Source organism: Paraburkholderia heleia NBRC 101817, from assembly GCF_000739775.1.
Taxonomy (GTDB): Bacteria; Pseudomonadota; Gammaproteobacteria; order Burkholderiales; family Burkholderiaceae; genus Paraburkholderia; species Paraburkholderia heleia.
On sequence record NZ_BBJH01000003.1, the window covers coordinates 284,332 to 341,859 of the forward strand.

Genomic DNA, 57,528 nt, shown 5'->3' on the forward strand with positions numbered 1-57,528 from the left:
ACGCGACCTGGCAGACCTTCGGCGCGTCGAATTCAAACCGTGGGCGTGTTGCCGATGGGCGCACCCCGCGCTCGAAGGCGCGCTGCAAATGAAGCCGCGCGTTCCGCTCGGGCAGATCGATGCGATCGAGGTGTATTCGTTCAAGGAATTCGTCGATACGCTCGACTCGCCCTTTCCGACCAATCTGATCGATGCGCAATTCAACGCCCGCTTTCTGATCGCGTCGGCCTTCGTCGCCGACGATCTCAACGACGCGCTGCGCGAACCCGATTTCGCATCACCGGCAATTCGCGCGCTGTTCGCGAAGATCCGCGTGCATCACGAACCGGCGTTCGACGTGCAGCACCGCGCCGACGGTTCCCGCCACGAAACGCTGCTCGCGGAGCCGCTCGGCTCGCATCGCCGCGCGCCGATATCGCCCGAGGCGACGCGCGCCAAGTTCAACCGACGCTCGCGCCGCTGATGTCGTTCGCGGCGTTGCGCACCGCGCGTCCCCATTCTTCGATCCGCTCCGGATCGAAGCGCGAACCCGGCATCGAGAAGCACACGCTCGCCACCGCGACGCCGTTGCCGTCGAACACCGGTGCGCCGATCGCGTAGATCTGGTGACGGTACTGGCCGAGATTCACGGAATAGCCGCGCTCGCGAATGCGCTCGAGCTCCTCGCGGATCAGCGCCGGATCGTTGATGGTGTTTTCGCCGTACTTCGGCAGCTCGCGCCCGAGGATCGCCTCGATCTGGCCGTCGTTCATGTGTGCGAGCACCGCAAGACCGTTGGCCGTCGCGTGGAACGGCGACACGTTGCCGATCGAATACGCGGTGCGCACGAACTGCTTGCACTCGGTTTCCTCGATCAGAACCATCGCCGTCGTGCCGTCCGGAATCGACAGATGAACGGTTTCGTTGACGAGGTCGCACAGGTCCTGCATCGGCTGGCGCGCGGCTTTCTGCAACGCACCACCCTTCAACGCAATGGGCCGTACACCGACCACCCGCGCGCCGATTTCCCAGCGCGTCACTTCGGTGCCGGCCTGGCGCAGCCAGCCCGCTTCCTGAAACGTCATCAGCACGCGCTGCACGCTCGATTTCGGCATCTTCAGCAGCTTCGACAGTTCGCTGACGCCGATCGGCTGATGCTGAGAGATCGTTTCGATGATCTCGATGCTCTTGAGAAGACTGTTCATTTTTGATCCCTTGCGATCAAAAGGCTTGCATGCTAATTTGTACCGTATAAAAGCACGGCGTGCCGTATTGTGGCACACAATCGAAGTCTGTGCAAAAGCGTGATTGCCGCGAATCCTTCATCACCGATTGTCGGGATCCTTCACCGAGCTGGGAGAACCATGGAGTTCATCGCCTCGAAAGTCCGTCGTCCGTCGACACTGCTTCTCACCAGCGCCCTCGCGCTCGCCTGCCTGGCGGTTTCGACGGCCGCGTTCAGCGCGGATCTCACCGTCACCGCGTTCGGCGGCACGTGGGAAAAGGCCTATCGCAAATGTTTCGTCGAGCCGTTCGAAAAGAAGACCGGGAAGACCGTCGACGTGACGCTCGGCAATCCGCTGCAATGGGTCAATCAGGTCGCAGCGAACCCCGCCAGGCCGCCGATCGACGTGATGGTGAGCACGCCGGAAGCGACGTATATCGCGATCGAGCGCAAGCTGCTCGATCCGGTCACCGTGAAGGACGTGCCGAATCTCGCGCAACTCGATCCGCGCCTCGTGCAGTACGGCCATGGTTACGGCTTTCCGATCACGTACGGCGATTTCGGCCTGATGTACAGCGTGAAGCGCGTGAAGCATCCGCCGAAGTCGTGGAAGGAGTTCGTCGACGGCGTGGTCGCGGGCAAATATCAGGCAGGCATCCCGGACATCAATTACGTTGCGACGCCAGCGGGCCTCATCACGCTTTTCAACCAGATCTACGGCGGCTCGCCGACCAACATCCAGCCGGCGCTCGATCAGGTCAAGCGCATGCGCGACAGCAAGAACGTCACGTTCTTCAGTGAGCCGAACGCGCCGCTGAACGCGATCCGCAACGGCGACATCGACATCGCGATGTACTACGACGGCCGCGCGTGGAGCGAACACGACTCCACCAATCCCGACATCGCGTGGATCAACCCGGCGCCCGGCTCGGTGGCGTTTCCGAACATGGCGGTAAAGGTGAAGAACGGCTCGCCGCTCGGCACGCAATTTCTCGACGAGCTCGCGTCGGCGCAAGGGCAGTCGTGCTTCGCCAACGCGATGCAGTACACCGCGTCGAACACCAGGGTCACCTACGACGCCAAGGTCAAACCGCGCATCGCCACCGTCGACAAATCGATCTGGGTGAATTTCGAGGACATCGGCAAGTACGTGCCGCAATGGATCGAGAGCTGGAACAAGCAGATCGGTCACTGAAAGGCGCAACGCGCACGCGCAGGCGCCGCATGGCAAATCCGGAGAAAGGCAGAGGAAGGCAATGGGCTTGAGAATTGGAGTCGACATCGGCGGATCGTTCACGGATTTCGCCGTGCTGGACGAGGCAACGCGCACCACGCGCACGCTGAAAGTCTTTTCGCGACCGGACTCGCCCGGCAGCGAAGTGATCGACGGGATGCAGGGACTGCGCGAGCGTTTCGGCATCGATCCGCACGACGTCGCGTATTTCACGCACGGCACCACGGTCGGCGTGAACGCGGTGGTGATGCGCAAGGGTCTGCGCCTCGCACTCATCACCACGCGTAATTTCGAGGACGTGCTCGACATTGCGCGCCTGAAGATTCCCGACATGTATCACCTGATGTCGCGCCGGCCCGAGCCGCTCATCACGCGCGATCGCGTGTTCGGCGTCGACGGCCGCATGCGTCCCGACGGCACCGAAGAAGCGCCGATCGACGAAGCCAGCGTGCTGGCCGCGCTCGCCGCGCTGCAGGCCGCGCAGTGCGAAGGCGTGGTGATCTCGCTGCTGCATTCGTATCGCAATCCGGTGCACGAACAGCAGGTCAAGGCGATCATCGAGAAAGCCGCACCGGGTTTCTTCGTGTCGTGCTCGCACGAAGTCTGGCCGATCATCCGCGAATACGAACGCACCGTGACCGCGACGATCGGCGGCTACGTGCAGCCGCGCGTGTCGGATTACCTGACGCGTCTGCAGGCCGCGCTCGCCGAAAGCGGCGTCGGCGCGGATCTCAAGGTGACTAAATCGAACGGCGGCGTGATGAGCGCCGAGAACGGCAAGAGCAACTGCGTGCAGATGATCCTGTCCGGCACCGCGGCGGGCGTGATCGGCGCGTCGTATCTGGCGGGCATGTGCAGGATCAAGGACTGCATGAGCCTCGACATCGGCGGCACCACGGCCGACGTCGCGCTGATCGTCGACGGCAAGCCGCAGTACGCGACCGGCGAATACATCGGCGACTTCCAGATCCACATTCCGTCGGTATCCGTATCGTCGATCGGCGACGGCGGCGGCTCGATTGCCTGGGTCGACGATTTCGGCGTACTGAAGGTCGGCCCGGAAAGCGCCGGCTCGAATCCGGGTCCGGTGTGCTATGGCCGCGGCGGCACGCGCCCGACCATCACCGACGCGTTCGCGGTGATCGGCGTGCTGGGCCGCGCATCGCTCGGCTACAACGCGGTGAAGGTCGACGTCGACGCCAGCCGCCGTGCGATCGAACCGCTCGCGCAACGCCTCGGCATGGAGGTTCACCAGACCGCTTCGGCGATCATCGAGGTCGCCGTGTCCGGCATGTACGGCGGCGTGAGCCGCATCGTGTCGCGCTTCGGCATCGATCCGCGCACCTTCTCGCTGATGCCGTTCGGCGGCGCGGGTCCGATGCTCGGCGGCTTCCTCGCGCGCGCGCTCAACATGAAGCATCTGATCGTGCCGACCACGCCGGGCGTGCTGAGCGCGCTGGGCGGTCTGATCGCCGATACGAAAAACGACTTCGTGCGCACCACGTATTACCCGCTCGACGCGGCCTCGCTCGACAAGCTGTCCGGCGATCTCGCTACGCTCGAGCAACAGGCGCGCGAGTGGATCGTCAAGGAAACCGGCTCGGACGCAGGCGCGGAAATGTCGGTTTCGGCCGACATGCGCTATCGCGGCCAGTCGTTCGAAGTCGATACTCCACTCGATCCGCAATCGATCCGCAACGGCGACATGGCGACCATCGCCGACGCCTTCCACCGCGAGCATCACCGTCTGTACGGACACAGCGACGCCGCATCGCCCGTGCAGGTGGTCGCGCTGCGTCTCGTGATCAGCCTGCCGACGCCGAAGCCGGAAATGCCGAAGATCGCGAGAGGCGAAGGCGCACCGAAGGTCGAGGCCATGATCGACGTCTATCTGGACGGCGAATGGCGCATCGTGCCGCTCTATCACCGCTCCGTGTTGCTGGCCGGTCACCGTTTCGACGGCCCCGCGATCATCGCGCAGGACGACACGACCACCTGCGTGCTGCCCGGCTGCGAAGCGGTCGTCGATGAATACGGCAACCTGCTGCTGTCGGCGCAATGAGCGCACACTGAACTCCGAAGGACCCAGACAATGACATTCAACCGATCCGTTCTGCAGATTTTCGCCAACTACTGCGTGGCGGCCGCGGAGAGCATGGCGCACACGCTGATGCGTACCGCGCACTCGGCCTTCGTCAAGGAAACCGAGGACTTCTCGTGCACGATCATGACGCCCGAGGGGCTCACGTTCGCGTCGCCGAAGACGCTCGGCGCGACCTGGTATCCGGGCCTCGACTTCGGCTCGGTGATCGAGGCAATCGATCACTACGAACCCGGCGACATCGGCATGACCAACGACGCGTACAGCGGCTATGTCGCCACGCACACGCCCGACGTCATGATGTGGAAGCCGGTGTTCTACGACGGCGAGATCGTCTGTTACGTCGGCGGCCACATCCATAACACCGACATGGGCGGCGCGGTGCCCGCCTCGCTGTCGCGCACGCTCACCGAGATCTATCAGGAAGGCATCCGCTGGGCGCCGACCAAGATCATGCGCAAAGGCGTGCTCGACGAAACGCTGCTCGATCACATGGCGATCAACGTGCGCGCCCCCGAGCAGAACCGCGGCGACCTGAAGGCGCAGATCGCCATGCTGATGACCGGCGAGCGGCGCGTGCTGGAGATCATCGAGCGCTTCGGCGTCGAGGGCTTCAAGGCCGGCATGTACGCGATGATCGATTACTCGGAAGAACAGGCGCGCGCCATCGTCGCCGCGATGCCGGACGGCGAGTACTTCTTTGCCGAATACGCCGACGAGGACTCGGTGAACGGCAAGCCGCTGCGCGTCGCGCTGAACCTGAAGGTCGAAGGCGAATCGCTGGTGCTCGATTTCACGGGCAGCGATCCGCAGCTCAACTCGTCGCTGAACATGCCGACCGGCGGCAAGGAGCGTCACGTGCTCGCGCTGGTCGGGCTGAACTATGTGCTCTATTCGCTGCATCCCGATCTGCTGCTCAACGCCGGCATGCTGAAGGTCGCGCGCTGCGTGCTGCCGGAAGGCACGATCATGAACTGCGTGCCGCCCGCCGCCGTCGGCATGCGCAGCCTCACCTGCAAGGTCGCGCAGAACGTCACCTTCGGCGCGTTCTCGATGGTCTGTCCGGAGCGGCTGCCCGCATGCCCGGCCGGCGGCATGTCGATTCTCAACGTGCGCACCGTCGACAGCGACGGCCGCACCGTGATCGCGGCGATCGGGCCGGTCGGCGGCGGCGCGGGCGGCATGATCAGCGCGGACGGCTCGGACGCGTCGGGCGCGAACGTCGCGTTCCTGCGCAACACGCCGGTCGAGATCAACGAAGCCGAAGTGCCGATCCGCATCCTCAAGTACGGCATGGTGCCGGGCAGCGCGGGCGCGGGCCGGCATCGCGGCGGTCTCGGCACCGTGATGGAGTTCCGCGTGTTCTCGCCGGGCACGCTGGTCACCGCGCGCAACCGCGACCGCTCGCGCTTCGCGTCGTGGGGCGTGCTGGGCGGCAAGGCGGGATCGAATTCGCGCTTCACGCGTAATCCGGGCACCGGGCACGAGGAAAACCTCGGCGTCACCGATCTGGTCGTCTGCGGCCCGGGCGACGTGATCCGTCTCGAAGGCTGCGGTGGCGGCGGTTACGGCAATCCGTACGAGCGCGATCCGCAGAGGGTCGCCACCGATGTAAAGCGTGGCTATCTGAGCGAAGCCGAAGCGCTGGCACAGTACGGGGTGGTGCTGAACGCCGGCGAAGTCGATGCGGCGGCAACCGCCGCGAAACGCACCGCGCTTGCCGCCGACGCGCCGAATGCGGCGGTCGAGCATTTCGACTACGGCGCGGCGCGCAGCAGTTACGAAGCGCGCTGGACCCGCGAGCGTTACGCGGTGCTCACCGAGATCCTCGCAGCCGCGCCGGTCGTCTGGCGTCACTTCCTCAAGCACAAGATCTTCGACGCGTTCGATGCATGGGAGGCCGACGGCCGGCTGCAACCGGGCGCTCAGGCGATCCACGAAATCTTCCGCGAGGTCGCGGCCAGGTATCCGCAGTTGATCGAAGTGCAGCGCGCGGCCTGACGCCCGCTCCGCCGCGTCGAGTCCCCACGTCAATTACGTCACTCACGTCACTCGAGGTGAAGCGATGTTGCAATCCGCCAACCCGCTCCCCGCAACTGCGGTGAACGCCGATGCGCCCGCCGTGCCGTCGCGCTCGCAGCCGTTGTCGCTCGACGGCATCAGCAAGCGTTTCGGCGCGATCACCGCGCTGGAACAGCTGTCGCTGGAAGTGCGCGCGGGCGAGCTGGTCGCGCTGCTCGGTCCGTCCGGTTGCGGCAAGACCACGACGCTGCGCCTCATCGCCGGATTCGAGTTCCCCGATACCGGCGCGATCCGGATCGCCGGACGCGACGTGACGAACCTGCCGCCGAACAAACGCGGGCTCGGCATGGTGTTCCAGAACTACAGCCTGTTTCCGCATCTGACGGTGGCGGAGAACATCGCGTTCGGGCTGCGCATGGCGGGTGTGCCGAAACGCGATCGCGGCGCGCAGGTCGCGCGCATGCTCGACATGATCCGCCTGCCTGCGTTCGGCGATCGACGCATCGCGCAAATGTCGGGCGGCCAGCAGCAGCGCGTCGCGCTGGCCCGCGCGATCGTCACGAATCCGTCGGTGCTGCTGCTCGACGAGCCGCTCGGCGCGCTCGACAAGAACCTGCGCGAGAACATGCAGTTCGAACTGAAGTCGCTGCAAAGCCGGCTCGGCATCACCAGCGTGATGGTCACGCACGATCAGGAAGAAGCGCTCACGATGAGCGATCGCGTCGTCGTGATGAACCACGGTCGCATCCTGCAGTCCGGCACACCGAACGAGGTCTACGACCGGCCGCGCACGCGCTTCGTCGCCGAATTTCTCGGCGCGGCCAACATCCTGCCGTTCTCGGTGCTGCGCGGCGAAGCGAACTGGCTCGAGGTGTCGATCGGCGAGCCGCGCAGCCCGGCGCCGGCGCGCTGCCGCGTCGCGCATGCGCTGCGCCGCCCGCTCGCGCCCGGCGCGACCGGCAAACTCGCGGTGCGCCCCGAGAAGCTGCGCCTCGCCGACGCGCGTCCCGACGACATCCGTTTCGACGGCGTGGTCGCCGCGCGCGTGTTCCGCGGATCGCAGCACGCCTATCGCATCGACGTGCCCGCGCTCGGCCAGACGCTCGGCGTCTATCAGCAAGCCGCCGCCGCCGCGCTCGAACCGGGTCACGCGGCCAGCGTCTTCGTCTGTCCCGACGATCTGGTCGTGCTCGAAGCCGAACCGCACGGCGCAGACGCGCGATGAGCTCACTGACCACACTGCCGCGCGCGACGCGGCGCCCGCGCCGGTGGATCTCGCCGTATCTCGTGCTGTGCGCGCCCGCGCTCGTCGTGCTGGCGATCTTCTTCGGCATGCCGCTGTATGAAAACGCGCTGCGCAGCGTCGGCATTTCGGCGATTCCGGGCGCGCACCCGGCGTTCACGCTCGCCTACTACCGCAAGCTTTTCACCGACCCGTACTACGTCGGCATCATGTTCGAGACGCTGAAGGTCAGCGTGCTGACGACCTTCTGGTGTCTGATCGCTGGCTATCCGGTCGCCTACTTCATGGTGCGGCGCGCGGGACGTCTCGCCGGCCCGCTGATGTTCGTGTTGATCATGCCGCTCCTCACGTCGATCATCATGCGCACGTTCGGCTGGAATGTCCTGCTCGCGCGCCACGGCCTGGTCAACGACGCGCTGCTCGCGCTCGGCGTCATCGACGCGCCGCTGCGCATGACCCAAAGCCCCGCGATCGTCTATCTCGGCAACGTCCACGTGATGGTGTCGTTCATGGTGCTGTCGATCATTCCGGTGCTGCGCTCGGTCGACCGGCGTCTCGAAGAATCCGCGCGCGTGCTCGGCGCGGGGGCATGGCGCGCGTTTTTCCTCGTCACGCTGCCGCTGTCGGTCGAAGGAATCGTCACCGGCTGCCTCATCGTGTTCATGATCGTCAACGGCAGCTTCATCGGCTCGCTGCTGCTCGGCGGCGGCACGGTCGTCACGCTGCCGCTGCTGATCTTCCAGCAGTTCAGCCAGTCGCAGGACATGGGACTCGCGAGCGCAATGGGCAATCTTCTGTTGATCGTCGTGCTGGTGTGTCTGTATGTGCAAGGCCGCTTCATCGGACGAAGCAAGGAGGCGCGCCCATGAGTCTGCCCGTCCAACAACCGTCGAGCGGCGGCTCGCGCGTCGCCAACCGGCTCGGCAACGGCGCCGCGACGCTGTATATCGCGCTGTTCGTCGTGTTCCTGCTCGCGCCGATCGTGATCGTCGTGCTAGCGTCGTTTACGCCGGGCGAATCGGTCGCCGTGCCGGTCGGCGGCGTGTCGTTGCGCTGGTACCGGCGCTTTCTCGAATACAAGCCGTTCACCGATTCGCTGATCACCAGTCTGGTCGTCGCGGGCGTCGCGACCGTGTTCGCGATCCTGCTGGCCGTGCCGGCCGCGCTCGGCCTCGCCCGCTCACGCTCGCGGCTGGCCAATGTCGCGTCGTCGTTCCTGCTGTCGCCGATCGCGGTGCCGCCGCTCGTCGTCGGTCTCTCGTCGCTGTACTACCTGTCGGAGCTCGGCATCAGTAATTCGTTCGTCGCGTTGCTGATCACACATACCTGCGTGTCGGTGCCGTATGTGCTGCGCACCACGATCGCGGCGTGCAGGAACCTCAATCCCGGTTATGGCGAGGCGGCATCGGTGCTCGGCGCGAGTGTCTGGCGGCGCTTCTGGCACGTGACCATGCCGCTGATCTCGCCGGGCATTTTCGCGGGCGCGCTGTTCTCGGTGCTGGTGTCGCTCGACAACCTCGGCGTGTCCTACTTCTTCGGCAGCGCCAACACCACGACGCTGCCTGTCGTGATGCTGTCGTACCTGCAGAACCAGTTCGATCCGTCGATTGCCGCGATCAGTACGGTGCAGATGCTGATCGCGATCGGATTCCTGCTGGCGGTGGAAAAAATTTATGGCTTGCGAACGATGAATCGCTAGATACGAAAGGTACCTGCCAGATCGACGAAGCGATCCGGAATCTCGAACGGTCACGAAAGCTGTAAACTGCATGTCCCCCAATGCACATTCAGCGGCGCGAATCGAAGATTTCGCGCGCCGGAGCGCAAACCAGCAAGGAAGATACTGCTCGTGACTGGCCGCTTCAGCTTCAACTGGAAGAACTTCGATCCTTCCTCGCCGGATTCCGCCGCTGTCGTCTCAACCCTCATCGTCGCGTGCGCCTTCTTCATGGAAGCCATAGACGCGAACATCATCGTCACGGCGCTGCCCGCCATGGCGCGCGGCTTCGGCAAAGATCCCGTCGCGCTGAAAATCGCCGTCACCAGCTATGTCGTCAGCCTCGGCGTGTTCATTCCGGTTTGCGGCTGGCTCGCCGATCGCTTCAGCGCGCGCGCCGTGTTCCGCACCGCCATCGGCATTTTTGTCGCCGGTTCGCTTATGTGCGCCGCAGCGCCGTCGCTGCATCTGTTCACGTTCGCGCGCTTCATACAAGGCGTCGGCGGCGCGTTGATGGTGCCGGTGGGCCGCATCATCGTCGTGCGGGCGGTGCCGAAGCACCAGTTCATTCGCGCAATGAACTATCTGAGCATCACCTGGGTCGTCGGCCCTATCCTCGCGCCGCTGCTCGGCGGATTTATCGCGACCTATCTGCACTGGCGGATGATGTTCCTCATCAACGTGCCTGTCGGCATTATGGGCATTTACCTGTCCGGGAACTACATCCCCAATACGAAGGAAGCGCATCCTGGCGCCTTCGACTGGGCCGGCTCGGTGCTCTCCGCGTCAGGCGCGACACTCGTGCTGCTGGGGCTGTCGCTGGTCGGCAGCGGCATCGTCGAGGACGTCACGGCTGGGGAGATGTTCATCGCTGGCGCGATCCTGCTCGCGATCTACGTGCTGCATGCGCGGCGGGCGGCGCATCCCGTGCTCGATCTGCGTTTCTTCGACATTCCGACCTTTCGCGCGAGCGTGCTCGGCGGATCGCTGTTCCGCATCGGATGCGGCGCGATACCGTTCCTGCTGCCGTTATCGCTTCAGGTCGGGCTGGGGAAATCGGCGTTCGAATCGGGGCTCATCACCTGCGCAACGGCTTTCGGCAGCCTGTTCATGCGACCGTTGATGTCGATGACGCTGCGCCGCTTCGGATTCCGGCAAGTCCTGCTTTACAACGCCGTGTTTTCGGCGCTCACCACGTCGCTCTGCGCATTCTTCACACCCGGATCTTCGACGCTGACGATCTGGCTCATCGTCCTCGTCGGCGGCTTCTTTTCCGCCCTGCAGTTCTCGAGCCTCAACTCGATGCTTTATGCGGATATTCCGGGCGCGAGCGTCGGCCGCGCCACGAGTCTCGGCAGCGTCGTACAGCAGGTGTCACTGGGGCTTGCGGTCGCGGTAAGCGGCATCGTGTTGCAGATTTCTCGTGCGCTCCATGGCCACACGCAAGTCGAAGCATCGGACTTCTGGCCCGCCTTTCTGATCGCCGGACTCTTTGCGCTCGGTTCAATCCCGCTGATCTACCGGCTGCCGGCGAATGCAGGCGATGAGATGGCGCGCGCAAAGGCGAAATCCTGAGCGCGCCTGGCCGCTCGACGATGCCGCCGCGCGCGAAATCGACATACGGTTGCCCTGAGCCTGATCGCGCGCTTGCTGGCCGCATGCGGCGACTTTTGACCTAAATCAAAAACCATCTTCGTTGCCGATTGCCGGCTCATTTCCCGCCAATCCACGCCCCGCCGCCAATCCGCCGTCCCGACCTCACCCGTTTCGCCCTGATCGACACTAATAAGAATGCTTCTCAATTACAAAAGAACCTGGTAGCATGCATTGAAATACTTTTGTAATAACCGCGAAACGATATGGAAAGGCTTGCGCCGCACCGTCCAGCGCGGATCACCACGAGGAAACGGAATGAAGTCGCGCATCGACGAACCCAAGCTCGGCAAACTCGGCACCACGCTGTGGAGCGTCCTGGCCACCAGCCCCGCCTTCGCCCAGACCGCCGGCACCGCGCCGCCGCCCTCCGACGGCGAAGGCCAGCTGACGCCGATCCAGATTTCCGGCCAGGCCGAACGCGGCTTCAAGACCGGCCATTCGTCCGACATCAGGTTCACCGCGCCGCTGATCGACACGCCGAAGTCGGTCTCGGTGATCCCCCAGGAACTGATCGAAAGCATCGGCGCCGCCACGATGACCGAGGCGCTGCGCACGGTGCCCGGCGTCACGTTCGGCGCGGGTGAAGGCGGCAACCCGCTCGGCGACCGCCCGTTCCTGCGCGGCTACGACACGCAAGGCAGCCTGTTCGTGGACGGCATGCGCGACATTGGCGCGACCACGCGCGAAGTGTTCAACACCGAACGCATCGAGGTGGTCAAGGGCGCCGACGGCGCGCTCGGTGGACGCGGCGGCCCCGGCGGCAGCATCGACATCACGAGCAAAGCGCCTCACCTCGGCAACCGCGCGGAAGGCAACGTCGGACTCGGCACCGACAGCTACCGCCGCTTCACCGCCGACGGCAACTGGCAGTTCGCGGACCACGCCGCATTCCGCCTGAACCTGCTGAGCCACAACAACGACGTGGCCGGCCGCGACGCGGTGAACAACACGCGCTGGGGCATCGCGCCGTCGATCGCGTTCGGCCTCGGCACGCCCACACGCGTGACCGCAAGCTACTACCACCTGAACACCGACGACCTGCCCGACAGCGGCATCCCGTATTTCTATACGACGGGCAACAAGCCGGCGGGCGTGAGCACGCTCTACCCGGCGGACGTCGACCGCCACAACTTCTACGGCCTCGTCGACCGCGATTTCCGCAAGACGCAGTCCGATATCGGCACGCTGCGCATCGAACACGACATCACGCCGGCGCTGACGATCCGCAACACGACGCGCTACACGAAGGCAAGCCAGGACTACATCTGGACCCAGCCCGACGACAGCCAGGGCAACGTCGCGAACGGCATGGTGTGGCGTCGCGCCAATACCCGCGCGAGCGACGTGTGGAGCATCGCGAACCAGACCGATCTGTACGGCGAATTTCGCACCGGCTTCCTGAAGCACAGCTTCGCGACCGGTCTCGAACTGTCGCGCGAGCGTTCGGCAAACGACGCATACACGGTCGCGGCCGCGAGCGGCGCGATCTGCCGCACCGCCGGCATCGGCGCGCCGTCCGGCTACAACTGCACGAGCCTGTGGAGCCCGAATCCGAACGATCCGTGGGCCGGCACGATCCGCCGCAACAACGACCCGAGCCGTCAGCGCACGACGACGAAGGCGCTGTACGTGTTCGACACGATCGAGATCACGCCGCGCTGGCTCGTGAACGCCGGCCTGCGCGTCGACGACTACTCGACGCGCTTCACGAACACCGCCGCGAGCGGCGGCACGCAGATCACCCGCAATGACACGCTGTTCAACTACCAGTTCGGCCTCGTGTTCAAGCCGGCGGCCAACGGCAGCGTGTACGCGTCGATCGCGACGTCGTCGACGCCGGCCGGCGCACTGCTCGGCCAGGGCAGCGAAACGCAGTCGCTGACGCCGGGCCGCGGCGGCGTCGGCGTGAACGCGGACCAGCTCGGGCCGGAGAAGAACCGCAGCATCGAAATCGGCACGAAGTGGAACGTGCTGGACAACCGCCTGTCGCTCACCGGCGCGCTGTTCCAGATCGACACGACGAATGCGCGCGTCACGCTGCCGAACAACGAATACGCGATGGTCGGCAGCAAGCGCGTGCAGGGTCTCGAACTCGGCGTGTCCGGCCGGCTGACGAACCAGTGGCAGATGTTCGGCGGCTACACGTACCTGCACAGCGAGCTGCGCGACAACGGCAAGACCACGACCGACAACGGCCACGAATTCCCGAACACGCCGCGCAACAGCCTGAGCCTGTGGTCGACCTACGACGTGCTGCCGCAATTCACGGTAGGCGGCGGCGCGTTCTACATGTCCCAGGTGTTCGGCGATACGGCGAACGTGCATGCGGTGCCGTCGTACTGGCGCTTCGACGCGACCGCCCGGTATCGGGTCAACAAGTATCTCGACGTGCAGTTGAACGTGCAGAACCTGTTCAACCGCCGGTACTTCGACCAGGCGTATCCGACCCACTACGCGTCGATCGCGCCGGGACGCTCCGCGTTCGTCACGATGACCGCGCGTTATTGAGGACTCCGCGATGCACGACCCGAAGCATCGCGACGACGACGTGCCGCTGCATGAGCGTGTGCCGTTGCGCGCGCTCGCGTCGGTGTCCGCGGACGCGATCGCGGCGATCCTCGCCGGCCCGCCCGAACGGGCCGCCGCGTGGGTCGCGGCGGCCGCGCACAACGGCATCGTCGACGCGCAGACCGTGTACGGCCAGTACCTGCTCGACGGACATGGCGTCGAACGCGACCCGCAGGCCGCGTTCACGTGGTTCCGTCACGCGGCGCGACGCGATCATCCGATGGCGATGAACATGCTCGGCCGCTGCTACGAGAACGGCTGGGGCACCGCGCCGTGCGCGGAAGTCGCCGTCTACTGGTATCGGCTCGCCGCGCGCGCGGGGCTCGACTGGGGCATGTACAACTACGCGTCCGCGCTCGCGCTCGGCCGCGGCATCGAGCCGGACCGGACCGAGGCGCTCGACTGGTTCCGGCGCGCCGCCGCGCTCGGTCACGCGAAGTCGCTGAACTTCATCGGCAGCTTCCACGAAGACGGCTGGGTGGTCGAAGCCGACGCATCGGCCGCGTGCGGCTACTACCGGCAGGCCGCCGAAGGCGGCGACTTCCGCGGGCAATTCAACTACGCGCGGATGCTCGCGGCGCGCGGCGAGATCGACGACGCGCTCCAATGGCTCGCGCGCGTGCCGCGCACCGCAACGCCGGCGTTCATCGCTCAGGTGCGCTCGTGGCTCACGAACTCGCCGGTCGACGCGTTGCGCCGCTTCGCGTCCGTGCTGCCGCGCGCGGACGTTCACACAGACAGAGGGAGAACCACGACATGATGTTGCCTATACCGCAGGTGCTGACCCGCGAGCAGGTCGCGCAGTGCCGCGACGCGCTCGACGGCGCGCAGTGGATCGACGGCGGCGTGACGGCCGGCGTCCAGTCCGCGCAGGTCAAGCGCAACCAGCAGTTGCCCGAAGGCTCGCCGGTCGCGCGCGCGGTCGGCGGCGCGATCCAGGACGCGCTCGCGCGCAACGCGGCGTTCTTCTCGGCCGCGCTGCCGCTCAAGGTCTATCCGCCGCTCTTCAACCGCTACGCGGGCGGTGACGGCTTCGGCCTGCACGTCGACAACGCGATCCGGCTGCTGCGCGGCAGCGACTTCCGCATCCGCAGCGACCTGTCCGCGACGCTGTTCTTCACCGATCCCGACACCTACGACGGCGGCGAGCTGTGTGTCGAAGACACGTATGGCACACATCGCGTGAAGCTGCCGGCCGGCGACATGGTGCTGTACCCATCGTCGAGCCTGCATCATGTGACGCCGGTCACGCGCGGCGTGCGCGTCGCGTCGTTCTTCTGGATCCAGAGCATGGTCCGCGACGAAACCGAGCGGCGGCTGCTCTATCACCTCGACAACGACGTGCAGCGTCTTTCAGCCGAACGCGGCTCGAACGATCCGACCGTCGTGAGCCTCACCGGCCACTATCACAACCTGCTGCGCCGCTGGGCCGACGCGTGAGCCGCGCAAAAATTCGCGCACTGCAAACTCCGAGGTCCCGCACGCACGCTGCGATCAACGGACCCCGCCCATCGCCGTTCCCCTAGCCGTAACGGTAGACGCCGTGCCCAGTCTTCCGGCCAAGGCGCCCGGCGGCCACCAGTTCACGAAGCAGCGGGCACGCGCGGTATTTCGAATCGCCAAAGTCCTTGTAAAAGACATCCATGACCGAAAGCACCACGTCGAGTCCAACGAGGTCGGCAAGCGCCAGCGGCCCAATCGGCTGATTCGCGCCAAGACGCATGCCGGTATCGATATCCTCGGCCGGCGCGACGCCTTCGGCGAGCAGGAAGAAAGCCTCGTTGATCATCGGCACGAGAATGCGGTTGACCACGAAGCCCGGCGAATTGCGCACGCTGATCGGCGACTTGCCGAGCCGCAACGTCAATTCGTGGACGGCCTCCGCTGCGGCGCTACCGGTTTCGAGGCCCCGGATGATTTCGACGAGCGGCATCAGGGGCACCGGATTGAAGAAGTGCATGCCGACGAAGCGCGACGGGTCGGAGAGCGCGGAGCCAAGCGCGGTGATCGAGATCGAGGACGTATTGGAAGCGAGAATGGCGTCAGGACGCGCAACCGCTTCGATCTGTTTCAAGATGCGCAGCTTGAGATCGGGGTTTTCGGTGGCGGCTTCGATAATCAGCCCGGCAGCACCGAGGCGCTGATAATCCATGGTGGTCTCGATGCGCGCGAGCGCGGCATCGCTCGCCTTCGCGTCCAGCTTGTCTTTCGCGATGAGCCGATCGAGACTTCCCTTCAGCGCGGCGAGACCTCTATCGAGCGCGGCTTCGCTGACGTCGACCACGATCACGCGCAGGCCGGCGAGCGCGGCGACCTGCGCGATGCCGGAACCCATCGTCCCGGCGCCCACGATTCCCAATGTTTCGATTTGCATGGCTTGATGTGGCGCGCCCGAAGGCGCAGCCGATTTACTGGACGTTTTCGAAAATGGCGGCGATCCCCTGCCCGCCCCCAATGCACATCGTGACGAGCGCATAACGGCCACCCATGCGCTTGAGTTCGTACAGCGCCTTCACGGTAATCAGTGCGCCGGTCGCGCCAATCGGATGGCCGAGCGAAATACCCGAGCCATTGGGGTTCACCTTTTCCGGGTCCAGGTTCAGTTCCTGCGTGACCGCGCATGCCTGAGCGGCGAATGCCTCGTTCGACTCGATCACATCGAGGTCCGCGACGGACAGTCCCGCGCGCTGCAAGGCAAGACGCGTAGCCGGCACCGGGCCGATGCCCATGTAAAGCGGATCGACGCCCGCGTGTGCGTATGCCACGAGTTTCGCCATCGGCGCGAGGCCACGCGCCTTAGCCGCTTCGCGCGACATCAGCAGGACGGCCGCGCCCGCGTCGTTGATGCCGGAAGCGTTGCCCGCCGTGACCGTACCGTTCTCCTTCGCGAATACGGGCTTGAGCTTTGCGAAGTCGTCGATCGTTGCATCGTGGCGCAAATGTTCGTCGGTGTCGAAGACGGTCTCGCGCCCTTTCACCGTGCGTTTGACCGGCACGATCTGGCTGGCGAACCGGCCCTCGGCGATCGCTCGCGCTGCGCGACGATGCGATTCGAGCGCGAGATTGTCCTGACGCTCGCGCGTGATGCCGTAGCGACCGGCGACATTTTCGGCCGTCACGCCCATCGGCACCGTGTGGAAAGGATCGTTTAGCGCGCCCAGCATCATGTCGATGAGGCGCGTGTCGCCCATGCGTGCGCCGAAGCGGGCCTCGGTCGTGATGTACGGCGCGCGGCTCATGTTCTCGGCGCCCGCGCCGATCGCCACGTCGGCGTCGCCGAGCAGAATGGTCTGCGCGGCGGAAACGATCGCCTGCAGGCCCGAACCGCACAGCCGGTTGACGTTGAAAGCAGGCGTCGATTCGGGAATGCCGGCGTTGACTGCAGCGACGCGAGAAAGGTAAAAATCCCGCGGCTCGGTGGCGATTACATTGCCGAACACCACATGCCCCACGTCCTTTGCCTCGACGTGGCTTCGCGCGAGCAGTTCGCGCAGGACGATTGAACCGAGTTCGGTTGGCGGCACGTCTTTCAGGCTGCCGCCAAATTTGCCGATCGCGGTCCGCACACCGCCCACCACCACAACTTCCCTGCTCATATGGATTCCTTAGTTATCTGTTTGCCGCCTGTGAAGCGCCGGCGCAGCCCGTTTCCGTGCCTGGTCCCCGACCTGACCAGGCAATACCCGGAGCGCGCCGTGGCAATCCTAGCGCCAACTGGCGTGGCACAGACTGATCAAACAGGCCGATATACTGACAAAACTGGCCATATCATGCCGTCCATGGCGGCCGGTCCGACCTCGGAGCATGCGTAGATCGTGGCGCTAGCAGGCAGCGAATTGTCGGACTTCTGTAAGCAACGCGGCTTATGTGGAGATGGCAAGTCGACCTGCACGCGGCATCTAAGGCTCATCGGCCCCAACCTGGTCGAGGGCATTCACATCATCGGAAAAATCGTCAGGCTGCCCCGCGGCGGTTTCATGAGTGCGCGGCGGAGACTTCACGACCGGCGGCGGCATTGCGCCCATGCCTTCATCGATACGTTGCAGCAAATAAGGAAAGAACGGATTCGACGCGATGCGAAACATCGAATCGAGCGTCAGAATCAGGGTGCCGCGCTCGCCGCGCGGCGCAAGCGTGCCGAGGTGCTCGTTGAAGTTTTCCGAATCGTCCGGCGCGATGCCGTACAGCGGGTCCGTAATCGGGAACGGAATCGCGACGTGCGATAAGGAGAAGATTTCCTGCGGATAATCGATATCCAGGGGTTGGATTCTCGTCTGCACCTCACCCGCGTAGGTGCTGCGCTCGACGGTATGCGCCGAGTCCGGCGAGGCGTTGCCGATCACCGTCGTGCGATAGTTCTGCGGGCCGATGCGCAGCAGCCGCGAAATCGCCGTGGAGGAAGCGACGCGCAGGAAAGTCCTGAATCGCACACTGCGGTTCACGTCGAATAACACCACTTCACTGCCGTTCTCGGGAAGCTTGTCATAGAGCGACGACATGATCGCCGGCGTGCTGACCGTGAAGTCGGTCACGGACTGGAAGGTCAGGATCGGCGGCAGCGTGTCGAGACGGTTCTCACGCTCGAGCCTCGCCATTTGCTCCTGAATCGCGGCGGTCAGGAGGTACGATTGACGCGCGCCATTCACCGGGAACGAGTTGTATTTGAACGGATTGAATTCCGGAATGATGCCAAGCCATGCGGCACGCGCGAACGCCGGCAATATCGCCGGCAATCCGGCGAGGCCCGCAAAGCGCGCGTAGCGCGTCACGCCTATCATCGGGGAAATCAGCACCAGCCGGCTCGGGCGCGTGAGCGCGGGATTCTCGATCGCGTCGAGCGCGTATTGCAATGCCAGCGCTCCGCCGTTGGAGAAGCCCACCAGTTCCAACGGCTTGCCCGGCCCCACACGCCGGCGCGCTTCCCGGATGGCGAGCCGGGTGGCTGCAGCCCACTCCTGCCAGTGCACGTTTGCCAGCCCGGCCGGCACGGTACCGTGCCCCGGCAAGCGGATGCCGATGGCGACGAAGCCGCGATCGCGATAGTGGCGCGCGATGTGACGCAAACTGAACGGCGAATCCGTCATGCCATGCAACAGCACCACGGCGCCAACTGGCGGACCCTGCGGTTCGAGAACGTATGAACGGTTCCAGTCTTGCGCGAAGTGCCCCGGATAGATCGGCGCGCCTTCGTAGTACCGGTTCGTCGGGATGCGCTCGGCCGGCTTCAATTTCTCGACGACGTTGACGCGAACCGCCTCGAAAATGCGCGCTTCCGCATTCATGTAGGCGTTCCAGTCCCCCGCATCCATTTCCTCGACCGTCATTTCGCGCGGCACATAGGTGTGCCAGACCGCGAGATCCGGGCTGCGCTGCGAATACCAGGCGCGCAGACCGAATGCGAGTATCACCAGCAGGACCGCAACCCATGCACCTATCTTAATTACCTTCAGTGAGGTGCGTAACATTGTCGTTCTCTTTCGTTATTGATATCCGCGAATCAGAAAATGCACGCACCTCGCCATAACCATGCATCGCTTGCGAACTGGCTTCGAATGCTCACAGGAACGTGAGCTTGCCGTTTCGAACATCGTACATCGAGCCTACCATCTTCACGTTCCCCTTATTTTCCAGATCGGACAGAATCGGACTCCCACTGCGGATAGCCGCGATCGCACCCTGAACATTCGATCGCGCCACGGCGTCGACAAATTCATCGTTTTTACTCGATCGCTCTCCGGAATATTGCGTTGCGGCGATCGCCGGCTGGATCTTCTGAAGCAATCCCGTCAAATTTCCCATTTGCACGTTGTCGATCGCCCCTTTTATCGCCCCGCATGCGGTATGACCCATCACCAGGATCACTTTCGCACCCGCAACCGCACAGGCAAACTCCATGCTGCCGAGCATGTCCTGGTTTGCGATGTTTCCCGCGATTCTGGCATTGAAGGTATCGCCGATTCCCATATCCAGAATGATCTCGGCTGGCGCGCGCGAGTCGATACAACTGAGGACGATGGCTGCCGGGTATTGGCCGCTGGCGCTCGCTCTCTTCTGCGCGAGAAAGTCCTGCTTTTTCATCTTGCCGGTGCGAAAGCGTTCGTTGCCGGCTTTCATCATGCCGACGATCTGATCGGGAGTCAGCGCATTGCGCTGCGATTCGGACAACGCCGCGGCCTGTGTCTCGCCCACGGCGAACGGCGTGCCTGCAACGAGCGTCGCCACGCTTATGCCAGCCTTGATCCATCTGCGTCTTCCGCCATCCGCCGGGTCGTCGGGAACGTCAATCGCCGTGTTTGCAGACATTGGAATCTCCCTTATTCACGAAGCTCGAACCTTGACTCGGAGAAAGATCTCGATCGACGTTCGCTAACGACCTCAGATCGGCGTGAAGGCAATGTGAAGACGGTCAGCCAGAGTATAGGCGGTGCGAGAAATCGTGACGGTTGGCTGCGCCATTTAGCCATAAAGATAAGGCTTCTTATCACAAGATACCAATCTTTACGCTAAACTTCGTCACATGAAAACGCGCCACGCACCTCTTCCCGCCTCCCATCCCGCCGAGCCTGCCGGTTTCCCCGATGCCGACGAACTCGCCATGCTGCGCGCGTGGTATGCAGGCCTCGCCGTGCGGCCCGCCGTCGAGCGCTATCTCCCCTCTGCACTCGGCGACGGGAAATCGGCGCGTGGCGTGCTCGGGCGCATCCGGCGCAGGCTCATTGGCCTCGCGCGCGCAGCGCATCGCGACGATCTGGCGGTGCTGCTCGAGCATCCGGTAGCGGAACGGGAGCGGCACGCCAAGGCTGTCGCGCAGGCAATCGACAGCCTGCGTAACGCCCGGCCTCCCGAACCCCAGATCGCCGACGACATCGCACAGTGGTTCACCCCGCGCGCCGCGCGGGTGCTGCACGCGCACGGCATCGCCACGCTCGCCGACCTGACCGTGCGTATCCCGCGCCGCCGGCAGTGGTGGAAAGCGGTGCCGGGACTCGGTGTAGCGAGCGCCCGCGCGATCGAGGCCTTCTTCGCGGCCTGGCCAGCACTGACGGAAAAGGCACGCGCGCTCATCGTGGCGAGCCAGCGCGGCGACATCGCACCGTGGGAGTCCCTGAAGCTGCCGCACGAGGTCGACGGCTCCGAAGGCACGTTCCGCGCACCACGCGCGACCTGCACGCTGGACGCGTCAAACGACTATGAAGCCGTTCAAACCTGGCTCGCGCTGCACGAGTCGCCCGCCACGCAGCGTACCTACCGGAAAGAAGCCGAACGCCTGATCCTCTGGGCGATCGTCGAGCGTGGCCGCGCGCTCTCGTCCCTCTCGACCGAGGACGCCATCGCCTACCGCGCGTTCCTGCGCCATCCCTCACCGCGCGGCCGCTGGGTCGGCCCCGTGCGGGCGCGCACGTCGCCGGACTGGCGGCCGTTCAACGGCAGCCTCTCGGCGCGTTCGGTCGCGCATGCGCTGTCGATCCTCGGCGCGCTGTTCCGCTGGCTCATCGAGCAGCGCTACGTGCTCGCCAATCCGTTTTCCGGCGTGAAAGTGCGCGGCGCAAGCGGCGCACAGGCGCTCGACACCTCGCACGCATTCAGCGAAGGAGAATGGGCGCTCGCGCGCACGATCGCAGACGGCCTGGAATGGTCGTACGGCTGGTCAGCGCCGGCGGCACAGCGGCTGCGCTTCCTGCTGGATTTCGCCTACGCAACCGGCCTGCGCGCGAGCGAGCTGGTCGGAGCCACGCTCGGCCACGTCGAGACGGATGCACGCGGCGATCACTGGCTGCGCGTGACGGGAAAGGGCAAGAAACTCGCGCGGGTCGCCTTGCCGCCGCTCGCGTGGGAAGCGCTCGCGCGCTATCTGGCCGAACGAGACCTGCCGGTCGTGCCCTTGCGCTGGAATCCGGCCACACCGGTCATCGGCAGTCTCGAGGCCGACAGCGACGCCGCGATCAGCAGCGCGCGTTTGTGGGGGGTGCTGCGGCGCTTCTTCCTGCTGGCCGCCGAGGTCATCGAGGCCGATCATGCGCCGCTTGCGGAGAAGCTGCGCCGCGCGAGTCCGCACTGGATGCGCCACACGCACGCCACGCATGCGCTCGGGCGCGGCGCGGAACTCACCATCGTGCGCGACAACCTGAGGCACGCGTCCGTCTCGACCACCTCGATCTATCTGCACAGCGACGAGGTCAAACGCGCCCGGCAAATCGCCGACGCATTCGCCAAGCCAAGGTGAGCGCGATCCATGCCGGATGAAAGCTTCCCGGAATGCGATCGTGCCAACCGATCGGGTATGATCGCGGCAGCATCGCGCGCCATTCGCATTCCTTACGACTGAATATCCATGGAAACAGATATGTCGACGTCACAGCCGGATCGTGCGGGCTCCGCGTATGAGGTCCTGCGCGTCTTTCTGAAGCTGGGGCTGACGTCGTTTGGCGGTCCCATTGCGCATATCGGCTACTTCCGTCGCGAGTTCGTCGAGCAGCGCCGCTGGCTCGACGACGAAACCTTCACCGATCTGGTCGGTCTCTGCCAGTTTCTCCCCGGTCCCGCCAGTAGCCAGACCGGTTTCTCGATCGGTCTGCTGCGCGCCGGCTGGCTGGGCGGGCTGGCAGCCTGGTGCGGCTTCACGTTGCCATCCGTTGCACTGCTGATCGCCTTTGCCGTTATCGCGCCTGAACTCGGCGGCCCCGTGGGAAGCGGGCTGATTCACGGTCTGAAACTCGTCGCCGTTGCCGTCGTAGCGCAAGCCGTCTGGGACATGGCACGCCGCCTGTGCCCCGACCACCGCCGCGCCGGCATTGCGCTCGTTGCCATCGTACTTCTCGCGGTCATGACGACGGCGTATGCGCAGCTGATTGTCATCGTGCTCGGCGCGGTGCTCGGTATCGTGCTGTGCCGGTCCACGAATGCGGGAGCCGTCGCCGGTGCGCGTCAGCATACGCAGGCGTTCCGCGTGTCGCGTGCCGCCGGTCTGTTCGCACTTGTCCTCTTTTGCGCGCTGCTTTTCGGGCTTCCGGCACTCGCCGCATTCGACACGACGCATACCGTGCGCGTGTTCGACGCCTTCTACCGCTCGGGCGCCCTCGTGTTCGGCGGCGGCCACGTGGTCCTGCCGTTGCTGCAGCGTGAGACCGTCGCGACGGGCTGGGTCTCGCCGAACGACTTTCTTGCGGGCTACGGCGCCGCCCAGGCCGTGCCCGGCCCGCTTTTCACGTTCGCCGCTTTCCTTGGATGGATCATGAGCGGCCCATCCAGTCATGCGCTGGGCGCCTTCGTGGCGCTGGCAGGCATCTTCTTGCCGGGCCTGCTTCTCGTGCTCGCCGCGCTGCCATACTGGCAAGCGCTTCGCGCTCATCCCTCCATGGCGGCCGTGCTGGCGGGCGTGAATGCCGCCGTGGTCGGGCTGCTTGCCGTGGCGCTCTATACGCCGGTGTGGACGAGCGCTGTCCAGTCACAGATCGACTTTGCGGTCGCGGCCATCGGCTTCTTGTTGCTCACGCGCTGGCAAGTGCCGCCGCTCGCTGTCGTCGTGCTTTCGGCGGCGGCCGGCGTGGCCGAGATGCTGTTTCGCTGAGCGGCAAAGCATTCCAGGGGCCGGCCGTTATGAATGTGAACAGGCCCTAGCCTCGCCAGGCTTGAAGAAACCTGAGCCAGGCCGTCGCGCCAGGATCGGCGTGCCCGATGCTGCGTTCCTGCACCCACGCCGCGCGCCCTTTCCTCGACTGCAACGCGGCGGTGGCCCGCACCTGTCGCTCTGCTGTGTCGATCATCGCGTCGAGGAGCGCACGCTCGTCGCCGCTGTCCGATCCTTCGAGCGTATCGAGACTCGGCACAAGGGCATCGAGCACCGTCTTGTCGCCGAGTTGCGTTTTGCCCCGCTCGGCAATGCGCGCGGCCACCGCGCGCCCCATGGCGAGCGCCTCGGCCCGGCCCGCAGCGTGAGCGCCCGCCACCGTCTTCGCAGCGGCGAGCAGGCCGCCGCCCACGAGCGCGCCGAACGTCGAAGGATTCGCCGTCGAAAACGCCTTGCCCATGGCGATCAGCACGTCGCCAAGCGCTGCGTCGGGAGGCAGCCTGGCGATGGCCTCGGCCGCAGCGAGCGAGCCCGCCTTCACGGTCACACCCAGGTCGCCGTCACCGAGCGCAGCGTCGAGTTCGCGCAGTTCTTCCGCGCTGGCAGGCATGGCATCCAGGGCGCCGGTGAGACGCGTCCTTATTTCGCTAACCGAAAGACTCATCGCGCACCTCTCTCGTCCACGCGCCATCCTTCGCGCCAGAACGGCGAGCGCACCGGCGCGTCGAGCAGTGTGTCGAGTTCCTCGTCGAGTTGCATCACGGAGATCGAGGCGCCCGCCATTTCGAGGCTCGTCACATACTCGCCCACATAGGCGCGCACCACGCGCAGCCCGGCGGCGGCAACGGCCTGCGCGGCGCGCCGGTACAGCAGATACAGCTCTTCGAGCGGCGTCGCGCCGAGCCCGTTGACGAGCAGCGCCACGCTCGAACCTGCCTTCGCCTGCAAGTCGCCCAGGATCGCACCCGCAAGCCGTTCGGCTATGGCATCCGCGCTCTCCAGTTCGCCGCGGTGCGTGCCCGGCTCGCCATGAATGCCGATGCCGATCTCCATCTCGCCATCGGGCAGCGTGAAGGTGGGCTTGCCTGCCGCCGGCAGGATCGTCGGCGAAAGGCCTACGCCCATCGTGCGCGTCGCGCCGTTCGCCTTCGCGGCGATGCGCGCGACTTCGTCGAGCGTGTCGCCGCGTTCGGCCGCCGCGCCCGCGCACTTGAAGCCGAACACCATGCCCGCCACGCCGCGGCGATCCGAAGCCCGCTCGGGCGGCGCGGAAGCGACGTCGTCGGCGACGAGCACCGTGCGGGTCTCGATGCCGTCCGCGTCGGCCAGGTCCGCGGCGAGATCGAAGTTGAAGACGTCGCCGCCGTAGTTCCCGTACAGGTAGAGCACGCCCGCGCCGCCGTGCACCGCCCTGGTGGCCTCGTAGATCTGCTCGGACGATGGCGACGAAAACACGTTGCCCACCGCCACGCCGCTCGCGAGCCCCTTGCCCACGTAGCCGAGAAACCCCGGCAGGTGCCCCGAGCCGCCGCCCGTCACGATGCCGACCTTGCCCTTGTTCGGCGCGTCGGCGCGCACGAGCGCGCGGCGGTCGGCAGTGACCGGCTTGAGCCAGCCCGGATGGGCGAGCAGCAAGGCGTCGATCATCTCGTCGACAAAATGATCAGGATGATTAATGATCTTTTTCACGTGTCGCGTCTCCAGTATCGGGTGCCTTCGCATCACCGCTCACATTGACTTCCGGGTTCAAAGCTTGCGCCGTTGGCTCAGGGCGTCGAGCAATACGGCCGCGAGAATCACGCCGCCCTGGATGAACTGTGTCCAGAACGGATTGACGCCAAGCAGCGAGAGCCCGACATTGATCACGCCGATGAGCACGACGCCAATGAATGTGCCGACGATCGAGCCGCGCCCGCCCGCAAGCGAGGTGCCGCCGATCACGACGCCCGCGATCACCTGCAGCTCCAGCCCGTTGGCCGCGGACGGCAATGCCGAATTGAGCCGCCCCGCGAGGACGATGCCTGCGATGGCAGCCGTCACGCCCGCGAACATATAGGTGAGAAAGATCACGCGGCTCACCGGAATGCCCGCGAGCCGCGCCGCTTCCTTGTTGCCGCCCACGGCGAACACCTGGTGGCCGAACTCGGTCTTGCGCAGCAACACATGGCCAGCGACGAACACGGCCAGCATCACGAGCATCGGTGCGGGCAGGCCCGCGAACGTCTTCGCGCCGAACGCGGTAAACACGGTGGGAAAGTCGAATTTCGTGCGCCCGTCCGAAATCGCGAGCGTGAGGCCGCGCCCCATGGCCATCATCGCGAGCGTGACGATGAACGGCACGAGCCGCAGCCACGCAATCCCGAAGCCGTTGAGCGCGCCCACCGCCGCGCCGGTGACGAGCGCGATGACAAGCCCCGCCACGCCCAGCCCGACCGCGTCCGGGCTCGCGCCGGCCATGACGGTCGCGGCCACCATGCCGCTCAGCGCGACGAGCGAGCCCACGGAAAGGTCGATGCCCGAGGTGATGATCACGAACGTGCCGCCCACTGCCGCGATGCCGACCACGGACACCTGCACCATGATGTTGGTGAGCGTGCCCGTCGTGAGGAATTCGGGCGACGCGAGCGAGAGCGCGACGCAGATGAGCACGAGCGCCGCGATGAGCGGCCCGAGGCCGCTGCGCAGCTGGCGCAGCACGCGCTGCTGCAGGGTTTGTGTTTCTTCACGCGGTCGAACCGTGGTGGACGTCATGCTGCAACTCCGGTGGTAGCCCATTGAATGATCGTCTCCGAGCTGGCGTGCTCGCGCGCGACTTCGCCGACGATGCTGCCGCGATACATCACGAGCACGCGGTCCGACATGCCAAGCAGTTCCGGCAACTCGGAGCTCACGAGCACGACGGCCGCGCCGGCGCGCGCCATCGCAACGATATGCGCATAGATCTCGGTCTTCGCGCCGACGTCGATGCCGCGCGTGGGCTCGTCGAGCAGGATCACGGCCGGCGACGTGGCGCTCGCGCGCCCGAGAATCACCTTCTGCTGATTGCCGCCCGAAAGATTGCCCGTGAGCGACGTGACCGAGGGCGCGCGCACCGCGAAACGTTCGACCGCCTCGCGCGCGAGCCGGCGCTTTCTCGCCGCGCTCACGAAGCCGCCGCGCACGAGCGCCCGCAAGCTCGAAAGCGCAACGTTCTCTTCGATGCTCGCGTCGAGCACGAGCCCCTCGAGCTTGCGGTCCTCGGCGGTATAAACAATGCCCGCGCGCATGCCTTGCGCGGGCGAGCGCAGCGCGAGCCTGCGCCCGCGCAGCCGCAGTTCGCCGCCGGTGAGCGGCAGCGCGCCGCATAATGTTTTCAGCAGCTCGGTACGTCCCGCGCCTGCAATGCCGCCGATGCCCACGATCTCGCCGGCCCGAATGCTGAAGCTGCCGTCGCGCAGCACGGGCGCGCTCGCCACGTTGCGCGCTTCCAGCACGACGTCGCCATAGGGCCGAGCCTCCCACGGATAGAACGAGTCGAGATTGCGCGCGACCATCGCCTGCACGAGCGCCGGTTCGTTCCATTCGGACATGGGCCGCGCACCGACCGTTGCGCCGTCGCGCATCACCACCGCCGAATCGGCCAGTTCGAATACCTCCTCGAGATGGTGCGAAATGAAGATGATGCCCATGCCCGCCGCACGCAGCCGCCGCACCACGGCGTAGAGATGCTCGATGTCGTGATGCTGGAGCGCAGCCGTGGGCTCGTCCATCACGAGAATGCGGGCGTCGCGCGCGAGCGCCTTGGCGACTTCCACGAGCTGGCGCTTGTTGAGCGGCAGATCGCCCAGGCGCATGGCGGGCGGCACACCTTCCAGCCCGACCTGGGCCAGCGCTTCGCGTGCCATGGCGTTCGCGCTGCGATGATCGACGAGGCCACGGCGCCGCGGCATGCGGCCGAGAAACAGGTTTTCGGCCACCGTCATGTCGTTGACGAGCGAAAGCTCCTGATAGATCACCGCCACGCCCGCATCGATCGCGGCCTGGGTGCCGCGCGCGAGGCGTACGCCGTCGATCTCGATCGTGCCCTCATCCGGCTCGTAAGCCCCGGAGAGCGTCTTGATGAGCGACGACTTGCCCGCGCCATTCTCGCCGACGATCGCCATCACGTGCCCCGCATGCAGTTCGAGGCTCACGCCTCGCAGTGCTTTCACGCCGGGAAAACTCTTGACGATGCCGTTCATGCGCAACAGCGGTGGCGCGCCGGTGCTGCCGCCGCCCGCGTGAGAGTACGCCTGCTGGGATACGTCCATGACCGAACCTGATTCGCGTTTCATCCGTTCATCCCGGGCGCCGGCGCACGCGTCGCGCGGCCGGCGCTTAAGACCGCCCGTCACTGCTTGACTTCGAGGGCCCACAGACCGTATTGCTTGACGCCGTCCGAATCGATGTTCGACTTGTCGATCAGATAGGTCGGCCACGCGTAGTTCGCGGGCACGTCCTTCTTCGCCTCGTAGTCGGTGATGAACGTCATCGCCTTGGCGGACATGCCGATGGGGTTCTGCGAGATCGTCGCGTCCTGCTTGCCCGCGCGGATCGCCGATAGCGCCTGCGCCGTGCCGTCCGCGCCGATCACCATGATGTGGCCGGGGTCCCCGAGCGGCTTGTAACGGCCCGCATTGTCGATGGCTTTTTCCGCGCCCACCGTGTTGTCGTCGTTCGCGCCGAATACCGCGTCGATCTGCGGATATTTCTGCAGGATGTTCGTCATCGCGTTGAGCGACTTCTCCTGATCGAAGCCGCCTTCCTGGCGCGCGACGACCTTGATATCGGGATACTTCGCGATCTCTTCCGAGAAGCCCTTCTCGCGATCGGTCGCCGCCGTGGTGCCGATCAGGCCGATCAGATCGACTACGTTGCCCCTGGGCGAGCCATAACGCTTGCTCAACTGGTCGGCGATCCACTTCGCGCCGGTGGCGCCGAGCGCTACGTTGTCCGAAGCGACGAACGAGGTCACCTTGCCGCCGTCCGAGCCCCGGTCGAGCATGAAGACCGGCACGTTCATCGAATTGGCCTTCTCGACCGCCGGAATGATCGCCTTCGAGTCGATCGGATTCAGCACGATCGCCTGCACGCCCTGGCTCAGCAGATTGAGCGTGTCGTTGACCTGCTGCTGCGCGTCGCCGTTCGCGTTCGTTTGCACGAGATCGAAGCCCTGCTTCTGCGCACCGCGCTCCACGCCGTTCTGCAGGCCGACGAAGAACGCGTTATTGAGCGTGGCGATCGAGAAGCCAACCTTGATCTTCGCGACTCCCGGCGCCGCTGCCGCCGCCTGCGCCGGCGCGCTCGCCGCGGCGGCGTCGGACGCAGCCGCCGTGGTCGAAGGCGACTCGCTCTTCGAGCAGCCTGCCAGCATTGCCGCGGCGGCGAACATCGTCACGCCGGCCGTGGCTCCCATGCGCGCACTGCGCGCCACCCATCTGTCGAACCCTGCTGAACTCCACGCCATCACCGTCTCCTGTTTTTGATCTGCTGGTTTTTGACTGACCTGCGAACCGCCAACCGACTGCGTAATTGTTCGTACCGCGTGTGCATCGCATTGCAACGACTGCCTGGACGCGCGAGCGGGCGCGTATTACTTGCGGGGGCCGTAGCCCTTGAACTTCTCGATGACTTCCTCCATTTGCGCGTCGGAAAGCAGCGGCGGCTCGCCGAGCTGGCAGGCCAGCAAATACTGCTTTGCGAGCACCTCCACTTCGTTCGCCAGCCACAGCGCGCGCGCGAGATCGCGTCCGAGCGCGATGACGCCGTGGTGCGCGAGCAGGCACGCGAGCCGCTCGCGTAGCGCTTCGAGCGCGTGATCGGAGAGCGCCTGGCTGCCGAAAGTGGCATACGGCGCGCAGCGAATCGAATTGCCACCCGCCGCGGCCACCATGTAGTGATGCGCGGGTATGCCGCGGCCATGAATCGCGAGCGCCGTCGCAGCCTGCGAATGCGTATGGACCACGGCGTTCACATCGGCGCGCGCACGCAGGATGTCGCGATGAAAACGCCACTCCGACGAGGGGCGCTGCGCTTCGAAGAGCGGATCGTCGTCGCGTACGTCGAGCGGCATCCAGACGATGCGCTCGCGCGCGAGCGCGGCGCTCGGCACGCCGCTCGGGGTAATCAGGAGTCCGTCATGCCAGCGTGCGCTGACGTTGCCCGACGTGCCCTGATTGATGCCGAGGCGCTCCATTTCGCGCGTGATATCGACGATCTGCTGACGCATTTCGGTTTCCGAACGCGCATCGCGCGCACGTTGCGCCGTCTCGCCCGCACGGCGGCCTTCGCTCGCGCCGCTCACGCTGCCGCTCCGGTCGCGAAAAGCGCTGCCAGACTCGCCTCGAACGGCGCACGCACGATGCCCCGCTCCGTCACGATGCCGGTAACGAGCGTATGCGGCGTGACATCGAACGCGGGGTTGCGCACCTGAATGCCCTCGGGTGCAGTGCGCTGCCCCGCGAGATGCGTCACCTCCGCCGCGCCGCGCTCCTCGATGACGATGTCCGCGCCGCTCGCGGTGCGCAGATCCAGCGTAGACGAAGGACACGCCACATAAAAGGGAATGCCGAAGTGCTTCGCCGCGATCGCCACGCCGAGCGTGCCGATCTTGTTCGCGACGTCGCCGTTCGCGGCCACGCGATCCGTGCCGACGATCACGAGATCGATGAGCCCCTGGGCCATCAGGGTCGGCGCCATGCTGTCGGTGATGAGCGTGACGTCGAGCCCGGCCTGCTGCAGTTCGTAAGCGGTGAGCCGCGCGCCTTGCAGGAGCGGCCGCGTTTCGTCTGCATAGACGCGAAAGGCCACGCCGTCGCGGTGCGCGCAATAGAGCGGCGCGGTTGCCGTGCCGATGCCCGCTGTGGCCAGCGCACCGGCATTGCAGTGCGTGAGCACGCCGCTGCCGGGCGCGATCAGCGTGCGCCCGGCTTCGCCGATGCGAGCGCACAGCTCGATATCCTCTTGATGAATGCGCTTCGCCTCGGCAACCAGCGCTTCGTAAAGCGCGGCACCCGTCGCGCCGGACTCGGCGCGTGCGTGCGAGAGCATGCGTTCGAGCGCCCAGCGCAAGTTGACGGCAGTGGGCCGTGCGCTGTCCAGAAAGGCGGCGTGCGCTTCGAGACGCGCGAGAAACGTATCGCGCGAATCGGTTGGCTCGTGCCGCATCGCCACACACAGGCCGTAGGCGGCCGCCACGCCAATCGCGGGGGCGCCGCGAACGCGCAGTTCGTGTATCGCGCGCCAGACCGCCTCGACGCTGTCCACGGCTTCGATCGCGCATTCGTGCGGCAACCGCGTCTGGTCGAGCAGATAAAGGGTGCCGTCGCGCCACTCGATGGTGGGCGGAAGACTCGATTGTTGCGCCTGCAACGTCATACGTTCTCCGTCGATGCCGGTTGTCCGGGCGCTGCCGCCCATGCGGCAGCCTGTATTCGATTATGCGGGTTCTGCGAGCACCTGTGCGGCTAGCGCCGTGACCGCCTCGATCGACGCCAGCTCGCGGCGCCTCACCAGCAGCGCTTCGGCGAGCTTCAGGCAGCGCACTTCCACCCGCGCGCGTACCGCGTCGTCCTTGATGCCCGTAATCTCCGCCACCTTCGCCATGCCGACGATGCGGCGGATCATCTTGCAGCCCGCAAAGCCGAGCGTGTCGGCGAAGAGCCGCCTGATGAAATTGTCGCGGAAGGCCTCCGCCGCGCGCGTGCCCGCCGGGCCGCCAATATAGGCGTGGCCGGTCTCGCGCTCGTGCTGCCGCCAGATCTGCCCGAACTTCTGCGCGAAGGCGTTCCACACAGCCTCCACCTGTTCGAGCAGCCAGCCCTGGTAGCCTGCCGGGTCGCGTCCCGCCTCGCGGTCGTGCCAGTCGCGCGCGTAACAGGCAAGCAGCAGGTTCGCAATGAACGCGCCCGTGTCGAAGCCCATTGGCCCATAGAACGCGAACTCGGGGTCGATGACATACGTCTCTTGCTCGTTCGCCATGATCGAGCCCGTATGCAGGTCGCCGTGCACGAGCGTTTCCGCATGGTTCATGAAGGCCCACTTCATCTCGCCTGCGGCGAGCCTCAGCGGCTCGTGCGTGCGCAGCCGTTCGATCGCAGCCGCGGGGAGCGCGGGGCTGTAGACATTCGAAGGATGATCTTCGAACGGAAATGTGAAGACCAGTTCCTCTGTAATCCTGCACAATTCCGTGTTGATGTCGCCGCCGACGGCCGCTTTCTTCGCATCCGGTGCGAGGTAGAGATCCGAGCCATGAAAGAGCGTGCGGGCGAGAAACGTGGAAATGTGATCGGCGAGCCGCGGGTACACGACGCCATCTGTCAACCCGCCGCGCAGCACGCGATGCGAATCGAGCCGCTGCATCACCATCAGGAACTTCTCGCTATCCGCGTGGAAAACGCTCGGCACGTGCTCCGGGCACAGTGCGCCGAAGCGGCGCAACGCCGCCACTTCGCGCTCCATGCGCTCGCGCGGCAAAGGCCACGCTTCGCCAACCAGCCGCAGGTACGGCGGCGCCTGCTTCACCACGACGCTCAGGCGCGGGTCGCGCGTGCTGCTCACGAAGTAGACGTAGTTCAGATTGCCGTCGCCCACTTCGACGACCCGCAACTCGCGGTCGCCGCCAAGCCTCGCGCAAACGGCCGGAATACCCAGCAGATAGTCGGTCAGTTCGGCAGAGCTGAAAGCTTCGAAGTGCATACGTCCTTCCTGTCCGGAAATGGGCCGCCGGCCCGCCTAACGTCGCTTGCGCACGAGATCGAACCTGAAAATGCTGGCGTTGTAATAGTCGTTGCTGTAGCAGACCGCGCGGCCGGTCTCGTCGAAATCGACTTCGTCGATCAGCAAAAACATGCCGATGCTCTCCTGCAACTCCGGCAAATCGCGCGCGGTGAGAACGGTCGGCTGAATCGAGCTATGGGTGTGGGATAGCCGGACGCCCGCGCGCTCCAGCGTGCCGAACAGCGACTCGCCCAGTTCCTGCCCTTCGAGCAATGCCTTGGGCACGATGTCGATGCAGTAAGCGGCGATCGCATCGTCGGCACGCCGCACGCGTTCGAACCGCACGCAGGGATCGCCCTCGGCGAGGCCGAGCTTTTGCGCGAGGCTGCCCGAGGCTGCGATCGTCCTCACCTGCAGTCGGCTGGTGGAAGGCACCGCCCCGACACTTCGTATCATGTCCGTAACAGACATCAGATCATCCAGACCGCCTTGCAGCTTGAGCGTGATTTGTCTGACGAAGGTCCCCTTGCCGTGCACGCGCGTGAGAAGACCGTGGGAAATCATCTGCGCGACCGCCTCCCGCAGGCTGGAGCGGCCTACCCCCAGCAGCTCGCAAAGCTCGGGTTCCGGGGGGATTTGATCGCCCGGCTTGAGCGAGCGCTCGCGGATCATTTCCAGCAGCGAATCCTGGATTCGCTCGCACATCGACTGATCGACGCTCAGGCGCATGTCTTCCGCAAGATTGCGTAGGTTGGCTACGTTGGGCTCCAATCTACATCAGACGTCTGATGTGATGGGCTCGTGGTTTTCCCTTTCATGCGGCGCAACATGGCAGGCGAAGGCGGCGCGCAATCGCGTGCGTCAACACTCTGCGCTATTTGCTGCTGACCGAAAACGGCACCGACTCCAGCAGATCTTCGACGCCGAGCCACAATATCTGCAGGCCGATGCACAGCAGCACGAAGGCGAGCAGGCGCATGAGCACTTCCGTGCCGACCGGTCCAAGCAGCCTGCCGAGATGCCCCGCGAAACGCACACACAGATAGATGCAGCCGCAAAGAACGATCAAGGCGAGCAATACGCCGATGACATTGACGAACTGCACGTGACCGCGCGGCCGGCCCGTGCCAAGCGCAATCGCGACAGCAATCGATCCGGGTCCAACGGTGACCGGCAGCGTGAGCGGATAAAACGCCATGGAGCGCAGCGTCGCCTGGCGCACGGGATCCGGCGGCGCCTGCGATTGTGCCGCCTCGCCGCCATCGGGCGATTTGTGAAGCAGGTTCCAGCCGGCGAACGCGATGACCAGCCCGCCCGCAACCCGCAATACGGGTATGGATATGCCAAAGAACGAGAGCACATAGGCGCCCATCAGCAGCGCCCCGAGCAGAATGAACAGGCTGTTGATGGCGATGATCCGCGCGAGAAATGCACGTTCGCTGGTTGTCGCATGCGGCAGCATGCTCAACACGATGAACCCGGCCGCCGGCGGATTGATTACCGGAAAGAGACCGGCGAAGACGAGCAGGAAGGTGTCGGAGAGTTGATTGAGCATCTCTGTTCCCCCGTGGCATCACGGAGTATACGGGTCCACTCGCCGCCCGTTCAATACGCCGATGGTCCCATTGAACGAGGATTATGGAACCGGAATGGAACTTCATCGGCCGATGCGGCATCGAACCATGCCGCCAGAACTCCGACGCGCGCCGCGCAGACCCAACGTACAAGCCCATCTGTCGATGCCCTTCGCCTCCCGACTTCAATTGCTGCCCAGCCTGCTCGCCCTGATCGTCGCGGGTCTCGCGGCTGGCGCAGCTCCAGCCTGCGCCCACACAGCCGCTCATCAAACAGCGGCGGAAAAAACCGTCCACGCCACACCCAGGATGAAAAAGAGAGTCGCGCACAAAACGAAGCCCGCGCATCGTTCGATGCCCGCGGACGCGCCCTCCTCCAGACTCTCCGGCACGAAGCGCCGTACCCAACGCGCGAAGCCCAGACACGGCCTGCCGCCCGCGCCGCATCACGCCACGCATGTGAGCGCCAAAAATGCGCACGCCCCTCGCCTGCTCGCCCGCTGCGGATTCACGCCGGCGTCGCGCAAGCAGCTCTTTTCGCATGCGGTCTACGTCGTCGACGAAAACACCCACACGCCGCTTTACGCGCGTAATGCCGATGCGGTGGTCCCCATCGCTTCGGTGTCGAAGCTCATGACGGCCATCGTCTGGCTCGACAGCGCGCATGCGCCTCTGCGGCAGCGGCTCCTGGTCACGACCGCCGACCTCGACACGCTCAAATTCACGCATTCGCGCCTCGGCGTGGGGGCGTCGCTCACGCGCGCGAACATGCTGCACGTTGCGCTGATGTCGTCGGAAAATCGTGCGGCTTCGGCGCTCAGCCGCGACTATCCCGGCGGGCGAACCGCGTTCATCGCCGCAATGAACGCGAAAGCGCAGCGTCTCGGCATGAAGCACACGCATTTCGTCAACGCGACGGGCCTCTCGGCGCAGAACGTTTCAACCGCGCGCGAACTGGCGAGCCTCGTGCGCGCAGCCAATGGCTACCCGCTCATTCGCCGCTATTCGACCGATCATCAGGAACGCGTGACCACTGGCCAGGGGCAGTTACAGTATGTGAACAGCAATCGGCTGGTGCGCTACGGACAGGTGCGCGCGAGCGTGCAGAAAACCGGCTTCATCAACGAGTCCGGCCACAATATGGTGATGCGTGTGATGGTGCACGGCCAGCGGCCCGTGATCGTCACCCTTCTTGGCAGCGCCACGCCCGAGGGGTCGCGCCTGGATGGTGTACGTATCGCACACTGGCTGTCGTGCTCCTTGCGCTGAGCGGGCGCGCCGGGCTTCTTCACATCAACGCCCTGCGCTCGCCGAGCGCGTTCCAGCGGCGGATGGCGCGGCTTTCGTGGTCGAAGCCGAGAATGCTCACCGAAGCCGTGTCGAGGTACAGATGCTCGCCTAGCGCCGCCGAACCGGAAACCCAGCAACCGCCCAGCGCGCGCAGGAAATGCGCGTGCGAAAAGAGCGCCACGCGGCCCCGCATGGTCAGCAGGCCCTCGACTACAGACGCGGCGCGCGCCTGAATGCGCGCGAGATCCTCGCCATGCGCGATGGGCGAATGCCACACGCTCCAGCGGGGATCGGTCTTGCGGATATCCGCTGTCTTGAGGCCTTCGTAGACGCCGTAATCCCACTCGTGCAGGTCGGCCGAAATCGTCATCTTGTCGCCGAGGCCCGCGAGCTGGCAGGTCTCGATGGCCCGCGCCATCGGGCTGCAAAGTACCGCGTCGAAGTGCTGTGCGGCGAGCGACGGCGCCAGCGACCGCGCCTGCTCGCGTCCGTGCCCGGTGAGCGCAATATCGGTGCGGCCGGTGTGTTGCCCTGAGAGGCTCCATTCCGTTTCACCATGACGGATCAACCAGACTTCGCGCAGTCCGGAGGAGACACTGGCAGGATTGGCAGACATCGGGACTCCACGTTCGTGCCCCGCGCGGGACACACGGGATGCCTGCAGCATACCTGTTTTGGGGGGCAAACGCGGCCTTCGCGGTGCCGGGCCCGCCGGCTTGAGCGGCATGCGCGCCATGCGCGCAGCATGACGCCGCCGCCCCTTTCGAGGCGGCGGCGCTATGGGTTAGCCATCGTTTGTCAGTGATGGCGCTTCACGTCCTTCGCCACGTCCTTCGCCATGTCCTTTGCGGCCTCCTTCATGTCGCCAACGTCCTTGCGTGTCTGGCCGGCTTCCTGCTGGACATCCCCCTTCAATTCGCGCGCCGGGTTGCCGGTTGCGCGGCCCACGGCCTCGTTGACCTTGCCCTTCATCTTTTCGGCCGTGCCCTTCACCTGGTCCTTGTTCATGGTCACACTCCACGTAAAAGCGACGGTGCGTCGCGACGCTTCGTCTAGCGCATGCACTGTGCCCGGGGTGTCCGGCGCGCGTATCAGGGGACGCAACGTAGCGCGTCAATCGTGCGCCATGGCGCGGTCGATCGAGATCTGCGTGGGCATCATGTTGACGTTGGCGTTGTGCATGACCCACAGCGAGAGCCCGACAATCACCGCAATCAGAAACGCCGTGCAGACGAAGATGCCCGTGTTGGCGCGCTGGCTGCGCGACGCGCCGATATGCAGGAAATACACGAGTTGCACAACGAGCTGCGCGATGCAGAGCACGACGATGGCCGCGAGCCCGAAGCCCGGCGAAACGACGCGAAACATCACCACGCCGAACGACGCGAGCGTCAGCACGAGCGAGAGCACGGTGCCGACCATATAACCCTTGAAGCTGCCGTGCGACGCGTCGTGCACGGCGTGATGAGTGGCATGGGACTGGCTCACAGGAAACCTCGCAGATAAACGAACGTAAACACACAGATCCACACGAGATCGAGAAAGTGCCAAAAGAGGCTCAGGCAGGCGAGGCGGCGACGGACCGTGCCGGTCAGCCCGAACTTGAGAGTCTGGTGCATCAGGATCGCGATCCACAACAAACCTGCGGTCACGTGCAGGCCGTGCGTGCCGACCAGCGTGAAATACGCCGAAAGGTAGGCGCTCGTGCCCGGCCCGGCGCCATCGGCGATGAGCTTGGCGAACTCGTTGACTTCCATCGCAACGAAGCCCGCGCCGAACAGGAACGTGATGGCAAGCCACACGATCACCTGGCCGCGGCGCTGCGCGTAGAGATTCAGCATGGCCATGCCGAAGGTGACGCTGCTCGCCAGCAGCAGCAGCGTTTCGCCCAGCACATACGGCAGTTCGAACAGTTCCCTTGCGCCCGGCCCGCCGGCCGTCGCATTCGCGAGCACGCCGAACGTGGCGAAAAGCGTCGCGAAGATGAGGCAGTCGCTCATCAGGTAGATCCAGAAGCCCAGCGTGGTCCTGGTGCTGTCGTCGTGATCGTGACCAGGGGCGAGTGTAGTAGCAGCGTGAGCCATGGTTTACGCCATCTCCTCAATGTGCTCGGATTGATCGAAACGCCGGATGCCGAGTTGCCTGAAGCGCGCGTTCTCGATACGTTCGACCTCGGCGGCCGGGACCCAGTAGTCCACGTCCTGGTTATAGCTGCGCACGATGAACGTGGCGATCATGCCGATGAGGCCCGCCGCCGCGAACAGCCACATGTGCCACACGATCGCAAAGCCGAACAGCAGGCTGAACGCGGCGATGATGAAGCCCGCACCCGTGTTGCGCGGCATATGGATGTCCTCGTACTTCGCCGGCTGCACGTAGGCGCGGCCCGCTTCCTTGTTGTCCCAGTGCTGCTCCATCGAGGTGATCTCCGGCAGCACGGCGAAGTTGTAGAACGGCGCGGGCGAAGCGGTCGACCACTCGAGGCTGCGGCCATCCCATGGATCGCCGGTCACGTCGCGGTTCGCCTCGCGTTCGCGCAGGCTCACCACGATCTGCACAATGAACGAGAGAATGCCGAGGCCCACGAACACCGCGCCCACGAGCGCCACCACGAGCCACGGATGCCACCCGGCCACGTCGTAGTGGTTCATGCGGCGCGTCATGCCTTCGAAGCCGAGGATGTAGAGCGGCGTGAACGCGAGCCAGTAGCCGATCAGCCAGCACCAGAACGACACCTTGCCCCAGAACTCGTTGAGCGTGAAACCAAATACCTTGGGGAACCAGAAGCTCACGCCCGCAAGACAGCCGAACACCACCCCGCCGATGATCACGTTATGGAAGTGCGCAACGAGAAAGAGCGAGTTGTGCAGCACGAAGTCCGCGCCCGGCACGGCCAGCAGCACGCCGGTCATGCCGCCCACGGCGAACGTCACCATGAAGCCGATCGTCCAGAGCGTGGCGCTGTGGTAGCGGATGCGCCCGCGATACATCGTGAAGAGCCAGTTGAAGAGCTTCACGCCGGTCGGGATCGAAATGACCGTGGTCATGATGCCGAAGAACGCGTTGACGTTCGCGCCCGAGCCCATCGTGAAGAAGTGGTGCAGCCACACGAAGAACGAAAGAATGCCGATCGACGACGTCGCGTAGACCATCGACTTGTAGCCGAACAGCGGCTTGCCCGAGAACGTGGCGATGATTTCCGAGTACGCACCGAACGCAGGCAGGATGAGGATGTACACCTCCGGGTGACCCCAGACCCAGATCAGGTTGATGTACATCATCGCGTTGCCGCCCAGCTCGTTCGTGAAGAAGTGCATGTCGAAGTAGCGGTCCATCGTGAGCAGCGCGAGCGTGGCGGTGAGCACGGGGAACACCGCCACGATCAGGATGTTGGTGATGAACGCCGTCCACACGAACACCGGCATCTTCATCATGTCCATGCCCGGCGCGCGCATGCGCAGGATCGTCACGATGAAGTTGATGCCCGAGAGCGTGGTGCCGAGGCCCGATAGCTGCAGCGACCATATGTAGTAATCCATACCAACGGTCGGGCTGTAGCCGAGCTCCGAGAGCGGCGGATACGCCACCCAGCCCGTGGCCGCGAAATCGCCCACGAACATGGACATCATCACGAGCACCGCGCCCACCACCGAAAGCCAGAAGGAGAGCGAGTTGACGAACGGATAGGCGACGTCGCGCGCGCCGATCTGCAGCGGCACGACCACGTTCATCAAGCCGAGAATGAGCGGCGTGGCCACGAAGAAGATCATGATGACGCCATGCGCCGTGAAGATCTGGTCGTAGTGATGCGGCGGCAGATAGCCCGCGGCGTCGCCATATGCGATGGCCTGCTGCGCGCGCATCATGATCGCGTCGGCGAAACCGCGCAGCAGCATGACGACCGCGAGAATGATGTACATGACGCCAATGCGCTTGTGATCGACCGAGGTGATCCACTCGCGCCACAGATAACCCCACTTGCCCGCGATCGTGATCGCGGCGAGCAAGGCGAGGCCGCCGAGCGCCACGACGGCGCCCGTGCCCATGATGATCGGCTCGTGCCAGGGAACGGCGTCGAGCGTGAGTTTTCCGAACATTGTGATTACTCCGCTGCCAGGATGGCACTACGGTTGAGCGTGAGCGCCGGGGCGCCTGTGCCGGGGACTGCGCCTGGGACCGTGCCGCAAATCGGATTGCCGTGCACGTCGCGCATGTATTTGCCGACCACGCCGTCGAACAGGCCCGGTGCGACGTTCGAATAGAGCGTCACCGGCGTCTTTTCGCCGGGCAACGCGAGCTGTTCGTAAGCCGCGCGGCTCAGCATCGCGGGCGACGCCTTCGCCTGCGCGATCCAGGCGTCGAAGTCGGCGCGGCTCGTGGCCAGCGTCTCGAAATGCATGTCGGAGAAGCCCGGGCCGCTGAACGCCGCCGAGCGGCCCGCATAGACACCGGGCTCGTTCGCGATGAGGTGCAGCTTCGTCTGCATGGCGGGCATCGCATATACCTGGCTGCCCAGTTGCGGGATGAAGAACGAGTTCATCAGCGACTCGGCGGTGAGGTTGAACTCAACGGGCGTATCCACGGGAATCGCGAGCTGGTTCACGGAGGCCACGCCATAGTCCGGGTAGATGAAGAGCCACTTCCAGTTGAGCGCAACCACGTCGACGCGCACGGGTTTCGTTTGCGACTCGATCGGGCGGTACGGGTCGAGCGAGTGCGTCGTGCGCCAGATCAGCACGGCGAGCGTGAGCACGATCACGCAGGGAATCGTCCACACCACCACTTCGATGGCCGTGGAATGCGACCAGCGCGGCGCGTAGGTCGCGTTCGTGTTGGAGGCGCGGTAGCGCCACGCGAACCACAGCGTGAGCGCGATCACCGGAATCACCACAAGCAGCATCAGCCCGAGCGCGATCAGGATCAGATTCTTTTCCTGCACGCCGATATCGCCCTTCGGGGCGAGCAGCGCCATGTTGCAGCCGCCGAGAAGCACGAGCGGTGTGACCGCCGCGGCGAGCGCGGCGCGGCGCAAAAAACGGGTAATCAGCGGGGGATGTGATGAAGAAGGCGGGCCGGCGGTAGCGGCCTGCCCCAAGCGAGGGTCTGGATTGCGCATGTCTGGTTCCAAGGTTGACATTCGCGCAAACCCATCCATACGTGCTCACTCTGCTGCCGCACGAGCGGCCCCGGAGGGCCACCGCAGAAGCCATACATAGCCTATATGTATGGATTTACGCGCTTCATGCACGCATGCTAGAGTAAGACATGACGCATACATCCGCGACACAATGACACACGACCAACCTGCCGAAAGTACCGGACAGATCAATGCATGGGCCACGGCGATGCAGTCCGGTAATGGTCCGCGCTACCTGCGGCTCGCCGATTTCATTGAAGGCGCGGTGGCGCAAGGCACGCTGCGCCCCGGTGAGCGCGTGCCCGCGCAGCGCAGTCTCGCCACCCTGCTTTCGGTCGATCTGACCACTGTCACGCGCGGCTTCAACGAAGCCCGGCGGCGCGGGCTGATCGAGGCGCGCGGGCCACTGGGCACCTTCATCGCCGCGCCGCGCGCCGAGTTGCTGCAGCGCGTGGACCTGAGCATGAACATCCCGCCCGCGCCCGCCGGCCTCGACATGAATGCGCTGCTGCGCGAAGGCATGGCGCGTGTGCTGGTGCGCAGCGATGCCGATCTGCTCATGACGTACCACATGGGCGGCGGCGGCAGCGCCGACTGGCAGGCGGGCGCGAAGTGGCTGCAGCCCATGCTCGGCCACGTCGCGCCCGATCGCGTGGTGGTCTGCTCCGGCGCGCAGGCGGCACTTGCCGCGCTGATCCTCGCCTTCACGCAGCCGGGCGAGGTCATCCTCGCCGAGCCGCTGCTCTATCCGGGCCTGCCGCACGCGGCGGCGCAACTGGGCCGCCGCATCGTCCCCGTTGCCGTCGACGCCCACGGCATGCGCCCCGACGCGCTCGAAGCGGCTTGCCGCGAGCACGCGGCGCGGCTCATCTACCTGAACCCCACGTTGCAGAATCCGACAACGGCGACCATGCCGGAAGCACGCCGGCTGGAAATCCTGAGGGTGGCGCAGCGCTGCGGCGCGCGGATCGTCGAAGACGATCCCTACTGGCGCTTCGCGCCCGATGCGCCGGCGCCGCTCGCCCGGCTCGCGCCCGCTCAGGTCTGCTACCTCGCGACGCTTTCCAAGACGCTCTCGCCCGGCCTGCGCACGGCTTATCTCGCGCTGCCCGATGAAGAGGCTCACACGCGCCTCGTGACCGCGCTGCGCACGTTCTCGCTCATGGCCGCGCCGCTCACGAACGCGCTCGCCACGCACTGGATCGAGGAAGGCGTCGCCGAGCAGATTTTCGCGGATGTAAAGGCCGAAGCGCGCGAGCGCCAGCGCATCGCGGCGCAGACGCTGGGATCGTCGGCCGGCGCGGGCATTCATCTCTGGTACGCGCTGCCGCGCTACTGGCAGGCGCGCGAGCTGGCCGCGGCCGCGAGCACCGAAGGGCTCGCCGTGGCGCCCTCCACGGCGTTCCAGCAAGGCCCGGAAACCGCGAACGCGATCCGCATTTCGCTGGGCGCGACGGGCGGGCGCGAATCATTGCAGACCGCGCTGCGCAAGCTCTCGGCGCTGCTCGCGAACGACCGCAGCACGCACGCGCAAGTCATCGTGTGACGGCACCTGCCGCGCCGCTCCTGGCATCGCAATTGCTACGGTTTATCGTTTCCGTCCTTCAGCGCGGCTGCGCGGCCATGCCCACATAATGGCGAAGACGCAGCGCAGCGGCGCAAGTACACTCGTCGCAGCAGGCGGCGACCGGATTCGAGTAACCGCGCCCATATGGGCGCCCCAAATACGGGAGATACGACGATGGCAAACGAGCAAATGCTTGCGCAGATGCGCGACAAAGCGGGCTTCATCGCCGCGCTGGACCAGAGCGGCGGTTCGACGCCTGGCGCGCTGCGGCAGTACGGCGTCCCCGAAAGCGCGTACAGCGGCGACGCCGAAATGTTCCGCCTCATCCACGAAATGCGTGTGCGCATCGTCAGCGCCCCCGCGTTCACGGGCGAGAAAGTGATCGGCGCGATCCTCTTCGAGGCGACCATGGATGGCCAGGCGCAAGGCAAGCCGGTGCCCGACTTCCTCTGGAACGAGCGCCGCGTCGTGCCGTTCCTCAAGGTCGACAAGGGGCTGGAAGCCGAATCCGACGGCGTGCGCCTCATGAAGCCGATTCCGGGCCTCGACGCCCTGCTCGAACGCGCCGTGAAGGCCGGCATTTTCGGCACCAAGATGCGCTCGGTGATCGAGCATGCCTCGCCTTCCGGCATCGCTTCGATCGCCGCGCAGCAGTTCGCATTCGGCGCGCAGATTGCCGCGCACGGACTCGTGCCGATTCTCGAGCCCGAAGTCTCGATCAAGGCTCCCGACAAGGCCAAGGCCGAGAAGCTGTTGCGCGACGAACTGCTCAAGGGGCTCGACGCGCTGCCGGCCTCGCAAAACGTGATGATCAAGCTCACGATTCCCGATACGCCCGACTTCTATCTGCCGCTCATCGAACATCCGCGCGTGGTGCGCGTGGTGGCGCTCTCCGGCGGCTATTCGCGCACGGACGCGTGTGCGCGTCTCGCCAAAAACCATGGGATGATCGCCAGCTTTTCGCGCGCCCTCATCAACGACCTCACAAAGTCGATGAGCGACGCCGAGTTCGACGCCGCGCTCGCCGCAAGCATCGACGAAATCTGGAAGGCCTCGGTGCAGAAGGACTGAACCCCGGCCTGAAGACGCGCCGGGCGCGGCGCCCGGCCCCGGCACCGGTCAGGGATGTGAAAACGGCATGACACGCAGCCGGCCTCATGAATCGGGGCCGGTTATACTTGCGCCTTCTTTTTCTCCTATGCACCGGCTATGAGGCAGTTACTCTGCCTGCTCGTCCTGTTGCCTGGCCTCGTGCAAACCGCGGCCGCGCAGGCGCAGCAGCAGGCGAGCGCAAGCGACATCGTCAGCGCATCGGTTGCGAGCGCGGTTGCCCCTGCAAGTTCCAGCGCAACGTCCGGCGCGGTTTCGAAATACCTCACGCGAAAGTTCGGTATCGCGAAAGAGAAAGCCGCGCAAATCTCGCAAGCCGTTACAGGCGCCGCCGAGAAATATTCGCTGCCGCCTGCGGTACTGCTCGCCATCATCTCCATCGAGTCGCGCTTTCGCGAGAGGGCGCACGGCGCGAACGGCGCGACCGGACTCATGCAGGTCGTGCCGTCGGCGCATCGCAATCTCCTGCACAACAAGGATCTTACCGATCCCGAGGTCAACATCGACGTGGGCTCGTCGATCCTCTATGGCTACCAGCGCGCCGCCGGCGGCGACCTCAACGCCGCGATGAAGAACTATGGCGGCTCGAAGGCCTATGCGGAAAAGATCCGTACGCGCGCCGTGGAATTCAGCCGGGTGCTCGATACCGCTAGCGCGCCTGCCGCGAGCGATGCGCCGGCGAGCGCCGGACTGGCGGCTTCGGCGGCCTCCACCTTTGCCGCTGCCCCCTCCGCGATGTCGGCGGCTGCCGCGCAGGCTGCCGCGCAAGGCGCCGCTTCGGCCGACGCGCGTTAGGGCCTGCTCACGCTAATAACAGGCCCTGGCACCGCTTTCTGCTTCGCTCAGACAGCCTTGCGCGGGATCGGCGGCCATGCGATGCGCATCGAAAGCGCCCGGGATCACGATACGAAGGCCAACGCGCGCGCCGAAGGTTGCACGCGCATCGATCGGCAGCGGCTCGCCAGACGTGCGAACGCCCCTCTCGCGGCGGTGCTGCCAGAGGGGCGTTCGGAGGTGAAACTTCCGGCGCGCGGACTCAGGCGCCGCTTGCGTGCGTCTCGCCGCTTTCCGGTTGCGGTACCGCGGCTTCCGGCGCGCTGGACGGGGCTTGCGGCTCTGCGCTCCGGGCTTCGGGCTGGGGCGCGGGTTCGGTCTTCGCCTCGACCCTGGGTTCGGCCTTGGCCGTGCCCTCTTCGCGCGCCTTGGCTTGCGCCTCGGCCTTGGCCTTCTGGCGGGCAAGCGCCGCATTCGCACGGCCGATGTGCGACGGATCGATGCCCGGGCCTTCCGAGGCCGTGCCGTCGAGTTCGTAGCGCGAGCCGCCTGCGGCCACACGTTCGTGATAGCGCGGATGGTTCACATGGCGCTTGAGCACGGCGACGATCATCGTGCGCTCGTACTCGGGGTGACGCGCGACGAGATCCTCGGCCACGCCGATCTTGAGCGGCAAACGGTCGCGGAAAGCCGGATAGTGCTTCGCGAACACGTTCCAGACCGTGTTGAGCTGCCGATTGCGCTCGATGCGCGCCTTTTCCGCTTCGCTCAAAGGCGCGGCCGGCGGCTGCTGGGGACGCGCCGGACGGCGGCGCTGCTGCGCCGAACGCTCGGCCGCCTCCGGCCCGCGTGCCGGCTTCGGCTGCTGCGGCCGGCGTGGCTGCTGGGCGCGCGGCCCCTGCTCTCCCTGTTTCTGCTCCTGCGATCTCGCGCCCTGAGGCCGGCCGTGGCGCGAGCGCGCACGCTCGTCCTTGCCTCCGGCCGCGCCAGCCGCCGCCGAACCCTCTCCCGGCGCACGCGGGCCCTTCGGGGCGTGCGAGCCGCCATGGCCCTTCGCGCCCTTGTGAGCGGGCTTGCCTTGCGATTTTTGCGCCTGTTCTTCGGCGGGCTGGCTTACGCTGCCCCCCATGCTCTTCTTGATCTCAAGAAGACCTTCCTTGAAGCTCAGGGTACGGCGTTGTTGCGATGCGGCTTTCACGTCCAGATCTCTTCCATATGGAACCGGACGCTATGATACCGAAAACCCGGCCGACCCAACCGGGCAATCGCTTGCCGCGGCCGGTTTCGAGTTCATCGTCGCGCGTCGCGCCACGACACGCATCCATGCGGCGCGCGGCAAAATCCCTCGAAGTTCCTGCGCCAACATCTTGCGCACGCAAGGACGGCATCCTTTTTTCATCGACGACACCATGACGATTTCGACATCCGCCCCCCGTTCCGCCATTCGCGCCATCGTGACCGGTCATACGCGCGGGCTGGGAGAGGCGCTCGCGCAATCGCTGCTGCAACGGGACATCGAGGTGCTCGGCCTCGGTCGCGGCGCGCATGCGGAACTGGCTTCCCGCCATCCGGAGCGGTTCTCCCAGGCGGTCGTGGACCTCGCCGATCCCAGCGCACTCGAGCGCTGGCTGGCGGGCGACACGCTCGATGCGTTCGCGCTCGGCGCACAGTGCGTGCTGCTCTTCAACAATGCGGGCACCGTCGACCCCATTGCGCCGCCCGGTGCGCAGGACCCGCTCGCCATTGCGCGCGCCGTAACGCTCAACGTGGCAGCGCCGCTGATGCTCGCGAATGCGCTTGCCGCCACGCCTGCGCCCGGCGCCAGCGCATCGCGCCGCATCGTGCATATTTCGAGCGGCGCTGGGCGCAACGCGTATGCGGGCTGGAGCGTGTATTGCGCGACCAAGGCCGCGCTCGACCACCACGCGCGCGCCATCGCGCTCGACGCGCCAGCCGGCGTGCGCATTTGCAGCATCGCGCCGGGCGTAATCGACACCGGCATGCAGGCGACGATCCGCTCGACGAGCGTTGAGCAGTTCCCCATGCGCGAGCGCTTCGAACAGCTCAAGCAGAACGGTTTGCTGTCCACGCCCGAATCGGCCGCTCAGCAGTTGATCGAGTATGCGTTGAGCGAGGCATTCGGATCGGTGCCCGTCACGGACGTGCGCGAACTCGGCAAGGCGTGAGCCCCTTGTGCATTGGACGCACCTTGAAGGCACCTTGAAGATACCTACATGGCCTTCACAAACCCTCACCCTTGAATCGTCGCCGTCGCGCTTCACGTGAGCGCGACGCGCGGCCGTACCGCTTTCAGGCGCCGCGTGCCGCCCGCGAGCACGAGCAATGCGCCGACCGCGAGCACATCGCCCGCGAGCCGTGCGGGCAAGGAAGCCGTCACATGCGTTGCACGCAACAGCGTGTCGATGACGTTCGAAGCCACCGCGCCCCCCACGAAACAGACGAGGCCCTGCTGCCCCACGGTGACAACGGCCGGCAGGCGGTGCGCAAGCCATGCTATCCAGCCCTTGCGCACCGCCTGCGCGGCGAGCCAGGCCACGGCGGCGAAGTTCACGATGCGCACGCTCGCGAGATTCTGCTTCATGTAGCCGGGCTGAGGGTCCAGATTCGCGAACAACTGGATGAACGCGAACGTGGCAACGAGCAACAGTGCAAACGCCGTCAAGGCGCAGCCCGCCCACGAGACCTGGAACGCGCGCGACACCGGATAGATGCGGCACAGCAGGCCCAGCATGAACATGGCCTGCCAGGCAAACGGGTTGAACGGCCAACTGGCGCCGGGCGCGGCAGGCAGACTACCCGCGAGCCAGCACCCGCCGAACCACAGCACGAAGCTGCCCACGAGCACGAGATCGGGCGAGCGGCGCGCAAGCGGCATCACGAATGGCAGGACCATCACGAGCACGATGTACATGGGCAGCACGCCAGCCAGATAGGGCTGGTCGCGAAAGTCCGCGATATTGGCGAGCATCGTGAACGGCTGCGCGGCGAAGCGCAGATAACCCGACTCTGCGACGAGCGGCGAGTCCACTCGCAGCATCACCGCGACGGCGCCCGAAAGCAGCATGAGCGCAGCGGTGCACAGGTAGGCAGCGTAGATCTCGCGTCCGCGACGCCAGAAGCGCCGGTTGGCCGCGCCCTCGCCCTTTCGCCCGGCAATGGCGAGCCAACTCGCCGCGCATACATAGCCGCTCACGAACACAAAGACTTCCGCTGAGTCGCAGAACGCGAAGTTGTGCAGCATCGCATGCGAAAGCACGCTGGAAGGAATGTGATCGAGCGCGATGGAAATCAATGCGAAACCCCGGAAAAAGTCGATTTCGATCGATCGCTTCGCTGTCTGACTCATTGGTGACGACTCCCGTTCGTGTCGAAGATTACGATTGAAGGGGTGCAAGATTCCGACTCGATGAAGCTGTCAGCTTGATGGGTCATTTTGTAAGGATGCCTGATCGATTCGTTGCCGCACGCGCTACGCATGAAAGGGTTTCGTAAAAGGCTGCGCCGGAGCGCCGTCTCGCCATGCGACTTTAATGCCAGCTCGACGCGACATGAGGCTGCGTAACCCATGGTACGCATTTCGCGCGCTTGGCGCAGTCGCGCACGCACGCCCGGACGGTGCGCGCCATGCACAGCGAGCCGGCGTTTTCCCTTTTCTGGTGCCACATCCTGTGCTTTCACGTCTGCGTCATCGCGACATTTCGGCCGTCGCGCTTCGTGGAAAGGCGTGCGAAAGCCTGCATGTTCCCTTTACTCGCGTCATGGCGAGTTGACGCCGGGCCGCGCCAAGGGTTCCGGAAAAGTTCAGATGTTTCGCACCCGCGCCCAGGATCATCCCGCCCTCTACCGCATATTACTTGACACCTAAAGTAATTAGACCTACATTGACCTTGCAGACTGAACGAAGGAGCGAGCATGCGCATTGTTTGCATGGGTGGCGGGCCCGCGGGCCTCTATTTCGGCCTTTTGATGAAACGCCGTCACCCTGACTACGAAATCACCGTGATCGAACGCAACCGCCCGTACGACACGTTCGGCTGGGGCGTGGTGTTCTCGGACCAGACGCTCGGCAACCTGCGCGCGGCCGACCCCGAAAGCGCCGACGAAATTCTCGACGCCTTCAATCATTGGGACGACATCGAGATTCACTTTCGCGGCAGCGCAATCCGCTCGTCGGGCCATGGCTTCTGCGGCATTGGCCGCAAGCGTCTGCTCAACATCCTGCAGGCGCGCTGCGAAGCGCTCGGCGTGAAGCTCGTGTTCGAATCGCAGGTCACCGACGACGACGTCACCCACGCCGACCTCATCATCGCGAGCGACGGCCTGAACAGCGCCACGCGCCAGAAGTACGCCGCCACGTATCAGCCCGATATCGATTTGCGCAATTGCCGCTTCGTGTGGCTCGGCACGTCGAAACTCTTCGACGCGTTCACGTTCGCGTTCGAAGAAACCGAATGGGGCTGGTTCCAGGCGCACGCCTACCGTTTCGACGACAACACGTCGACGTTCATCGTCGAAACGCCCGATCACGTGTGGCGCGCAGCCGGCCTCGACACCATGAGCAAGGAAGACAGCATCGCCTTCTGCGAGAAGCTGTTCGCGCGCTATCTCGACGGTCACGCGCTGCGCTCGAATGCGTCGCATCTGCGCGGCTCGTCGCAATGGATCCGCTTTCCACGCGTGGTCAATCGCGAATGGGTGCACTGGAAAACCGCGGCGGACGGCAAGGAAACACCCGTCGTGCTGATGGGCGACGCGGCGCACACCGCGCACTTCTCGATCGGTTCCGGCACGAAGCTCGCGCTCGAAGACGCGATTGAACTCTCCAATAGCATGGAAGATCATCCCGCCGATCTGCGCGCGGCGCTCACGCACTACACGAACGTTCGCAGCGTGGATGTCCTGCGCATTCAGAACGCCGCGCGCAATTCCACTGAATGGTTCGAGCACGTGGACCGCTACGCGAAGTTCGAGCCGCAGCAGTTCGCCTATTCGCTGCTCACGCGCTCGCAGCGTATCTCGCATGAAAATCTGCGCGCGCGCGACGCGCGTTATCTGTCCGGCTTCGAAACGTGGCTCGCGCAGCGCGCGGGTGGCGAGGCGAACGCCGTGCCGCCCATGTTCACACCTTATACAGTGCGTGGCGTCACGTTGAAAAATCGCGTGGTCGTCTCGCCGATGGCGCAGTACTCCGCCCATGATGGCGTAGCCGGCGACTATCACCTCATGCATCTGGGCGCGCGCGCCATGGGCGGCGCCGCGCTCGTGATGACCGAGATGACCTGCGTCTCGCCCGAGGCCCGCATCACGCCCGCCTGCCCCGGCATGTATGCGCCCGGGCATGTGCAGGCGTGGAAGCGCATCGTCGACTTCGTGCACGCAAACTCGGACGCGAAAATCGGCATGCAGCTCGGTCACTCCGGTGCCAAGGGCTCGACGCGCGTGGCATGGGACGGCATTGACCAGCCGCTCGACGACGGCAACTGGCCGCTCGTCTCCGCTTCGCCACAGCAATATCTGCGCGGCGTGAGCCAGTGGTCGCACGAAGCGAGCACCGAAGAACTGCGCGAAATCGAGACGCAATTCGTGCAAGCCACGCAAATGGCAAACGAAGCGGGCTTCGACTGGCTCGAATTGCACTGCGCGCACGGGTACCTGCTTTCCAGTTTCCTCTCGCCGCTCACGAACCGGCGCACTGACGAGTACGGCGGCTCGCTCGAGAATCGTCTGCGTTATCCACTGGAGGTTTTCAAGGCGATGCGCGCAGTCTGGCCGGACAGCAAGCCGATTTCGGTGCGCGTCTCGGCACACGACTGGGTGGAAGGCGGCAACACGCCAGACGACGCCATCGAAATCGCGCGCGCGTTCAAGGCGGCAGGAGCGGACATGATCGACGTTTCGTCGGGCCAGGTGAGCAAGGAAGAACAGCCCGTCTTCGGCCGCATGTTCCAGACGCCCTTCGCCGACCGCATCCGCAACGAAGCGGGCATCGCGACAATCGCCGTCGGGGCGATTTCCGAAGCGGACCACGTGAACGGCATCATCGCGGCCGGGCGCGCCGACCTGTGCGCCGTCGCGCGGCCGCACCTGGCCAATCCCTCGTGGACGCTTACCGAAGCCGCGCGCATCGGCTACCTCGACATCAAGTGGCCGAAGCAGTACATGGCGGCCAAAACGCAACTCGAACGCAACATCGAGCGCGAACGCGCCGCAGCAGCGGCCGCGGCCGGCCTTTCGCCGATCGAGCGTGCGCAACGCGCCGAAGGAACCGTGTGAGCATGAACCAGGCAATCCTCAACGATCGTCATGCGGTGGTGACCGGCGGCGGCAGCGGCATCGGTGCGGCGACGGCCGCCGCGCTCCTGCATGCCGGCGCGCGCGTTACGCTGATGGGCCGCGACGCCGCGCGGCTCGAAGCCCGGCGTGCCGCGCTCGGCGGCGGGGAGCAAGTGGCTTGCGTCTGCGTCGATATCACCGGCGAAGACGCCGTGAACGCCGCGTTCGCGCGTGCGGCACAAACGCTCGGCGCCGTCGATATCCTCGTGAACAACGCAGGCCAGGCTCAGGCCGCGGCGTTCACGCAAACCGACCTCGCGCTGTGGCAGCGCATGCTCGACGTGAATCTCACCGGCGCATTTCTGTGCACGCGCGCGGTGCTGCCGGACATGCTCGCGCGCAAGGCCGGGCGCATCGTCAATGTCGCGAGCACGGCGGGCCAGGTCGGCTACCCGTATGTCGCCGCCTATTGCGCCTCGAAACACGGCGTGATCGGCATGACGCGCGCGCTCGCACTCGAAGTGGCCACGCAAGGCGTGACCGTGAACGCCGTGTGCCCCGGATACACGGAAACGGAACTGCTGCAGGCGTCGCTCGAACAGATCACGCGCAAGACCTCGCGCAGCGAAGCCGAGGCGCGCAGCATCCTCGTGCGTCACAACCCGCAGCAGCGCTTCGTCACGCCGGAAGAAGTCGCCAATGCCGTGCTGTGGCTGTGCGCGCCTGGATCGTCCGCGATCACGGGCCAGTCCCTATCCGTTTCCGGTGGAGAAATCACATGACATCGCCCGCATCGACGCGCAAGAACGCCACCGCGAAGGCCGCAGCGAGAGCGCCGCGCAAGGGCGTCGAAAAACCGGCGGAGAATGTCGTCGACATGGAAATGAGCACGGGTGCCGACAGCCACATGGGCCTGCGCCTGTGGCTGCGCCTGCTCACCACGACGAACCTCGTGCAAGCCGAGCTGCGCCGCCGCCTGCGCGTCGAGTTCGAAACGACGCTGCCGCGCTTCGACCTGATGGCGCAGCTCGAGCGCCACCCTGAAGGTCTGCGCATGACGGAACTCTCGCGCCGCCTGATGGTGACGGGCGGCAACGTCACGGGCATTACCGATCAGCTCGAAAAGGAAGGCCTCGTCGTGCGCGACGTCGCCCCCGACGACCGGCGCGCCTTCGTGGTGCGCCTCACACCCGAGGGCCGCGCCCTCTTCGACCGCATGGCGGCCGCGCACGAGCAATGGGTCGTGGAACTGTTCGGCGGCCTTTCGCTCGACGAGAAGTCGAAGATGCATGAGCGGCTCGGCAAGCTCAAACAACATCTGCGCAACGGGCTCGAAAGCTGAACACACTGAATTGCAGAGATCCGGGAGACATATCTTGACGACACGTTCCAGCGCCGAAGCGCTCTTCGCGGGCAACCGCGCAACGCTCGCCGGTTATGAGGCGCAACACTTCGGCTGGTCGGTTCAAGGCCGCGTGGCAACCATTACGCTCAACCGCCCCGAACGCATGAATCCGCTCACATTCGAATCGTATGCAGAACTACGCGACCTGTTTCGTCAGCTCGCCTGTGCGACGGACGTGAAGGCCGTCGTGCTGCATGGCGCAGGCGAAAACTTCTGCTCGGGCGGCGACGTGCACGACATCATCGCGCCGCTCATCGATATGCCGATGCCCGAACTGCTGATGTTCACGCGCATGACCGGCGACCTCGTGAAAGCCATGCGCCACTGCCCGCAGCCGATCATTACCGCCGTGGACGGCATCTGCGCCGGCGCGGGTGCAATTCTCGCCATGGCGTCCGACATGCGCTACGCCACGGCGCGCAGCAAGCTCGCGTTCCTGTTCACGCGCGTGGGGCTCGCGGGCTGCGACATGGGCGCGTGCGCGATCCTGCCGCGCATCATCGGTCAGGGCCGCGCGGCCGAGCTGCTTTACACGGGCCGCTCCGCGAGCGGCGAAGAAGGCCACGCCTGGGGCTTCTACAACCGCATCTGCGAGCCCGACGTGCTGCTCGCCGATGCGCAGAAGCTCGCCGCCGATCTCGCCTGCGGCCCGACCTTTGCGCACGGCATCACCAAGACGATGCTGCATCAGGAATGGAGCATGAGCATCGACGAGGCCATCGAGTCCGAAGCCCAGGCGCAGGCGATCTGCATGGCTACGCGCGATTTCGGCCGCGCCTATGAGGCGTTCGCGGCCAGAACGCGTCCTGTTTTCGAAGGGGACTGAATTGAATGCTGCCGTTGAAACCCACCACCACGACGCACTCGCGTGGCCGTTCTTCGAAGATCGCCATCGCGCGCTTGGCACCGCAATCGAAGCGTGGGCGCGTGAGCATCTCGCGCACGTGCCGCACGGCGATGTCGATGCGACCTGCCGCGCGCTCGTGCGCAAGCTGGGCGTTGCCGGCTGGCTGCGCTACGGCGTGGGCGGCACCGCCTACGGCGGCCATGGCGACACGATCGACACGCGCGCAGTCTGCCTGCTGCGCGAAACGCTCGCGAAGCACTCGGGCCTCGCCGACTTCGCGCTCGCCATGCAGGGCCTCGGCTCCGGCGCCATCTCGCTGGCCGGCAACGAAGCGCAAAAGTCGCGCTATCTGCCGCGCGTCGCGCGGGGCGAAGCGATCGCCGCGTTTGCGCTCACCGAACCGCAAGCAGGCTCCGACGTCGCCGCGATGGCGCTCGCCGCGCGCGCCGAGGGCGACGACTATGTGCTCGACGGCGAAAAGACGTGGATCTCGAACGGCGGCATCGCCGACTTCTACGTGGTGTTCGCCCGCACCGGCGAGGCGCCGGGCTCGCGCGGCATCAGCGCGTTCGTGGTCGATGCCGACACCCGCGGCCTTGAAATCGCCGAACGCATCGACGTGATCGCGCCGCATCCGCTCGCGCGCCTGCGCTTCACCGGCGCGCGCGTGAAGCGCAGCCAGATGCTCGGCGCGCCGGGCGAAGGCTTCAAGATCGCCATGCGCACGCTCGATATCTTCCGCACCTCGGTCGCCGCGGCTTCGCTCGGCTTCGCGCGCCGCGCGATGACCGAAGCGCTCGCGCGCGCCGCTTCGCGCAAGATGTTCGGCCAGACGCTCGGCGATTTTCAGCTAACCCAGGCAAAGCTCGCGCAAATGGCGCTCACCATCGACAGCAGCGCCCTGCTCGTCTATCGCGCGGCGTGGCTGCGCGACCAGGGCGAAAGCGTGACGCGCGAAGCCGCCATGGCGAAGTGGCATGCAAGCGAAGGCGCGCAGCAGGTGATCGATGCGGCCGTGCAGCTTTGGGGCGGCATGGGCGTGCAAAGCGGCAACATCGTCGAGTCGCTCTACCGCGAGATCCGCTCGCTGCGCATTTACGAAGGCGCGACCGAGGTGCAGCAGCTCATCGTCGGGCGCGACTTGCTCAAGGCGCACAACGCCGCGTAAGCGCGCCCTGCACGACGCCTCTCTACGGAACCGGACGAAACATGAAACAAGCCCTTCTTCCCGCAGGCTGGGTCAAGCCGCGCGGCTATGCCAACGGCGTCGCCGCTGCCGGCACGCAGGTCTACATCGCCGGCCAGATCGGCTGGGACGAGAACGCGCGCTTCACGAGCCGCGAATTTGGCGCGCAGGCCGTGCAGGCGCTGCGCAATATCGTCGCCGTACTCGAAACCGCGGGCGGCAAGCCCGAGCACCTCGTGCGCATGACCTGGTACGTCACCGACAAGAAGGAGTACCTGGCATCGCTGAAGGAAATTGGCGCCGCGTTTCGCGAGCTGATCGGCGACTACGACATCGCCATGAGCGCGGTGCAGGTGGTGGCGCTCATGGAAGACGACGCAAAAGTGGAAATCGAGGCGACGGCCGTGATTCCCGATGACGCTCGCCTCACGCGCCAATAAATCGTTAGACCGCCGCCCACGCAACAGAACGATCAGCACATACAGACAGCCGGAGACGCCATGCAACCCACCGCCCATGTCGATACGTTCGCGCGCGATCATCTGCCGCCCGAGTCGCAGTGGCCCGACATGCTGCTCGACAATCCCGACGTAGCCTACCCCGCGCGCATGAATTGCGCGGTCGAGCTGCTGGACCGCGCGATCGAGGCCGGGCACGGCGAGCGCCCGGCCATCTGGTCGAATGTCGACGGCAAGCCGCAAGCCACCACGTACGCCGGGCTGCTCGCACTCGTCAATCGCAGCGCTCGCGTGCTGGTGGAAGACATGGGGCTGAAACCGGGAAACCGCGTCTTGTTGCGCGGGCCGAACACGCTACAAATGGCAGTGGCGTTTCTCGCGTCGCTCAAGGCAGGCCTCGTGGTGATTCCCACCATGCCGCTGTTACGTGCGAAGGAGCTCAAGCAGATCGCAGACAAGGCGCAGGTTTGCGCGGCGCTGTGCGACGTGCGGCTCACGGAGGAGCTTGCGCGCTGCATGGATCCCGCCGACGAGTTCTTTTGCGCAGGCATCCAGCAGGTCTGTTACTTTCACGACACGGCGCCTGGCACACTGGAAGCGCTCGCGGCAGGCAAGCCCGCCGACTTCACGGCCTGCGACACGGCCAGCGACGACGTCTGCCTGATCGCCTTCACCAGCGGCACGACGGGCATGCCCAAGGGCTGCATGCACTTTCACCGCGACGTGATCGCCATGTGCGACCTGTTCCCGCGTCACGTCCTGCAGCCCACGGCCGACGACGTATTCTGCGGCACGCCGCCGCTCGCCTTCACGTTCGGGCTGGGCGGACTGCTGTGTTTTCCGCTGCGCGTCGGGGCGTCGACCGTGCTGATCGAAAAGCTCACGCCGGCGCTGCTGCTCGACACGATCCAGCGTTTCCACGCGACCATCGTCTTCACCGCGCCTACGTTCTACCGGCAGATGGCGGCGCTCGTCGCGCAGTACGACCTGGCCAGCCTGCGCAAAACGGTATCCGCCGGAGAGGCGCTGCCGCAGGCCACACGCGAGCTGTGGCGCGACGCGACGGGAATCGAGATGATCGACGGCATTGGCGGCACTGAGCTGATTCATATCTTCGTGTCGTCCGCGGGCGCCGACGTGCGCCCCGGCTCGATCGGCCGCGCGGTGCCCGGCTACGTCGTGCAGGCGCTGGACAACGACCTGCAGCCGGTGCCGCCCGGCGTGACAGGCAATCTCGCCGTGCGCGGCCCGACCGGCTGCCGCTACCTCGCCGACGAACGCCAGACCGTGTTCGTGCGCGGCGGCTGGAACCTGCCCGGCGACGCGGTATCCATCGACGCCGACGGCTATGTGTTCTACCAGGCCCGCTCCGACGACATGATCGTTTCGTCTGGCTACAACATCGCGGGACCCGAAATCGAGACGGTGCTCATGCAGCACCCCGCCGTGGCCGAGTGCGGCGTAACAGGCGTGCCCGACGAAGTACGTGGCCAGGTGGTGAAGGCGTTCGTCGTCTTGCGCCCTGGCTTCTGCGCCGGCGATGCCCTGGTCGCTGAATTGCAGAACTTCGTGAAGAACGCGGTAGCGGCGTATAAATATCCGCGTCTGATCGCGTTTATCGACGCACTGCCGCGCACCGAGACCGGCAAGCTCAAGCGCGCGGCGTTGCGGTCGATGTGAAGCGGGCATAGGCTGAAAAAATACGACGTAAACCATCAAATTTCCAACATTCACACATCGCGTCGCTTAGACTCCCGTATGCGCATGATTTTGCGCATACGGGAGTTTAAGCTTCTATTTGCGCAAAATTATGCACATTTTCCGTTATGAGGTCTTGACTGTGTCAATGCGCGAGATTATGCGCAAATTGCCCGATAACAACCTATAATGCGCATCATGATGCGCAAAAAATCCGCGAACCTTTCCATTTCCAACGTCGAGCGCCTGGCAGATGGCCTGCGCACGACGCGCCGCGAGCGCAAGCTGACCCAGCAGGCCCTGGCGGAGCAGGCGGGCGTCGCCCGCCGCACCGTCACGAACGCCGAACATGCAGGCAACGTCGGCGTACGCGAACTCTGCCGCCTCGTGAACGCGCTCGGCTATGAGGTCGTGCTTCGCCCCATGGACACCGTCGTCCTCGAGGACCTGAACGAAATATTCAGGGACGACGAATGACTGCCGGCGCCACATTCGATCTCGAGCGGCTCCTGCGCGAAATCCGCAATCTGGAAGTCCATACGCCGCAGGGACCGAGCGGTCTGCTCGCGCGCGAAAGCCGCTTCGTCTTCAACTATGGCGACGTGCCGGACACGGCTGCCGTATCGCTCACCATGCCGGTGCGGCGCCAGAGTTATGCGAGCGGCGATCTGATGGGCATCTTCGCGATGAACCGGCCAGAGGGCTACCTGCGCTTCGTCATCGAGGAGCGGCTCGCGCGTTACGGCGCGCCGAGCGACATGTTTCTGCTGTTTCTCGCCGGCACCAATCAAATCGGGCGGCTCACCTATGCCGTGCCGGGAGAGCGGGTGCCGCAGAGCGATGGCGAGCGTCTGGACGAATTGCTTTCCTCGCCTTCGGGCCGCCTGTTCGAGCGCCTGATCGACCGCTACGCGCTCGGCTCGGGCATCTCCGGCGTGCAGCCGAAGGCGGTCGTTCCGCTCGCCGCAGATACCGCCTCGCGCCCCGCCGAGCACACGGCGCTGCCCCTGCGCACAGTGATCGTGAAAGCCGAAGGCGACGACTTCCCCGGGCTCGCGCGCAATGAATACTTCTGCATGTCGGTGGCGAAAGAGGCGGCGCTCGAGGTCCCCGACTTCTGGCTTTCCGAAGACGGCAAGCTCTTCGTCATGTCACGCTTCGACCGCGAGGCGAACGGCACGCCGCTCGGATTCGAGGACATGAGCGTGCTCACCGGCAAGGCGAAATACGAGGGCAGCTACGAAATGATCGCCAAGGCCGTGGATATCTATACGCGTTCGGACCCGGCGCAGAAACGCCGCCTGTTCGAGCGCATCGCCCTCTCCTGCCTGCTGCGCGACGGCGATGCCCACATGAAGAACCTGGGAATCCTCTATACCGATCCGACCGGACCGCGCCGGCTCGCTCCGGTATTCGACGTGGTCTGTACGGACATCTATCCGGACCTCGACGGACGCATGGCGCTCAGCCTCAACCGGAGCAAGACTTTCCCGCTGCCGGCGGAACTCCATGCTTTCGCCCGGCGCCTCGGCCTGCGGCAGGCCGAGAGCGAAGCGATCATGAGCCGCCTGCACGACGCCTATCTCACGGTCGCCGAGCGCTTCGCGCAGGACCGGCGATTCCACGAGGGCGATCTGCTCGTCAGGATCCGGCGTGCCGTCGAACGTCCGGGCGTCAAACCCGTCTCGCGCCCGAAGCTGGTGCGCTAGGGGAACAGGTTCTGGCGAGGCATGCGAGCACGCCGCGCCGGCCGCCTGCATCAGCTTTCGGCCGCCCCCTGCAGCGCGAACGCCATGCGTTTGTCCGCTGTGTCGTAGCGGCATATGACTTTGGCGCCCTCTTTCACACCACCCTTGAGCATTTCCTTCGCCAGTTCGTTCTCCACCGCCTGCTGCATTTTGCGCTTCAACTCGCGCGCGCCGAATTCCGGCCGATACCCCTCCGCCGCGAGGTAATCGATCACGCTGTCGTCGAACGTCAGGTCAATGTCCTGGCTGCGCGCCATCCGCCGGACCTGTTCGAGCTGCAGCCGCACGATCGCGCGCAACTCGTCGCTCGTGAGCGGCTGGAACATGATGATCTCGTCGATGCGATTCAGGAACTCGGGCCGGAAATGCTGGCGCAATTCGCCCATCACGG

At 65.4% G+C, this 57,528-nt stretch carries 52 protein-coding genes (2 of these 52 cut by a window edge); 28 read left to right on the top strand and 24 right to left on the bottom strand.

The features are described from left to right. Positions 1-92: the final stretch of an MmgE/PrpD family protein gene (locus tag BHE01S_RS38915; protein ID WP_245639626.1), read on the top strand. 211 nt of this gene lie to the left of the window's left edge; only the last 92 of its 303 coding nucleotides appear in the window; the start codon falls outside the window, past its left edge; it ends in the stop codon at positions 90-92. After that, positions 89-463, top strand: coding sequence for an MmgE/PrpD family protein (locus BHE01S_RS38920; protein ID WP_042260474.1), 375 nt, complete (start codon positions 89-91; stop codon positions 461-463). The genes BHE01S_RS38915 and BHE01S_RS38920 overlap by 4 nt, the downstream gene beginning before the upstream one ends. Here BHE01S_RS38920 and BHE01S_RS03215 read toward each other — a convergent pair. Beyond that, complete coding sequence (locus BHE01S_RS03215) at positions 441-1,184, bottom strand: IclR family transcriptional regulator (RefSeq protein WP_042260476.1); 744 nt, start codon at positions 1,182-1,184, stop codon at positions 441-443. The genes BHE01S_RS38920 and BHE01S_RS03215 overlap by 23 nt on opposite strands. A gap of 159 nt (positions 1,185-1,343) precedes the next feature. Between BHE01S_RS03215 and BHE01S_RS03220 the strand changes: the two genes are divergently transcribed. From BHE01S_RS03220 to BHE01S_RS03265, 10 genes are all read left to right on the top strand, one after another. Further along, entirely contained in the window at positions 1,344-2,399 is a 1,056-nt protein-coding gene (locus BHE01S_RS03220; RefSeq protein ID WP_042260478.1) for an extracellular solute-binding protein, read from the top strand. 61 nt (positions 2,400-2,460) lie between these two features. Beyond that, a complete protein-coding gene (locus BHE01S_RS03225; RefSeq protein WP_042260479.1) occupies positions 2,461-4,500 on the top strand; it encodes a hydantoinase/oxoprolinase family protein in 2,040 nt (679 codons plus the stop codon). A 30-nt stretch (positions 4,501-4,530) separates the two neighbouring features. After that, positions 4,531-6,540: a hydantoinase B/oxoprolinase family protein gene (locus tag BHE01S_RS03230; RefSeq protein WP_042260481.1), complete on the top strand. Its 2,010-nt coding sequence runs from the start codon at positions 4,531-4,533 to the stop codon at positions 6,538-6,540. Positions 6,541-6,604: 64 nt separating this feature from the next. Continuing rightward, entirely contained in the window at positions 6,605-7,786 is a 1,182-nt protein-coding gene (locus BHE01S_RS03235) for an ABC transporter ATP-binding protein (RefSeq protein WP_052405673.1), read from the top strand. Next, positions 7,783-8,673, top strand: coding sequence for an ABC transporter permease (locus tag BHE01S_RS03240; protein WP_042260483.1), 891 nt, complete (start codon positions 7,783-7,785; stop codon positions 8,671-8,673). The genes BHE01S_RS03235 and BHE01S_RS03240 overlap by 4 nt, the downstream gene beginning before the upstream one ends. Then, positions 8,670-9,503, top strand: coding sequence for an ABC transporter permease (locus tag BHE01S_RS03245; RefSeq protein ID WP_084068515.1), 834 nt, complete (start codon positions 8,670-8,672; stop codon positions 9,501-9,503). Before BHE01S_RS03240 ends, BHE01S_RS03245 begins: the two co-directional genes overlap by 4 nt. Positions 9,504-9,653: 150 nt before the next feature. Continuing rightward, positions 9,654-11,096 carry an MFS transporter gene (locus BHE01S_RS03250; protein ID WP_281177737.1) on the top strand — a complete coding sequence of 481 codons (1,443 nt, stop codon included), beginning with the start codon at positions 9,654-9,656 and terminating at the stop codon, positions 11,094-11,096. A 336-nt stretch (positions 11,097-11,432) separates the two neighbouring features. After that, entirely contained in the window at positions 11,433-13,685 is a 2,253-nt protein-coding gene (locus BHE01S_RS03255) for a TonB-dependent receptor (RefSeq protein WP_042260486.1), read from the top strand. Positions 13,686-13,695: 10 nt separating this feature from the next. Continuing rightward, a complete protein-coding gene (locus BHE01S_RS03260; RefSeq protein ID WP_042260488.1) occupies positions 13,696-14,505 on the top strand; it encodes a tetratricopeptide repeat protein in 810 nt (269 codons plus the stop codon). Then, positions 14,502-15,185: a Fe2+-dependent dioxygenase gene (locus BHE01S_RS03265; RefSeq protein ID WP_042260489.1), complete on the top strand. Its 684-nt coding sequence runs from the start codon at positions 14,502-14,504 to the stop codon at positions 15,183-15,185. Before BHE01S_RS03260 ends, BHE01S_RS03265 begins: the two co-directional genes overlap by 4 nt. 82 nt (positions 15,186-15,267) lie before the next feature. On the opposite strand, the gene BHE01S_RS03270 is transcribed toward BHE01S_RS03265, so the two are convergent. From BHE01S_RS03270 to BHE01S_RS03285, 4 genes are all read right to left on the bottom strand, one after another. Further along, positions 15,268-16,119 (bottom strand): 3-hydroxybutyryl-CoA dehydrogenase, encoded by an 852-nt coding sequence (locus BHE01S_RS03270; RefSeq protein WP_042260491.1) that lies wholly within the window; start codon positions 16,117-16,119, stop codon positions 15,268-15,270. 34 nt (positions 16,120-16,153) lie between these two features. After that, the gene (gene bktB, locus BHE01S_RS03275) at positions 16,154-17,341 is read right to left on the bottom strand and encodes a beta-ketothiolase BktB (RefSeq protein WP_042260493.1); all 1,188 of its coding nucleotides are present in this window, start codon (positions 17,339-17,341) and stop codon (positions 16,154-16,156) included. Positions 17,342-17,644: 303 nt separating this feature from the next. Beyond that, positions 17,645-19,210: an alpha/beta hydrolase gene (locus BHE01S_RS03280; RefSeq protein WP_042260495.1), complete on the bottom strand. Its 1,566-nt coding sequence runs from the start codon at positions 19,208-19,210 to the stop codon at positions 17,645-17,647. A 91-nt stretch (positions 19,211-19,301) separates the two neighbouring features. Next, entirely contained in the window at positions 19,302-20,048 is a 747-nt protein-coding gene (locus BHE01S_RS03285) for a carbonic anhydrase family protein (protein WP_042260497.1), read from the bottom strand. 214 nt (positions 20,049-20,262) lie between these two features. Here BHE01S_RS03285 and BHE01S_RS03290 point away from each other — a divergent pair, with 214 nt between their 5' ends. Both BHE01S_RS03290 and chrA read left to right on the top strand, forming a co-directional pair. Then, positions 20,263-21,969, top strand: coding sequence for a site-specific integrase (locus BHE01S_RS03290; RefSeq protein WP_042260498.1), 1,707 nt, complete (start codon positions 20,263-20,265; stop codon positions 21,967-21,969). A gap of 108 nt (positions 21,970-22,077) precedes the next feature. Next, the gene (gene chrA / locus BHE01S_RS03295) at positions 22,078-23,313 is read left to right on the top strand and encodes a chromate efflux transporter (RefSeq protein ID WP_042260500.1); all 1,236 of its coding nucleotides are present in this window, start codon (positions 22,078-22,080) and stop codon (positions 23,311-23,313) included. 46 nt (positions 23,314-23,359) lie between these two features. On the opposite strand, the gene BHE01S_RS03300 is transcribed toward chrA, so the two are convergent. The 10 genes from BHE01S_RS03300 to BHE01S_RS03345 form a co-directional block, all read right to left on the bottom strand. Next, positions 23,360-23,977: a DAK2 domain-containing protein gene (locus tag BHE01S_RS03300; protein WP_042260502.1), complete on the bottom strand. Its 618-nt coding sequence runs from the start codon at positions 23,975-23,977 to the stop codon at positions 23,360-23,362. After that, complete coding sequence (locus BHE01S_RS03305; protein ID WP_084068517.1) at positions 23,974-25,002, bottom strand: dihydroxyacetone kinase subunit DhaK; 1,029 nt, start codon at positions 25,000-25,002, stop codon at positions 23,974-23,976. The genes BHE01S_RS03300 and BHE01S_RS03305 overlap by 4 nt, the downstream gene beginning before the upstream one ends. A 57-nt stretch (positions 25,003-25,059) precedes the next feature. Then, entirely contained in the window at positions 25,060-26,064 is a 1,005-nt protein-coding gene (locus tag BHE01S_RS03310; RefSeq protein WP_042260506.1) for an ABC transporter permease, read from the bottom strand. Next, positions 26,061-27,602, bottom strand: a complete 1,542-nt coding sequence (locus BHE01S_RS03315) for a sugar ABC transporter ATP-binding protein (protein ID WP_157025109.1) — start codon at positions 27,600-27,602, stop codon at positions 26,061-26,063. Before BHE01S_RS03315 ends, BHE01S_RS03310 begins: the two co-directional genes overlap by 4 nt. A gap of 80 nt (positions 27,603-27,682) precedes the next feature. Beyond that, the gene (locus tag BHE01S_RS03320) at positions 27,683-28,798 is read right to left on the bottom strand and encodes a sugar ABC transporter substrate-binding protein (RefSeq protein WP_042260512.1); all 1,116 of its coding nucleotides are present in this window, start codon (positions 28,796-28,798) and stop codon (positions 27,683-27,685) included. A gap of 126 nt (positions 28,799-28,924) precedes the next feature. After that, on the bottom strand, positions 28,925-29,560 hold the full coding sequence (locus BHE01S_RS03325) for a class II aldolase/adducin family protein (protein ID WP_042260764.1): 636 nt from the start codon (positions 29,558-29,560) through the stop codon (positions 28,925-28,927). Between the two features lie 71 nt (positions 29,561-29,631). Beyond that, positions 29,632-30,708 (bottom strand): S-methyl-5-thioribose-1-phosphate isomerase, encoded by a 1,077-nt coding sequence (gene mtnA, locus BHE01S_RS03330; protein WP_042260766.1) that lies wholly within the window; start codon positions 30,706-30,708, stop codon positions 29,632-29,634. A gap of 60 nt (positions 30,709-30,768) precedes the next feature. Beyond that, complete coding sequence (gene mtnK, locus BHE01S_RS03335) at positions 30,769-32,028, bottom strand: S-methyl-5-thioribose kinase (RefSeq protein ID WP_042260513.1); 1,260 nt, start codon at positions 32,026-32,028, stop codon at positions 30,769-30,771. A gap of 36 nt (positions 32,029-32,064) precedes the next feature. After that, complete coding sequence (locus BHE01S_RS03340) at positions 32,065-32,778, bottom strand: GntR family transcriptional regulator (protein WP_042260768.1); 714 nt, start codon at positions 32,776-32,778, stop codon at positions 32,065-32,067. 145 nt (positions 32,779-32,923) lie between these two features. After that, on the bottom strand, positions 32,924-33,604 hold the full coding sequence (locus BHE01S_RS03345) for a MarC family protein (RefSeq protein WP_042260515.1): 681 nt from the start codon (positions 33,602-33,604) through the stop codon (positions 32,924-32,926). 328 nt (positions 33,605-33,932) lie between these two features. On the opposite strand from BHE01S_RS03345, the gene BHE01S_RS03350 reads away from it, so the two are divergent. Then, on the top strand, positions 33,933-34,892 hold the full coding sequence (locus BHE01S_RS03350; RefSeq protein ID WP_322787269.1) for a serine hydrolase: 960 nt from the start codon (positions 33,933-33,935) through the stop codon (positions 34,890-34,892). Between the two features lie 19 nt (positions 34,893-34,911). Here the strand turns inward: BHE01S_RS03350 and BHE01S_RS03355 are convergent, their stop codons facing one another. The 6 genes from BHE01S_RS03355 to cyoA form a co-directional block, all read right to left on the bottom strand. Continuing rightward, positions 34,912-35,529, bottom strand: coding sequence for a histidine phosphatase family protein (locus tag BHE01S_RS03355; protein WP_042260517.1), 618 nt, complete (start codon positions 35,527-35,529; stop codon positions 34,912-34,914). 182 nt (positions 35,530-35,711) lie between these two features. After that, positions 35,712-35,921 carry a CsbD family protein gene (locus BHE01S_RS03360; protein WP_042260520.1) on the bottom strand — a complete coding sequence of 70 codons (210 nt, stop codon included), beginning with the start codon at positions 35,919-35,921 and terminating at the stop codon, positions 35,712-35,714. 105 nt (positions 35,922-36,026) lie between these two features. After that, the gene (cyoD, locus tag BHE01S_RS03365) at positions 36,027-36,401 is read right to left on the bottom strand and encodes a cytochrome o ubiquinol oxidase subunit IV (RefSeq protein WP_042260523.1); all 375 of its coding nucleotides are present in this window, start codon (positions 36,399-36,401) and stop codon (positions 36,027-36,029) included. Continuing rightward, positions 36,398-36,997, bottom strand: a complete 600-nt coding sequence (gene cyoC / locus BHE01S_RS03370) for a cytochrome o ubiquinol oxidase subunit III (RefSeq protein ID WP_042260526.1) — start codon at positions 36,995-36,997, stop codon at positions 36,398-36,400. The genes cyoD and cyoC overlap by 4 nt, the downstream gene beginning before the upstream one ends. A gap of 3 nt (positions 36,998-37,000) precedes the next feature. Beyond that, the gene (gene cyoB, locus BHE01S_RS03375; RefSeq protein ID WP_042260528.1) at positions 37,001-39,010 is read right to left on the bottom strand and encodes a cytochrome o ubiquinol oxidase subunit I; all 2,010 of its coding nucleotides are present in this window, start codon (positions 39,008-39,010) and stop codon (positions 37,001-37,003) included. Positions 39,011-39,015: 5 nt separating this feature from the next. After that, positions 39,016-40,029: a ubiquinol oxidase subunit II gene (cyoA, locus tag BHE01S_RS03380; protein WP_084068520.1), complete on the bottom strand. Its 1,014-nt coding sequence runs from the start codon at positions 40,027-40,029 to the stop codon at positions 39,016-39,018. Between the two features lie 172 nt (positions 40,030-40,201). Here cyoA and BHE01S_RS03385 point away from each other — a divergent pair, with 172 nt between their 5' ends. The 3 genes from BHE01S_RS03385 (at position 40,202) to BHE01S_RS03395 (ending at position 43,522) form a co-directional block, all read left to right on the top strand. Continuing rightward, entirely contained in the window at positions 40,202-41,596 is a 1,395-nt protein-coding gene (locus BHE01S_RS03385; RefSeq protein WP_052405675.1) for an aminotransferase-like domain-containing protein, read from the top strand. A gap of 195 nt (positions 41,597-41,791) precedes the next feature. Continuing rightward, positions 41,792-42,688, top strand: a complete 897-nt coding sequence (locus BHE01S_RS03390) for a fructose bisphosphate aldolase (protein ID WP_042260774.1) — start codon at positions 41,792-41,794, stop codon at positions 42,686-42,688. A gap of 138 nt (positions 42,689-42,826) precedes the next feature. Further along, complete coding sequence (locus tag BHE01S_RS03395; RefSeq protein WP_042260530.1) at positions 42,827-43,522, top strand: transglycosylase SLT domain-containing protein; 696 nt, start codon at positions 42,827-42,829, stop codon at positions 43,520-43,522. 241 nt (positions 43,523-43,763) lie between these two features. On the opposite strand, the gene BHE01S_RS03400 is transcribed toward BHE01S_RS03395, so the two are convergent. After that, positions 43,764-44,699, bottom strand: a complete 936-nt coding sequence (locus tag BHE01S_RS03400; protein WP_042260533.1) for a ProQ/FINO family protein — start codon at positions 44,697-44,699, stop codon at positions 43,764-43,766. A 211-nt stretch (positions 44,700-44,910) separates the two neighbouring features. On the opposite strand from BHE01S_RS03400, the gene BHE01S_RS03405 reads away from it, so the two are divergent. After that, on the top strand, positions 44,911-45,687 hold the full coding sequence (locus BHE01S_RS03405) for an SDR family oxidoreductase (protein ID WP_042260775.1): 777 nt from the start codon (positions 44,911-44,913) through the stop codon (positions 45,685-45,687). Between the two features lie 92 nt (positions 45,688-45,779). Here the strand turns inward: BHE01S_RS03405 and BHE01S_RS03410 are convergent, their stop codons facing one another. After that, positions 45,780-46,868: an OpgC domain-containing protein gene (locus BHE01S_RS03410; RefSeq protein ID WP_042260535.1), complete on the bottom strand. Its 1,089-nt coding sequence runs from the start codon at positions 46,866-46,868 to the stop codon at positions 45,780-45,782. 566 nt (positions 46,869-47,434) lie between these two features. Between BHE01S_RS03410 and BHE01S_RS03415 the strand changes: the two genes are divergently transcribed. From BHE01S_RS03415 to BHE01S_RS03455, 9 genes are all read left to right on the top strand, one after another. Continuing rightward, positions 47,435-49,795, top strand: coding sequence for a bifunctional salicylyl-CoA 5-hydroxylase/oxidoreductase (locus BHE01S_RS03415; protein WP_042260537.1), 2,361 nt, complete (start codon positions 47,435-47,437; stop codon positions 49,793-49,795). Between the two features lie 2 nt (positions 49,796-49,797). After that, on the top strand, positions 49,798-50,577 hold the full coding sequence (locus BHE01S_RS03420) for an SDR family NAD(P)-dependent oxidoreductase (RefSeq protein ID WP_042260539.1): 780 nt from the start codon (positions 49,798-49,800) through the stop codon (positions 50,575-50,577). Continuing rightward, on the top strand, positions 50,574-51,137 hold the full coding sequence (locus BHE01S_RS03425) for a MarR family winged helix-turn-helix transcriptional regulator (RefSeq protein ID WP_042260541.1): 564 nt from the start codon (positions 50,574-50,576) through the stop codon (positions 51,135-51,137). The genes BHE01S_RS03420 and BHE01S_RS03425 overlap by 4 nt, the downstream gene beginning before the upstream one ends. A gap of 34 nt (positions 51,138-51,171) precedes the next feature. After that, positions 51,172-52,026 carry an enoyl-CoA hydratase family protein gene (locus BHE01S_RS03430; RefSeq protein ID WP_042260544.1) on the top strand — a complete coding sequence of 285 codons (855 nt, stop codon included), beginning with the start codon at positions 51,172-51,174 and terminating at the stop codon, positions 52,024-52,026. A 1-nt stretch (position 52,027) separates the two neighbouring features. Further along, positions 52,028-53,215, top strand: coding sequence for an acyl-CoA dehydrogenase family protein (locus BHE01S_RS03435; RefSeq protein ID WP_042260546.1), 1,188 nt, complete (start codon positions 52,028-52,030; stop codon positions 53,213-53,215). A 41-nt stretch (positions 53,216-53,256) separates the two neighbouring features. After that, complete coding sequence (locus BHE01S_RS03440; protein ID WP_042260548.1) at positions 53,257-53,673, top strand: RidA family protein; 417 nt, start codon at positions 53,257-53,259, stop codon at positions 53,671-53,673. A 60-nt stretch (positions 53,674-53,733) separates the two neighbouring features. Continuing rightward, positions 53,734-55,371 (top strand): AMP-binding protein, encoded by a 1,638-nt coding sequence (locus BHE01S_RS03445; RefSeq protein ID WP_042260550.1) that lies wholly within the window; start codon positions 53,734-53,736, stop codon positions 55,369-55,371. Positions 55,372-55,578: 207 nt separating this feature from the next. Further along, complete coding sequence (locus BHE01S_RS03450) at positions 55,579-55,866, top strand: helix-turn-helix domain-containing protein (RefSeq protein WP_245639627.1); 288 nt, start codon at positions 55,579-55,581, stop codon at positions 55,864-55,866. After that, the gene (locus tag BHE01S_RS03455) at positions 55,863-57,098 is read left to right on the top strand and encodes a type II toxin-antitoxin system HipA family toxin (protein WP_042260551.1); all 1,236 of its coding nucleotides are present in this window, start codon (positions 55,863-55,865) and stop codon (positions 57,096-57,098) included. The genes BHE01S_RS03450 and BHE01S_RS03455 overlap by 4 nt, the downstream gene beginning before the upstream one ends. A gap of 50 nt (positions 57,099-57,148) precedes the next feature. Here BHE01S_RS03455 and BHE01S_RS03460 read toward each other — a convergent pair whose 3' ends face one another. Then, positions 57,149-57,528, bottom strand: partial view of an ATP-dependent Clp protease ATP-binding subunit gene (locus tag BHE01S_RS03460; protein WP_042260779.1) — the 3' portion only. Its footprint extends 2,311 nt past the window's final position; the window shows 380 of its 2,691 coding nt (coding positions 2,312-2,691); its start codon lies beyond the right edge, outside the window; the stop codon is at positions 57,149-57,151.

Bases quoted from the DNA above. Each gene is read 5' to 3' on its own strand.
- BHE01S_RS03230 (WP_042260481.1), top strand. From the start codon at position 4,531: ATGACATTCAACCGATCCGTTCTGCAGATTTTCGCCAACTACTGCGTG.
- BHE01S_RS03340 (WP_042260768.1), bottom strand. From the start codon at position 32,778: ATGCGCCTGAGCGTCGATCAGTCGATGTGCGAGCGAATCCAGGATTCG.
- BHE01S_RS03265 (WP_042260489.1), top strand. From the start codon at position 14,502: ATGATGTTGCCTATACCGCAGGTGCTGACCCGCGAGCAGGTCGCGCAG.
- BHE01S_RS03440 (WP_042260548.1), top strand. From the start codon at position 53,257: ATGAAACAAGCCCTTCTTCCCGCAGGCTGGGTCAAGCCGCGCGGCTAT.
- BHE01S_RS03415 (WP_042260537.1), top strand. From the start codon at position 47,435: ATGCGCATTGTTTGCATGGGTGGCGGGCCCGCGGGCCTCTATTTCGGC.
- BHE01S_RS03450 (WP_245639627.1), top strand. From the start codon at position 55,579: ATGCGCATCATGATGCGCAAAAAATCCGCGAACCTTTCCATTTCCAAC.
- BHE01S_RS03425 (WP_042260541.1), top strand. From the start codon at position 50,574: ATGACATCGCCCGCATCGACGCGCAAGAACGCCACCGCGAAGGCCGCA.
- BHE01S_RS03355 (WP_042260517.1), bottom strand. From the start codon at position 35,529: ATGTCTGCCAATCCTGCCAGTGTCTCCTCCGGACTGCGCGAAGTCTGG.
- BHE01S_RS03255 (WP_042260486.1), top strand. From the start codon at position 11,433: ATGAAGTCGCGCATCGACGAACCCAAGCTCGGCAAACTCGGCACCACG.
- cyoC (WP_042260526.1), bottom strand. From the start codon at position 36,997: ATGGCTCACGCTGCTACTACACTCGCCCCTGGTCACGATCACGACGAC.
- BHE01S_RS03325 (WP_042260764.1), bottom strand. From the start codon at position 29,560: ATGCGTCAGCAGATCGTCGATATCACGCGCGAAATGGAGCGCCTCGGC.
- BHE01S_RS03235 (WP_052405673.1), top strand. From the start codon at position 6,605: ATGTTGCAATCCGCCAACCCGCTCCCCGCAACTGCGGTGAACGCCGAT.
- chrA (WP_042260500.1), top strand. From the start codon at position 22,078: ATGGAAACAGATATGTCGACGTCACAGCCGGATCGTGCGGGCTCCGCG.
- BHE01S_RS03350 (WP_322787269.1), top strand. From the start codon at position 33,933: ATGAAAAAGAGAGTCGCGCACAAAACGAAGCCCGCGCATCGTTCGATG.
- cyoA (WP_084068520.1), bottom strand. From the start codon at position 40,029: ATGCGCAATCCAGACCCTCGCTTGGGGCAGGCCGCTACCGCCGGCCCG.
- BHE01S_RS03240 (WP_042260483.1), top strand. From the start codon at position 7,783: ATGAGCTCACTGACCACACTGCCGCGCGCGACGCGGCGCCCGCGCCGG.
- BHE01S_RS03390 (WP_042260774.1), top strand. From the start codon at position 41,792: ATGGCAAACGAGCAAATGCTTGCGCAGATGCGCGACAAAGCGGGCTTC.
- BHE01S_RS03360 (WP_042260520.1), bottom strand. From the start codon at position 35,921: ATGAACAAGGACCAGGTGAAGGGCACGGCCGAAAAGATGAAGGGCAAG.
- BHE01S_RS03225 (WP_042260479.1), top strand. From the start codon at position 2,461: ATGGGCTTGAGAATTGGAGTCGACATCGGCGGATCGTTCACGGATTTC.
- cyoB (WP_042260528.1), bottom strand. From the start codon at position 39,010: ATGTTCGGAAAACTCACGCTCGACGCCGTTCCCTGGCACGAGCCGATC.
- mtnK (WP_042260513.1), bottom strand. From the start codon at position 32,028: ATGCACTTCGAAGCTTTCAGCTCTGCCGAACTGACCGACTATCTGCTG.
- BHE01S_RS03315 (WP_157025109.1), bottom strand. From the start codon at position 27,602: ATGGACGTATCCCAGCAGGCGTACTCTCACGCGGGCGGCGGCAGCACC.
- BHE01S_RS03280 (WP_042260495.1), bottom strand. From the start codon at position 19,210: ATGTTACGCACCTCACTGAAGGTAATTAAGATAGGTGCATGGGTTGCG.
- BHE01S_RS03395 (WP_042260530.1), top strand. From the start codon at position 42,827: ATGAGGCAGTTACTCTGCCTGCTCGTCCTGTTGCCTGGCCTCGTGCAA.
- BHE01S_RS03420 (WP_042260539.1), top strand. From the start codon at position 49,798: ATGAACCAGGCAATCCTCAACGATCGTCATGCGGTGGTGACCGGCGGC.
- BHE01S_RS03260 (WP_042260488.1), top strand. From the start codon at position 13,696: ATGCACGACCCGAAGCATCGCGACGACGACGTGCCGCTGCATGAGCGT.
- BHE01S_RS03445 (WP_042260550.1), top strand. From the start codon at position 53,734: ATGCAACCCACCGCCCATGTCGATACGTTCGCGCGCGATCATCTGCCG.
- BHE01S_RS03345 (WP_042260515.1), bottom strand. From the start codon at position 33,604: ATGCTCAATCAACTCTCCGACACCTTCCTGCTCGTCTTCGCCGGTCTC.
- BHE01S_RS03300 (WP_042260502.1), bottom strand. From the start codon at position 23,977: ATGAGTCTTTCGGTTAGCGAAATAAGGACGCGTCTCACCGGCGCCCTG.
- BHE01S_RS03385 (WP_052405675.1), top strand. From the start codon at position 40,202: ATGACACACGACCAACCTGCCGAAAGTACCGGACAGATCAATGCATGG.
- mtnA (WP_042260766.1), bottom strand. From the start codon at position 30,708: ATGACGTTGCAGGCGCAACAATCGAGTCTTCCGCCCACCATCGAGTGG.
- BHE01S_RS03215 (WP_042260476.1), bottom strand. From the start codon at position 1,184: ATGAACAGTCTTCTCAAGAGCATCGAGATCATCGAAACGATCTCTCAG.
- bktB (WP_042260493.1), bottom strand. From the start codon at position 17,341: ATGAGCAGGGAAGTTGTGGTGGTGGGCGGTGTGCGGACCGCGATCGGC.
- BHE01S_RS03410 (WP_042260535.1), bottom strand. From the start codon at position 46,868: ATGAGTCAGACAGCGAAGCGATCGATCGAAATCGACTTTTTCCGGGGT.
- BHE01S_RS03320 (WP_042260512.1), bottom strand. From the start codon at position 28,798: ATGGCGTGGAGTTCAGCAGGGTTCGACAGATGGGTGGCGCGCAGTGCG.
- BHE01S_RS03405 (WP_042260775.1), top strand. From the start codon at position 44,911: ATGACGATTTCGACATCCGCCCCCCGTTCCGCCATTCGCGCCATCGTG.
- BHE01S_RS03310 (WP_042260506.1), bottom strand. From the start codon at position 26,064: ATGACGTCCACCACGGTTCGACCGCGTGAAGAAACACAAACCCTGCAG.
- BHE01S_RS38920 (WP_042260474.1), top strand. From the start codon at position 89: ATGAAGCCGCGCGTTCCGCTCGGGCAGATCGATGCGATCGAGGTGTAT.
- BHE01S_RS03285 (WP_042260497.1), bottom strand. From the start codon at position 20,048: ATGTCTGCAAACACGGCGATTGACGTTCCCGACGACCCGGCGGATGGC.
- BHE01S_RS03270 (WP_042260491.1), bottom strand. From the start codon at position 16,119: ATGCAAATCGAAACATTGGGAATCGTGGGCGCCGGGACGATGGGTTCC.
- BHE01S_RS03245 (WP_084068515.1), top strand. From the start codon at position 8,670: ATGAGTCTGCCCGTCCAACAACCGTCGAGCGGCGGCTCGCGCGTCGCC.
- BHE01S_RS03290 (WP_042260498.1), top strand. From the start codon at position 20,263: ATGAAAACGCGCCACGCACCTCTTCCCGCCTCCCATCCCGCCGAGCCT.
- BHE01S_RS03220 (WP_042260478.1), top strand. From the start codon at position 1,344: ATGGAGTTCATCGCCTCGAAAGTCCGTCGTCCGTCGACACTGCTTCTC.
- BHE01S_RS03455 (WP_042260551.1), top strand. From the start codon at position 55,863: ATGACTGCCGGCGCCACATTCGATCTCGAGCGGCTCCTGCGCGAAATC.